The sequence below is a fragment of the Maledivibacter halophilus genome, from assembly GCF_900167445.1.
GTDB classification, from domain to species: domain Bacteria; phylum Bacillota; class Clostridia; order Peptostreptococcales; family Caminicellaceae; genus Maledivibacter; species Maledivibacter halophilus.
Genome location: NZ_FUZT01000002.1, coordinates 115,343 through 173,013 on the forward strand (window position 1 = coordinate 115,343; position 57,671 = coordinate 173,013).

50 protein-coding genes and 1 riboswitch (2 of these 51 running past the window's edge) are annotated in these 57,671 nt (G+C 30.4%); of the genes, 42 read left to right on the forward strand and 8 right to left on the reverse strand.

Features of this window, described 5'->3' with window-relative positions; all coding sequences use genetic code 11:
• Nucleotides 1-783 carry the 5' portion of a helix-turn-helix transcriptional regulator gene (locus tag B5X81_RS04515; protein WP_079489726.1) on the reverse strand. 132 nt of this gene lie to the left of the window's left edge, so only the first 783 of its 915 coding nucleotides appear in the window; it begins with the start codon at nucleotides 781-783; the stop codon falls past the left edge of the window.
• A gap of 325 nt (nucleotides 784-1,108) precedes the next feature.
• On the opposite strand from B5X81_RS04515, the gene B5X81_RS04520 reads away from it, so the two are divergent.
• From B5X81_RS04520 to B5X81_RS04555, 8 genes are all read left to right on the forward strand, one after another.
• The gene (locus B5X81_RS04520) at nucleotides 1,109-1,702 is read left to right on the forward strand and encodes a DUF3841 domain-containing protein (RefSeq protein WP_079489728.1); all 594 of its coding nucleotides are present in this window, start codon (nucleotides 1,109-1,111) and stop codon (nucleotides 1,700-1,702) included.
• Nucleotides 1,703-1,721: 19 nt separating this feature from the next.
• On the forward strand, nucleotides 1,722-2,285 hold the full coding sequence (locus B5X81_RS04525) for a DUF3841 domain-containing protein (protein ID WP_170917279.1): 564 nt from the start codon (nucleotides 1,722-1,724) through the stop codon (nucleotides 2,283-2,285).
• Between the two features lie 21 nt (nucleotides 2,286-2,306).
• A complete protein-coding gene (locus B5X81_RS04530) occupies nucleotides 2,307-3,620 on the forward strand; it encodes an amidohydrolase (protein WP_079489731.1) in 1,314 nt (437 codons plus the stop codon).
• 204 nt (nucleotides 3,621-3,824) lie between these two features.
• Nucleotides 3,825-4,928, forward strand: coding sequence for an LCP family protein (locus B5X81_RS04535; protein ID WP_079489732.1), 1,104 nt, complete (start codon nucleotides 3,825-3,827; stop codon nucleotides 4,926-4,928).
• A gap of 270 nt (nucleotides 4,929-5,198) precedes the next feature.
• Nucleotides 5,199-6,581, forward strand: coding sequence for a pyridoxal-phosphate dependent enzyme (locus B5X81_RS04540; RefSeq protein ID WP_079489734.1), 1,383 nt, complete (start codon nucleotides 5,199-5,201; stop codon nucleotides 6,579-6,581).
• A 351-nt stretch (nucleotides 6,582-6,932) separates the two neighbouring features.
• A complete protein-coding gene (locus B5X81_RS04545; protein ID WP_208984989.1) occupies nucleotides 6,933-7,967 on the forward strand; it encodes an ABC transporter substrate-binding protein in 1,035 nt (344 codons plus the stop codon).
• 157 nt (nucleotides 7,968-8,124) lie between these two features.
• Nucleotides 8,125-8,976: an ABC transporter permease gene (locus tag B5X81_RS04550; protein WP_079489735.1), complete on the forward strand. Its 852-nt coding sequence runs from the start codon at nucleotides 8,125-8,127 to the stop codon at nucleotides 8,974-8,976.
• Nucleotides 8,977-8,998: 22 nt separating this feature from the next.
• Nucleotides 8,999-10,171, forward strand: coding sequence for a quaternary amine ABC transporter ATP-binding protein (locus B5X81_RS04555; RefSeq protein WP_079489737.1), 1,173 nt, complete (start codon nucleotides 8,999-9,001; stop codon nucleotides 10,169-10,171).
• Nucleotides 10,172-10,468: 297 nt separating this feature from the next.
• Here the strand turns inward: B5X81_RS04555 and B5X81_RS04560 are convergent, their stop codons facing one another.
• Nucleotides 10,469-11,086 (reverse strand): TrkA C-terminal domain-containing protein, encoded by a 618-nt coding sequence (locus B5X81_RS04560; RefSeq protein WP_079489738.1) that lies wholly within the window; start codon nucleotides 11,084-11,086, stop codon nucleotides 10,469-10,471.
• A 516-nt stretch (nucleotides 11,087-11,602) separates the two neighbouring features.
• Here B5X81_RS04560 and B5X81_RS04565 point away from each other — a divergent pair.
• The 5 genes from B5X81_RS04565 (at nucleotide 11,603) to B5X81_RS04585 (ending at nucleotide 17,374) form a co-directional block, all read left to right on the forward strand.
• Nucleotides 11,603-12,613: a D-alanine--D-alanine ligase family protein gene (locus B5X81_RS04565; RefSeq protein WP_079489740.1), complete on the forward strand. Its 1,011-nt coding sequence runs from the start codon at nucleotides 11,603-11,605 to the stop codon at nucleotides 12,611-12,613.
• A 26-nt stretch (nucleotides 12,614-12,639) separates the two neighbouring features.
• On the forward strand, nucleotides 12,640-13,758 hold the full coding sequence (locus B5X81_RS04570) for an ABC transporter ATP-binding protein (protein WP_079489741.1): 1,119 nt from the start codon (nucleotides 12,640-12,642) through the stop codon (nucleotides 13,756-13,758).
• 62 nt (nucleotides 13,759-13,820) lie between these two features.
• The gene (locus B5X81_RS04575) at nucleotides 13,821-14,468 is read left to right on the forward strand and encodes an ABC transporter permease (protein WP_079489743.1); all 648 of its coding nucleotides are present in this window, start codon (nucleotides 13,821-13,823) and stop codon (nucleotides 14,466-14,468) included.
• Between the two features lie 58 nt (nucleotides 14,469-14,526).
• On the forward strand, nucleotides 14,527-15,414 hold the full coding sequence (locus tag B5X81_RS04580; protein WP_079489744.1) for an ABC transporter substrate-binding protein: 888 nt from the start codon (nucleotides 14,527-14,529) through the stop codon (nucleotides 15,412-15,414).
• 183 nt (nucleotides 15,415-15,597) lie between these two features.
• Nucleotides 15,598-15,701, forward strand: a riboswitch (purine riboswitch).
• Nucleotides 15,702-15,958: 257 nt separating this feature from the next.
• Nucleotides 15,959-17,374: an NAD(P)/FAD-dependent oxidoreductase gene (locus tag B5X81_RS04585; RefSeq protein WP_334293301.1), complete on the forward strand. Its 1,416-nt coding sequence runs from the start codon at nucleotides 15,959-15,961 to the stop codon at nucleotides 17,372-17,374.
• 119 nt (nucleotides 17,375-17,493) lie between these two features.
• On the opposite strand, the gene B5X81_RS04590 is transcribed toward B5X81_RS04585, so the two are convergent.
• A complete protein-coding gene (locus tag B5X81_RS04590; protein ID WP_079489747.1) occupies nucleotides 17,494-18,378 on the reverse strand; it encodes a DMT family transporter in 885 nt (294 codons plus the stop codon).
• A gap of 135 nt (nucleotides 18,379-18,513) precedes the next feature.
• Here B5X81_RS04590 and B5X81_RS04595 point away from each other — a divergent pair, with 135 nt between their 5' ends.
• The 15 genes from B5X81_RS04595 (at nucleotide 18,514) to B5X81_RS04665 (ending at nucleotide 36,127) form a co-directional block, all read left to right on the forward strand.
• Nucleotides 18,514-18,984 carry a metallophosphoesterase family protein gene (locus B5X81_RS04595; RefSeq protein ID WP_079489749.1) on the forward strand — a complete coding sequence of 157 codons (471 nt, stop codon included), beginning with the start codon at nucleotides 18,514-18,516 and terminating at the stop codon, nucleotides 18,982-18,984.
• 133 nt (nucleotides 18,985-19,117) lie between these two features.
• Nucleotides 19,118-20,152, forward strand: coding sequence for a LacI family DNA-binding transcriptional regulator (locus tag B5X81_RS04600; RefSeq protein ID WP_079489750.1), 1,035 nt, complete (start codon nucleotides 19,118-19,120; stop codon nucleotides 20,150-20,152).
• A gap of 333 nt (nucleotides 20,153-20,485) precedes the next feature.
• Nucleotides 20,486-21,505, forward strand: a complete 1,020-nt coding sequence (locus B5X81_RS04605; RefSeq protein WP_170917281.1) for a BMP family ABC transporter substrate-binding protein — start codon at nucleotides 20,486-20,488, stop codon at nucleotides 21,503-21,505.
• 90 nt (nucleotides 21,506-21,595) lie between these two features.
• The gene (locus B5X81_RS04610) at nucleotides 21,596-23,134 is read left to right on the forward strand and encodes an ABC transporter ATP-binding protein (RefSeq protein ID WP_079489754.1); all 1,539 of its coding nucleotides are present in this window, start codon (nucleotides 21,596-21,598) and stop codon (nucleotides 23,132-23,134) included.
• Between the two features lie 105 nt (nucleotides 23,135-23,239).
• On the forward strand, nucleotides 23,240-24,298 hold the full coding sequence (locus B5X81_RS04615) for an ABC transporter permease (RefSeq protein WP_079489755.1): 1,059 nt from the start codon (nucleotides 23,240-23,242) through the stop codon (nucleotides 24,296-24,298).
• Between the two features lie 3 nt (nucleotides 24,299-24,301).
• Nucleotides 24,302-25,225, forward strand: a complete 924-nt coding sequence (locus tag B5X81_RS04620; protein WP_079489757.1) for an ABC transporter permease — start codon at nucleotides 24,302-24,304, stop codon at nucleotides 25,223-25,225.
• Between the two features lie 22 nt (nucleotides 25,226-25,247).
• The gene (locus B5X81_RS04625) at nucleotides 25,248-26,474 is read left to right on the forward strand and encodes an amidohydrolase family protein (RefSeq protein WP_079489758.1); all 1,227 of its coding nucleotides are present in this window, start codon (nucleotides 25,248-25,250) and stop codon (nucleotides 26,472-26,474) included.
• A gap of 40 nt (nucleotides 26,475-26,514) precedes the next feature.
• Nucleotides 26,515-28,311 (forward strand): L-fucose isomerase, encoded by a 1,797-nt coding sequence (locus B5X81_RS04630; RefSeq protein WP_079489760.1) that lies wholly within the window; start codon nucleotides 26,515-26,517, stop codon nucleotides 28,309-28,311.
• A 48-nt stretch (nucleotides 28,312-28,359) separates the two neighbouring features.
• Entirely contained in the window at nucleotides 28,360-30,021 is a 1,662-nt protein-coding gene (locus B5X81_RS04635) for a ribulokinase (protein ID WP_079489761.1), read from the forward strand.
• A 10-nt stretch (nucleotides 30,022-30,031) separates the two neighbouring features.
• Complete coding sequence (locus tag B5X81_RS04640; protein WP_079489763.1) at nucleotides 30,032-30,790, forward strand: glutamine amidotransferase; 759 nt, start codon at nucleotides 30,032-30,034, stop codon at nucleotides 30,788-30,790.
• 268 nt (nucleotides 30,791-31,058) lie between these two features.
• Complete coding sequence (locus tag B5X81_RS04645; RefSeq protein WP_079489764.1) at nucleotides 31,059-32,063, forward strand: hypothetical protein; 1,005 nt, start codon at nucleotides 31,059-31,061, stop codon at nucleotides 32,061-32,063.
• Between the two features lie 41 nt (nucleotides 32,064-32,104).
• The gene (locus tag B5X81_RS04650; protein ID WP_079489766.1) at nucleotides 32,105-32,779 is read left to right on the forward strand and encodes a hypothetical protein; all 675 of its coding nucleotides are present in this window, start codon (nucleotides 32,105-32,107) and stop codon (nucleotides 32,777-32,779) included.
• Entirely contained in the window at nucleotides 32,763-33,824 is a 1,062-nt protein-coding gene (locus tag B5X81_RS04655; protein ID WP_079489767.1) for a hypothetical protein, read from the forward strand. The genes B5X81_RS04650 and B5X81_RS04655 overlap by 17 nt, the downstream gene beginning before the upstream one ends.
• Complete coding sequence (locus tag B5X81_RS04660; RefSeq protein ID WP_079489769.1) at nucleotides 33,788-34,753, forward strand: AAA family ATPase; 966 nt, start codon at nucleotides 33,788-33,790, stop codon at nucleotides 34,751-34,753. Before B5X81_RS04655 ends, B5X81_RS04660 begins: the two co-directional genes overlap by 37 nt.
• A 60-nt stretch (nucleotides 34,754-34,813) precedes the next feature.
• Nucleotides 34,814-36,127 carry a DUF58 domain-containing protein gene (locus B5X81_RS04665; RefSeq protein WP_079489770.1) on the forward strand — a complete coding sequence of 438 codons (1,314 nt, stop codon included), beginning with the start codon at nucleotides 34,814-34,816 and terminating at the stop codon, nucleotides 36,125-36,127.
• A gap of 43 nt (nucleotides 36,128-36,170) precedes the next feature.
• On the opposite strand, the gene B5X81_RS04670 is transcribed toward B5X81_RS04665, so the two are convergent.
• Nucleotides 36,171-37,136 (reverse strand): stage II sporulation protein M, encoded by a 966-nt coding sequence (locus tag B5X81_RS04670; RefSeq protein ID WP_079489772.1) that lies wholly within the window; start codon nucleotides 37,134-37,136, stop codon nucleotides 36,171-36,173.
• Between the two features lie 88 nt (nucleotides 37,137-37,224).
• Between B5X81_RS04670 and B5X81_RS04675 the strand changes: the two genes are divergently transcribed.
• Both B5X81_RS04675 and ybaK read left to right on the forward strand, forming a co-directional pair.
• Nucleotides 37,225-37,944: an RDD family protein gene (locus tag B5X81_RS04675; RefSeq protein WP_079489773.1), complete on the forward strand. Its 720-nt coding sequence runs from the start codon at nucleotides 37,225-37,227 to the stop codon at nucleotides 37,942-37,944.
• Between the two features lie 185 nt (nucleotides 37,945-38,129).
• Entirely contained in the window at nucleotides 38,130-38,609 is a 480-nt protein-coding gene (gene ybaK / locus B5X81_RS04680) for a Cys-tRNA(Pro) deacylase (RefSeq protein WP_079489775.1), read from the forward strand.
• Nucleotides 38,610-38,959: 350 nt separating this feature from the next.
• Here the strand turns inward: ybaK and B5X81_RS04685 are convergent, their stop codons facing one another.
• The gene (locus tag B5X81_RS04685; RefSeq protein WP_079489776.1) at nucleotides 38,960-40,702 is read right to left on the reverse strand and encodes an aldehyde ferredoxin oxidoreductase N-terminal domain-containing protein; all 1,743 of its coding nucleotides are present in this window, start codon (nucleotides 40,700-40,702) and stop codon (nucleotides 38,960-38,962) included.
• Entirely contained in the window at nucleotides 40,692-41,084 is a 393-nt protein-coding gene (locus B5X81_RS04690) for a 4Fe-4S binding protein (protein ID WP_079489778.1), read from the reverse strand. The genes B5X81_RS04685 and B5X81_RS04690 overlap by 11 nt, the downstream gene beginning before the upstream one ends.
• A gap of 259 nt (nucleotides 41,085-41,343) precedes the next feature.
• On the opposite strand from B5X81_RS04690, the gene B5X81_RS04695 reads away from it, so the two are divergent.
• The 7 genes from B5X81_RS04695 (at nucleotide 41,344) to B5X81_RS04725 (ending at nucleotide 51,461) form a co-directional block, all read left to right on the forward strand.
• The gene (locus B5X81_RS04695; RefSeq protein ID WP_079489779.1) at nucleotides 41,344-42,585 is read left to right on the forward strand and encodes a MerR family transcriptional regulator; all 1,242 of its coding nucleotides are present in this window, start codon (nucleotides 41,344-41,346) and stop codon (nucleotides 42,583-42,585) included.
• A 348-nt stretch (nucleotides 42,586-42,933) separates the two neighbouring features.
• Nucleotides 42,934-44,922: a BglG family transcription antiterminator gene (locus tag B5X81_RS04700; protein ID WP_079489781.1), complete on the forward strand. Its 1,989-nt coding sequence runs from the start codon at nucleotides 42,934-42,936 to the stop codon at nucleotides 44,920-44,922.
• 2 nt (nucleotides 44,923-44,924) lie between these two features.
• The gene (locus B5X81_RS04705; protein ID WP_079489782.1) at nucleotides 44,925-45,386 is read left to right on the forward strand and encodes a PTS sugar transporter subunit IIA; all 462 of its coding nucleotides are present in this window, start codon (nucleotides 44,925-44,927) and stop codon (nucleotides 45,384-45,386) included.
• Nucleotides 45,387-45,541: 155 nt separating this feature from the next.
• On the forward strand, nucleotides 45,542-45,853 hold the full coding sequence (locus B5X81_RS04710; RefSeq protein WP_079489784.1) for a PTS fructose transporter subunit IIB: 312 nt from the start codon (nucleotides 45,542-45,544) through the stop codon (nucleotides 45,851-45,853).
• 17 nt (nucleotides 45,854-45,870) lie between these two features.
• Nucleotides 45,871-46,890 carry a PTS fructose transporter subunit IIC gene (locus B5X81_RS04715; RefSeq protein WP_079489785.1) on the forward strand — a complete coding sequence of 340 codons (1,020 nt, stop codon included), beginning with the start codon at nucleotides 45,871-45,873 and terminating at the stop codon, nucleotides 46,888-46,890.
• Nucleotides 46,891-46,964: 74 nt separating this feature from the next.
• On the forward strand, nucleotides 46,965-49,595 hold the full coding sequence (locus B5X81_RS04720; RefSeq protein ID WP_079489787.1) for a glycoside hydrolase family 38 N-terminal domain-containing protein: 2,631 nt from the start codon (nucleotides 46,965-46,967) through the stop codon (nucleotides 49,593-49,595).
• Between the two features lie 246 nt (nucleotides 49,596-49,841).
• Nucleotides 49,842-51,461: an MFS transporter gene (locus B5X81_RS04725; protein ID WP_079489788.1), complete on the forward strand. Its 1,620-nt coding sequence runs from the start codon at nucleotides 49,842-49,844 to the stop codon at nucleotides 51,459-51,461.
• A gap of 59 nt (nucleotides 51,462-51,520) precedes the next feature.
• On the opposite strand, the gene B5X81_RS04730 is transcribed toward B5X81_RS04725, so the two are convergent.
• Nucleotides 51,521-52,435 (reverse strand): metallophosphoesterase, encoded by a 915-nt coding sequence (locus B5X81_RS04730; protein WP_079489790.1) that lies wholly within the window; start codon nucleotides 52,433-52,435, stop codon nucleotides 51,521-51,523.
• A gap of 218 nt (nucleotides 52,436-52,653) precedes the next feature.
• Here B5X81_RS04730 and B5X81_RS04735 point away from each other — a divergent pair, with 218 nt between their 5' ends.
• The gene (locus B5X81_RS04735; RefSeq protein ID WP_079489791.1) at nucleotides 52,654-53,463 is read left to right on the forward strand and encodes a TIGR00266 family protein; all 810 of its coding nucleotides are present in this window, start codon (nucleotides 52,654-52,656) and stop codon (nucleotides 53,461-53,463) included.
• 215 nt (nucleotides 53,464-53,678) lie between these two features.
• Here the strand turns inward: B5X81_RS04735 and B5X81_RS04740 are convergent, their stop codons facing one another.
• A complete protein-coding gene (locus B5X81_RS04740; protein ID WP_079489793.1) occupies nucleotides 53,679-54,002 on the reverse strand; it encodes a hypothetical protein in 324 nt (107 codons plus the stop codon).
• A 239-nt stretch (nucleotides 54,003-54,241) separates the two neighbouring features.
• Between B5X81_RS04740 and B5X81_RS04745 the strand changes: the two genes are divergently transcribed.
• The 4 genes from B5X81_RS04745 to B5X81_RS04760 form a co-directional block, all read left to right on the forward strand.
• Nucleotides 54,242-54,862 (forward strand): hypothetical protein, encoded by a 621-nt coding sequence (locus tag B5X81_RS04745; RefSeq protein WP_079489794.1) that lies wholly within the window; start codon nucleotides 54,242-54,244, stop codon nucleotides 54,860-54,862.
• Nucleotides 54,863-55,042: 180 nt separating this feature from the next.
• Complete coding sequence (locus tag B5X81_RS04750) at nucleotides 55,043-56,290, forward strand: efflux RND transporter periplasmic adaptor subunit (protein ID WP_079489796.1); 1,248 nt, start codon at nucleotides 55,043-55,045, stop codon at nucleotides 56,288-56,290.
• An 11-nt stretch (nucleotides 56,291-56,301) separates the two neighbouring features.
• A complete protein-coding gene (locus tag B5X81_RS04755) occupies nucleotides 56,302-57,489 on the forward strand; it encodes an ABC transporter permease (RefSeq protein WP_079489797.1) in 1,188 nt (395 codons plus the stop codon).
• A gap of 52 nt (nucleotides 57,490-57,541) precedes the next feature.
• A protein-coding gene (locus tag B5X81_RS04760; protein WP_139380250.1) for a hypothetical protein crosses the window boundary here: on the forward strand, nucleotides 57,542-57,671 show its beginning. 422 nt of this gene lie beyond the right edge of the window; only the first 130 of its 552 coding nucleotides appear in the window; its start codon is at nucleotides 57,542-57,544; its stop codon lies beyond the right edge, outside the window.

The following is a 57,671-nucleotide window of genomic DNA, read 5'->3' on the forward strand; positions in this document are numbered from 1 at the left end:
ATATTCTATAGATATATATATATATCCATCTTCATTAAAGTCTAATTTTTCAAATTCAAAGTAGTCGTCTAGTCTGTTTAAAGCCTTGGGATGAAATTTTAGCTTAAGTTTTACGATATTTGTTGAAGAAAAGGAAAAACTAAAATCAAAATTATTTTCTCTGGTTTCAAAGGTTTCATCTATAGATGACAAATTCTTTATTCTTGTGAGTTTAAATAATCTAAAGTCTTGCCTTAATCGACAATATCCTTGTAAATACCAGTGATTTAATTTTAGTGCAAGCAAATAGGGTTCAACGGTTCTTTGAGTTGTTTGCCCATTTAAGTTTATGTAAGTGAACCTGATTATTTCTTTTTGTTCTATTGCTTTTTTGATTTCATCTATTTTTTCCTTTAGACCCTTAGAAAAACCCCAGGGACTAAAGTCCATAATTATATTATTTTTTATATGGTCATTTGTAGATTTGATGGATGTTAGCTTTTCTATTACATTTTTTAAATTCTTATCTTCATAGGCTCTATTAATACCTTCTAAAGCCACTAATAGAAGTTTATGTTCAGAATCCGATAGAAAATTTTTATCTATTTTATAATTATCCAATAATCCATAGCCGCCATATTGACCTCTATAGGATACTATGGGAATTCCAGCCATGTTTATAGCTTCAATGTCTCTTTGTATAGTTCTAATGGAAACCTCAAAATAATCGGCTAGATCCTTTGCGGTAATTCTTTTTCTATTTAACAGCATAATAACTATAGAAAGTAGTCTGTCTATTTTCATGAAATTTCACTCCAAATTTAAATTTTATTATGGGAAATCTATATAAATGTACGCCCCTAAAAGTTTAATTTGAGGTCGCAGCCACTGAGGATTCTTTTGGCTCATGTAAAAATAAGTTTTAGATTGAATAACTTTTTCGAAACACATCACGGAAATTATATTTATTTAAAGGATTGATAAGTTTATAATTTCCTATCTTAAGTTTTATTGGCGTATATCTATATATTTGATAATAGAATATATTAATAATATAATAAATTTAAATAAAAAAACAGGGAAATCAAGGAGAAATATTAATATATTAACATGGAAGGGGAAGATTTGCATGGGTGATAAATATAACACAGACAAAATTAAACTTTGGACTAGACAAAATAAGGAAATATTGAATGATTTAGAGAAATATGGTGTATATAGAGTTAAAGAAGAATATATAAAGCAAAAGCTTGATACAATTACTCCCTTTTACCTTAAGGCATATAAATGGTATGCCAAAAAAGCCTCAAATATTGTTGAAAAACCAGAAGGTGCTGAATACCCCATTTGGTTATCTACAACAAATAATATGATGCTTCAACCTACAAAGGATACGGTAGTTTTAGAACTAGAGGTAGATAAAAAACATGTTGTGATCACAGATCAGGAAAAGTGGGGCTATGTGATAAATTATTGGTATGTTCCATTAGATAGAGAAGATGAAAAAGTACATAATAAAGAGCTTGAAAAGTTTGGTATTTCAGATGAGTCAGAACTATTTATGACCCACAAAGGAAATTTTTATCCTTTACTACGAGATAAGATAAAGAAGAGCTGGGACAGATTGTTTGATAATAATATTAGATTATGTAATTTAACTCAAGGGACATTGTGGGAAATAAAAAAAGAATGGATAAGAAATATCATTTACTTCAAAGAATAAAGTTATGGGAGGTAAAGTTATGGGTAAAGATACTATTAAACTTTGGACTTGTCAGCAAAGAATAGTTTTGGATACTATAATGAATAATGGAGTATATCATGTGAAAAGGGAATATGTGACTAAGAAATATAAGGAAGTTTCAAAGATTTTTCTTACTGCATACAATTGGTTTGTTGCAAATGCACAGAATATAGTACAGCGTCCTCAAGGCGCAGAATTTCCCATTTGGACATGGGCTGATCCTAAATATGTTCAGCATTTTGATAAAGCAGTTATTTTAGCAATAGAAGTAGAAAGAAACAAAGCAATATTGTTTGATAGTGGAAAGTGGAATAAAATATTAAATCTTTCTTATATACCTAAGGATAAAAAGGATAGCGAAGGTTTTAAAAAAGAGCTGGAAAGATATAATATAACAGATGATTCTGAGGCATATATGAGCAATTTTTATCCTCAATTAAAATCGAAGATTAGAAAAAGCTGGAGTAGGTTATTTGATGAAAACATAGAGATTTCAGGGGCCATCAGGGCTGCTCTTTGGGAGATAAGAAAAGAATGGGTAATTGATATTATAGAAAAATAATTAATATAGGGGGAATTTCAAATGAAAGAAAAAGTAATAAAATTTGTAGATACTATAGGAGAAAAAATAATAGCGTATAGAAGGGATTTTCATAAATATCCTGAAGTGGGTTGGACAGAGTTTAGAACCTCATCAATTATAGCAAGGAAATTAAATGAATTAGGATTTAAGATAAAGCTTGGTAAGGATATCTTAAAGGATGAAGAGAGAATGGGGTTACCTTCAGAGGAAGAATTAGATCATCATTATTATAGGGCATTGGATCAAGGAGCCGATGAAGAATTTATAAGACCTTTAAAGGGTGGCTTTACGGGAGTTGTTGGAACTCTAGATTTAGGAGATGGACCTGTTATTGCTCTTAGATTTGATATTGATGCCCTTAAAATCCCTGAACATGAGGGTGAGGACCATTTACCCTATAAATTAAAATTTTCTTCAGTAAATGATAATATAATGCATGCTTGTGGACATGATTGTCATGCTGCAATTGGATTAGGAGTTGCAGAAACACTTTCAAGGTTTAAGGAAAAAATAGATGGTGTGGGTAAAATAAAATTGATTTTTCAACCGGCTGAAGAAGGTGTTAGAGGAGCCAAGGCCATGGTTAAATCAGGAATTTTAGATGATGTAGATTATATTATTGGCTCCCATATAGGACTGATATCTTTAAGTTCAGGAGCTCTAGTTTGTGGCACTAATGGTTTTATGGCGACTACAAAATTTGATGTTTATTTTAAAGGCTTGGCATCCCATGCAGGAGGAGCACCTAATGAAGGCAAGAACTCTATGATGGCAGCCTGTACAGCTGTATTAAATCTAAATTCTATGCCCCGGCATAAGGATGGAGGCAGTAGAATAAATGTAGGAACTTTGGTATCTGGTACAGATAGAAATATAATCCCTGAAAATAGCTTCATGAAAATCGAAACAAGGGGAGAAACTACTGATATTAATGATTATTATAAAGAATATGCCCTAAGAATTATTAAGGCTTCAGCTGAAATGCATAATGTAGACTTTAAAATAGAATATATGGGTGAAGCTTTAAGCGGAGTTTGTAGTCAGGAGCTAGTAAATAGAGTGAAAAATATAGGCATTAGCTTAGATTGTTTTAATAATGTAATAGACATATCCAATGAAACAGGAGGAAGCGAAGATTTTACATATATGATGAATAGAGTACAAAAAAATGGAGGACAAGGTGTTTATTTTACTGTTGGAACCAATATCAAAGCAGGACATCATAATTCCAAATTTGATGTTAATGAAAGAGATTTAATAAAAGCAGTTAAACTATTTGTTATATTGACTATTGATATTTTAAAAAATCATTAATTTTAAATGACAAACTTGTTTATTTTTGAAATTTTTAAATATATAGGATTTATATGGTAAAATTTATCAGTCTTTAAAGTTGTTTATCTTTATATTTAAAATAAGATGTGTTGAATTGAGTTTATAGGTAAAATTCAATTTGATATGTCTTTTTTTATTTTGATATGACAAAGATAAATATATTTCTACAAATTAAAATTTCATATGGGAAAAAATTCATCATATATCAAGAGAAAAACTACAAAAAATAAGAGAAAGAAAGAGGGTGAAAATATAAATAATTTTAAAACAGTTATATATATAACAGTATTAATTGTGATAATACTATCTATTTCCTCATTTAATTATCTAAACAATACAGAAGTTTTTAAAGCAAATCATATTGAACTCGTTGATTCAGTTGAATATCCTCCATATATAGATATTGATGTTGTAACATCGGAGGATATTAAAGAAAGAATCAGAATCGATAATAGGATGCAAGCTAAGAAGAAAAGAGATGAGAGAAATAGAGAAAAGGAAGAAGAGAAGAAAAAAGAAAAAGTTGAGCATATACTTTTAATAGGAATTGATAGTAGAACCAATGATTTTAAATATGCTAGAGCAGATACAATAATAATAGCTTCAATAAATGAGAATAAAAAACAGGTGAATTTGACATCAATAATGAGAGATACTTATGTAAAGATTCCTGGACATAAAAACAATAGAATTAATGCAGCCTATGCTTTTGGTGGCGGGAAGCTGCTGAAGGAAACAATTAATGAAAATTTTAATTTGAATATTGATAAGTATATAGTTATAAATTTTCAAGGATTCGAAAGGGTTATAGATATTTTAGATGGAATAGATGTGAACATTAAAAAATATGAGGTAAAAGAATTAAATAGATGTTTAACAGGACTAGGGAGGAGCAAAAGCTATTATATAAATCAAAGCGGTGTCAATCATTTAAATGGTATGCAGGCCCTTGCATATTGTAGGATAAGAAAGGTTGGGAAGGGAGACTACGAAAGAACGGAAAGGCAAAGGAAAGTAATAAAGGTAATTATTGAAAAAATTAGAAGTATGAACTTTTCCGACTATCCTAAAATAATAGCAAATATATATCCTAGTGTTAAAACAAATATGACTAGTAAAGAATGTTTAAAGCTAATATATAATTATTATAATATAAGTGATTGGATAGTAGAAAGCATGCAAATACCTACAAATGAATGCGGAAAACCTAGAATAATTAATTCAATGTGGGTAATTGATCCCGATTTAGAGGAATGTATTAAATGTATCAAAGAGTTTATATACTAAGGATGAGCAGCTCCAAAGTAAAATAAATTTAGCTGAAAGAATGAAGGCTTCTACATTCTTTCAGCTAAATTTATTTTAAGTGATATGGCAATACTATAGTTAAATGTACTGTGGAGGAAAGAGTGCTAACAATTTATGTATAAATTTCAATTCAAAACTGTAATAATAATAAAGAATAAAAAAATCATAGTATTACAATTTGACAAGAAATTTGACAACTTGTATAATTATTTTAAGTTGTCAAAAAATATTTTAAAAGGAGGCTAAAATTTGAATAATGAAATTATAAAAAACAGAGTTGGAAAAACTCCCTTAGTAAGGGCTAAAAAACTTGAGCAAGAATTTGATGTAGGAAAGATATATTTAAAATTAGAAGGAAATAATCCCGGTAAAAGTAGAGCTGACCGTTTAGCTTATATGATTATTAAAGATGCTATTGCTTTTAATAAGAAAACTATTTGTCTGGGGATGATAGTAGATTTAGCTAAATCTCTTGCTTTTCTTTGTGAATATTATAATATTAAATGTATTTTCGTCTTTCCTGAAAAAAGTAAATGGCTAAAGAACAAGAAATTTCAAAAAAAGAATATTGAGTTAATTGGATATGGAAAGAGGGAAGCAGATAGTATAAGATATAGCAATAATTTGTCAAAACAAAATAATTATTATAATGCTAACCTGGGATTAGAAAATAATATTTTAAATATGACGGCACTTTCACAAATAAGTGAAGAATTAGTACGTCAAGTAAAAGAGCCTATTGATTCTGTATTTATTCAAATGAGTTATGGTTTTTCAATATCTGGAATTAATTTAGGATTTAGAAAACTTTGGATGAAGGATGAAATCTCTAATATTCCAGCTCTTTATAGCTGCACTATAGAAGCGGGAAATGTAATATATGATAAATATAAAGAAACTAGAGGAATTTTAAACGATTTTAAGCCAGTAAAGAGGACAAAGTATAATAAGTATGTAAGAATTGGTCAGAGTAAAATGATGCAGAATGTATTAGATGCTGTTTTTGATACAAATGGTACTATTATAGGAATAGAAGAAGCTGAACTAGTATCAAATGTAAAATACTTTAAAGATTTTGAAAAAATTAAATTATCAATAGAAAACGCCTATTCATTGGCAGGATTTATTAAAAAAGCTAAAGAAGATGGGCTTAAATATGGAAATCATGTAATTCTATTAAACGATGGACATATAGACTTAGAAATCGAAAAAATGGAAGATATGGATGACATTACAATTGACCAGTTAGTTAATTGGATTGACAGTTGGATGATGGAATATACAGACCCTATAGATGAAATACGTGAAGCTGTAACTAATGCCATGGAAACAGGATTTGTTTTATTAGCTGTAATAGATAATAAAGTAGTAGGGATAACAGTTATTATAAATTCAGGGTTTGAAACCTTTATTCCTACATATCATTTAGCCTATATAGCCACAAATAAAAATGTAAAAGGGCGAGGTATTGCCACTCAATTGTTACAAAGAGCAATTGATTTGAGTAATGGGAATATTTCACTACATGTTGAAAAGGAAAATAAAAAAGCTATTAAACTATATGAAAAGATGGGACTTAGAAAAAGCTATGTTAGAATGATACATCAGACGTGGCAAGGCGAAACAAAGTAAAAGGCTAATTTGTACATTTCAAACTTTAATAAATTTTTAAATATTAGTTTGTCTACATATAAAAAATAAATTGAAATGAATTTAAAAGAAAAAGTTTACATCTAACAACTTATATGATATACTAAAGTAGTTAAGTTGACAACTTACTTATAATAATAAGTTGTCAAAAAAGCTTGATTTATATCATATATTGTTTTTTTATATTCTATTCATATCATATATGGCTATATTAATATTTATTATTTAAAGCCTTTCGAAGCTAAATACCCTATTAGAATAGAAGTACATAGCTTTAATTTATCCTTAATATTATTATTTGAATAATATAAAACTTTATAGGAGGGGATTTTATTGAAAAGATTTAAGAAAAATAGTCTTATTTTTTTGGCGTTAATATTTATAGTTACTATGTCATTGATGGCATGTGGACAACCAAGTGAAAATGATGGACAAGCAGATAAAAATAATAAAAAGGACACTATAGTTTTTGCCGATGCTGGATGGGATAGTATTAGATTCCATAATTCAGTTGCTGGTATAATTGTTAAAGAAGGACTTGGATATGATACAGATGTTATACCGGGAACCACTGCTGCAACATTTTTAGGCTTTAGACAAGGACAAATAGATGTATATATGGAAGCATGGCAGGATAATATTATAGAGCAATATACAGAAGCTATAGAAAAGGAAGAGATAGTTCCAGTTACAACTAATTTCGATGATAACTCTCAAGGCCTATATGTTCCAACATATGTAATAAAAGGTGATGAGGAAAGAGGAATTGAACCTATGGCTCCTGAACTTAAAACAGTAAAGGATTTAGCAAAATATCCAGAAATCTTTACAGATCCAGAAGATAATAAAAAGGGGAGAATATATGGAGCTCCTTCATCTTGGTCAGTAAGTGAAATTGTTAAAACTAAAGTTCAAAATTATGGATTAAGTGAAAAATATAATGTGTTTGATCCTGGTTCAGACACTTCATTGGCCACTTCTTTAGCTAGTGCTATAGATAAAGGTGAGCCTTGGGTAGGATATTATTGGGATCCTACTTGGGTGACAGGGAAATATGATTTAACCCTATTAGAAGATGAGCCCTTCGATGAGGAGAAATGGGAAGATGGATATAGATGTGAATTTAAACCTGTAGATGTTACGGTATGTGTTACTAGTGATTTAGAAAATACCGCTCCCGATGTTGTAGAATTCTTGAAAAACTATACAACAAGCTCTGCATTAACTGCTGAAGCTTTGGCTTATATACAAGAAAATAATGCCACTGCCGATGATGCCGCTGAATGGTTTTTAAAAGAACATGAAGAGGTATGGACTAAGTGGGTGTCAGAAGAAGTTGTTCAAAAAGTAAAAGAAGCAATAAAATAATATAGTGAAACAATGTCAAAGATAGATTTATAGATTGTTTCACTATAGAAAGTTAAAATGTGAAAATAACTAAAGTATAAAAATATAAGTACAAATAAAATATTTAATATTTTATTTGTACTTTATTTTAAAACTTAAATGAAATGAGGGAAATAGAATGTTTGAATTTCCAGATAATCTTAGATTTAAAATAGGAATTTATGTAGAAAATTTTGTTGAATGGTTAACAGAAAATTTTTCTTTTGTTTTTGACAGTATACAAGCCGGAGTTCTTTGGTTTTTATTAAAAGTTCAATCAGCATTGTTAATTGTTCCTTGGATTGTTGTTGTTATTCTTATTTTTCTATTAGGTTGGAAGGCTAAAAATTGGAAATATGGATTGACATTTGGACTTATGGTATTTTTAATAGGAACTTTTGGATTATGGGATGAAATGATGTTAACATTGGCAATTGTCCTTACTTCAGTAATAATTTCATTGGTTTTTGGGATACCAGTTGGCATACTAATAGCTTACAAGAAAAGAGCAGAATCTATCATAACCCCAATACTAGATGCTATGCAGACAATGCCTAGCTTCGTATATTTAATACCTGCTATAATGTTATTTGATCTTGGTACTGTTCCAGCAGTGTTTGCGACAACAATATATGCTCTTCCCCCTGTTATTAGACTTACAAATTTAGCAATACAAAGAGTATCTAAAGAAATGGTTGAAGCATCTAATTCATTTGGAGCTTCACCATGGCAGACCCTAATAAAAGTAGAATTACCCCAGGCTCTTCCTACTATTATGGCAGGAATAAATCAAACAACTATGATGGCAATGTCTATGGTTGTTGTAACATCCATGATTGGTGCCAAGGGACTTGGTATGAATGTTATGGTTGCCATTAATAGAATTGATATAGCAATGGGATTTGAAGCTGGTATTAGCATAGTATTTCTTGCAATTATTATTGACAGGTTAACCCAAGGGGTAGCCGATAGATTTAAATATCCAGAATAAAAGGGATAGAAGGTGAGAATATATGAGCGTAAAAATAAAGGTTGAAAATCTATCTAAGATATTTGGTAAGAGTCCTAAAAAAATATTAAAGAATTTAGAAGCAGGAATGAAAAAGGATGAAATTTTAAAGAAGACAGGACATGCTGTAGGTGTTAATAATGTAAGTTTTGAAGTTAATGATGGAGAGATTTTCGTCATAATGGGACTTTCTGGTAGTGGGAAGTCTACTTTAATTCGTTGTCTTAATTTACTTAATAGACCTACAAATGGAAAAATATTTGTGGATAATGAAAACATTGTAGAATACAGTAAGGCTGAACTTCAAAAATTCAGGCAAGAAAAGATTGCAATGGTGTTTCAGCATTTTGGATTGTTTAATCATAGAACTGTAATTGGAAATATAGAATATGGATTAGAAATAAAGGGAATTCCTAAAATGGAAAGATATAAAATTGCTAAAGAAGCCCTAGAAATTGTAGGGCTTAAGGGGTGGGAAGATAGTATGATATTTGAGCTTAGTGGAGGTATGCAGCAAAGGGTAGGTCTTGCTAGAGCCCTTGCTAATTCTCCAGAAATATTACTAATGGATGAACCCTTTAGCGCACTAGACCCTTTGATTCGCAGAGATATGCATCTTGAACTTTTAGATATTCAATCCAAAATAAAAAAGACAATCATTTTTATTACCCATGATGTTAATGAAGCCTTTAAACTAGGAGACAGAGTGGCCGTTATGAAGGATGGACAAATAGTTCAAATTGGTACACCGGAAGAAATCCTTAGTAATCCTTCAAATGAATATATAGAAGATTTTGTTAAGGATATAGATAGAACAAAGGTTTTAAGGGCAAAACATGTTATGAAGAAAGTAGGAGTAGTGGCATCAATCAAAGATTCTCCGAAAGTTGCTATAAGACATATGGAAGATGTAGGAATATCCAGTATTTTTGTGGTTGGAAAATCAAGGGAAGTTCTTGGAATAGTGACTATTGATGATTGTTTAGAAGCAATTAAGGAAAAGCAGTCTTTAAAAGACATACTAAGGGATGATTTTATTACTACTGATGAGGAAACCTATGTACAAGATCTTATACCAATGGCAGTAATTAGCAAGTTTCCTATAGTTGTAGTTGATGAAAATAAAAAACTGTCAGGTATAATACTAAGAGTATCTGTTTTATCATCACTAGTATAAGGGAATAAGTGCAATTAAATATTATAAATTTATACAAAAGTCCAATTTCTAAATTAATTTAGAAATTGGCTTTTGCAGTATAATTAGATTTAATATTTTTCTAAAAAGAATGATTTGAGCAAATTGCATAATTACCTTCTGTAAAAACTATCTACTACATATAGTTTTAAAATCTCCAAAGACATATCATATATATTATGCAATTCTGCCAAGTTAGAATTATGTAATTTCCTCACCGAAATATTTAAAGTTAGAACTTGGAATTTAAAACGGTAAAAGTATTTATAAAGTTTTTTGCTAAGGTGTTATAAATTTTTCAACATTATGCCATACTCCATCGTTTCCTACGAAAACAATAGTATCATTGTCTTTAAAGTCAAAATTAGGACCTGGAGATACTACGAGATAGCCATCGCGCTTTATACCTAAGATAGTTGCTTTTGTGTTTTGCCAAAATTTAGTATTGGCAATGGTTTTCCCTATGATGGGACTATTGTTGGGGATTTTCAATTCCAAAGGATATATTAATCCGATATTTCTTAATTCAGTAGAATATTCAATTATTTCTTCAATTTTTTCTTCGATCTGTTTTTCAATTTGCTTTTTTTGATTTAATAAATCACTAGTTTCATCCTTTAATTTTAAAATACTATTTTTAGTATCAAAATTTTGAATAAAAGAATAAGCTTGTTCTTTACTAATTATTGAAATTCCGCTTTTCTCAGTTACTTCTACAACATTCATCTCCTTGAGTAAAGCAATGGAACGTCTAATAGTTTCTGGTGATACACTATATTTACTTGCTAGAGTAGAGCGTCCACTGACTTTACTTCCTTCTTTTAAATCGTTGTTATATATGCTATAAGCAATATCCAATGCTATTTTTAAGTATTTCGGTATAGTATATTTTTTCATATATTAATTCTCCTTTATGTTAATATAAAAATTTTAACAGAACATGTATAGATATATCAAGGGGAAAAGCAAAAAGTTTACAACTGACAACTTGTATGTTATAATGTTGTAGTCAAAAGTTGGCAACTCTAAAAATAATTAAAGTTGTCAATATCTAATTAAGTTTATTATACTCTTTATGACCATGAAAATGCAATCCCATAAATCATATATTATATAATTGTTCCCAAATAAAAATTATGCAATTATCTAAGATGATAAGATATAAAAAAATCTACATAATTTATGGTGGAAAAAATATTTGTTTTGGCAAATATTAAAGTGAGGAAATTTAAACATTTGGTTTTCTATAGTGAAATGATGCCAAATTTGAATTTGTTTCACTATAAAATTATCAACATTTTATCTAACGAGCTGGACAATTTCTTGAGTTTAATATTTATAATATTCTATTTAATAAATAGTTTACTAATTATTATGATATGTATATTATAAAAAACCGTGGGGGGAGATTGTATGAAATTTAGAATAGGTGTTATTTACGATAAGTTACAAGTACAGATTAGTGATACGGAAGAGGAAAAATGTGCATATGAACAAGAAATACAAACTAAAGAAATAATATCTAAAATACTTAAAGACAGATATGATGTTATTGAGATTGAAGCAAATAGACAAATCATTCAAACTTTAATTAAAAGTAAAATTGATTTAGCATTTCCTTTATGTACAGGAATCAGAGGCGAAAGTAGACAATCGCAAATTCCAGCAATTCTAGAAATGTTGCAAATACCATATATAGGTTCTGGAATTTTAGGTCATGCTCTAGCTTTGAATAAGTCTGCTGCAAAACAAATTTTTGACTATAATCATATTTTAACACCTTCTTTTCAAATATTTTATACTTCAAAGGAGAGATTGAATTCTGATTTAAGGTTTCCACTAATTGTAAAACCCTCTTGTGAAGGTTCAGGTTTTGGTATTCATAAAGACAATGTTGTACATAATGAAGATGAACTTATCTTGAAAATAGATAACTTGTTAAGTGAATATCGTCCACCTGTGTTGGTTGAGGAGTTTATAGAAGGTAGAGAACTTACGGTAGGTGTTATTGGGAATGGAAATAAAAAGAGGATTCTACCGATTATGGAGATTAATTTTGATAATATACCGAAAGAATTTGGAAATTTTTATACCTTTGAAGTTAAATCAAAACTAAGCGATAAAACAAAATATATATGTCCTGCTCCAATTTCTTTAAAAACAAGAAAAATTATAGAAAAAAATGTGAATAAAGCTTTTGATGTACTTGGGTGTAAAGATATTGCAAGAGTAGATATAAGATTGAAGGGAGATAAGCCATTTGTACTGGAAATTAATAGCTTGCCAGGACTAAAACCAATTTATAGTGATCTGCCTAAAATGGCTTCGAAAGCAGGAATGTCCTATGAAGATTTGATATTTGAAATTGTAGAAACAGCAATAGAAAGAATAACAATAGGAAAGATAAGAAAAAAAATTAGCTAATAGTATATGGAATAAGGAGGTTGTACATGATAAAGTTTGAAAATGTATCAAAGGTCTTTGAAGATGGTTTTCAGGCATTAAAAAGCATAAATCTAGAAGTAAAGGAAGGAGAACTTCTGGTTTTAATAGGGCCTAGTGGAAGCGGAAAAACTACCACCATGAAAATGATAAATAGACTTATTGATCCTACAGAAGGAGAAATTCATATTAATGATACTTTAGTTCAAGACCAAGATCCAGTGGAATTAAGAAGGGATATTGGTTATGTAATTCAGCAGATTGGATTGTTTCCACATATGACTATTGCTGAAAATGTGGCCCTGGTACCTAAATTGAAGAAGGAAGATTCAAAAAAATATATGAAAAAGGTCGATGAGTTATTGGAGATGGTAGGTCTTTCACCAGAAGTTTATAGAGAAAGATATCCAAATGAACTTAGTGGTGGACAACAACAAAGGGTAGGAGTTATTAGAGCTCTGGCAGCAGACCCATCTATAATATTAATGGATGAACCCTATAGTGCCTTGGACCCTATTAGTAGAGAACAATTACAGGATGACTTGGTAGAATTACAAGAAAAAATTAAAAAAACCATTGTATTTGTTACTCACGACATGGATGAAGCCCTTAAAATCGCCGACAGAATATGTATTATGAAGGATGGAGAAATTGTTCAGCTAGATACTCCTGAAAAAATACTTAGACATCCTAAGAATGAATTTGTTAAAAACTTTATAGGAGAAGATAGATTGAGTACATTTTATAATCTTCCACCATTGGAAGAAGCCCTTAATAAAGCCATTACAGCTAGACCTAATAAAGGATTGGCAGAATCTATTAAAAGGATGAGGAAGCATAGAGTAGATAGCTTAGTGATTGTAGATAAAGAACAAAAATATTTAGGAATTGTTACTGCTTGGGATGTGCATAAACATTATAAAGAAGAAAATTATACTTTAGGAGATATTATAGATAATAAAATATCAGTACTTGGAATAAATGATAAATTTGAAGATGCTGTAGAGCTCATAAATAATGCCGAGCTTGGGTATCTCCCAGTAATAGATTATGATAATAAACTTAAGGGAGTTTTAACAAAGGGTAGTATAATGGAAGTTCTAGCAGATGAGTTCTTAGACATATAAAGATAACCAACTCTAAAGTATTATAAATTTTAATGCTGGTTATCTATAGAAGGAGGCAATATATGAATAATTCTTTTCAAGCATTTACAGAAACTATTGTTAACAGATGGCCAAGGATTTTAGATTCTTTAGGTCAGCATATGAATTTAACATTGATATCCTTGGGCTTAGCTATAATTATAGCAGTACCCTTGGGAATTTTTCTAACAAGGCATAGAAAACTAGCTGATGTGATTATTGGAATTGCAGCAGTTTTTCAGACAATTCCTAGTTTGGCTCTTTTAGGATTTATGATACCAGTACTAGGTATTGGTTTTACACCTGCTGTTGTTGCATTAACCGTATATGGACTATTACCGATACTTAGAAATACATATACTGGTATTGTGGGGGTAGACCAGGGAGCCATAGAAGCAGGTAAAGGAATGGGAATGACCACATTTCAAATACTTTTTATGGTAGAAATTCCGTTATCTTTAAGTATTATTATGGCTGGTGTTAGAACTGCAACAGTTATGATTATAGGTGTGGCCACCCTTGCTTCATTGGTAGGAGCAGGAGGTTTAGGTGATCTAATTTTTAGAGGAATTTCTTCAGTAAATGCTAATTTAATATTAGCAGGAGCTATTCCAGCAGCCGTATTGGCTATTTTATTTGACAATTTATTAAAGTTTTTTGAGTTTAAGCTTACCCCAAGGGGGATGAGATAATAGTGAAAATCTTTAAATAGCTCACTTAGAAAACAGACAAAATTTGAGGAGTGATTTGGTGAAGAAAGCAGTAGTATTATTCATATCCCTGATAATGGTATTTTCACTTGCAGGGTGTAGTGGAGAAACTGATAAAACAGTTGTCGTTGGTGGAAAGGATTTTACAGAACAAGATATTCTAGTACAATTGGTTTCAGAGTTGATTGAAGCTAATACTGATATTAAAGTAGATAGAAAAGCTTATCTAGGCGGTTCAAGTGTAGTTGCAGAGTCAATTGAAACAGGAGATATAGATATCTATGTAGAATATACTGGTACTGCTCTTATGAGTGTATTAGGTGAGGAGAAAATGAATGATCCTGATGAGGTATATGACCTTGTTAAAGAGAGATATGAAAAAGAAAAAAATATAAAATGGCTAAATCCTTTAGGATTTAATAATACATTTGCAATTACAATGAAGAAATCAAAAGCAAATGAAATGGGAATAAAAACCTTAACTGATTTAGGAAAGAAATCAAATGAACTTCTATTTGCTTCAACCCAAGAGTTTCTTGAAAGAGCTGATGGTTATGAAGTGTTTAAAGAGGTTTATAATGTAAACTTTAAAGATGTAAAAGGAATGGATCCAGGTCTTTGTTATACTGCAGTTAAAGAAGATGAAGTAGATGTAAATGTTTCATTTGCTACTGATGGAAGAATCCCGGCCTTTGATTTAGTTGTTCTTGAAGATGATAAAAATTTCTTTCCTCCATACTATGCTTCTACATTAGTTAGAATAGACACATTAGAAAAATATCCTGAATTGGAAGAGGTTTTAAATTCATTAGTAGGAAAAATAACTGACGATGAAATGGCCAAGCTAAATGCACAAGTAGCTATTGATCAAAAAGATCCAGTAGTTGTTGCTAAAGATTGGTTGAAGGAAAATGGTTTAATTGAGTAGTATATAGATTTTAAAGTTATTTATTTTTAAATAAGTTAATGCCTAAAGATTTGGTCATTAGCTTATTTTTTATATGTTTTAAGCAATTTCTTCAGTCGAATATTTATTATATTATAGGAAAGTATATTGAAATTTTAAGTAAGATGAGTTATAATTTTATTGTAAAACGAACTATTACATAAAAAATATATATAAATGTTCACTTGTATAAATCTGGCAATATGGGCTAGATGTTTCTATCTAACTACCGTAAATAGTTGCGGACTATAAGTGTTCTATACTTATTAACAGTACATTTTTCATGCCTCTCAGTCCTGTTTTTTTATAATAAATTATGGTGTAAGGAAAATATATAATATTCGTATTTGAACCATATTTTATTTAGGGTTTTTCTTTATTGAGCAAATTGTATAATTACCTTCTTAAAAAATCATTTGCTAAATATAGTTTTGAAATCTTCAAAGCTATACCATATGTATTATGGAACTAGCCAAGTTGAAGTTATGCAATTTCCTCTATTAATATTTTAATTGATTTAAGGGAGATGGTGATTTTGAAGTACGATGTAATAATAGTAGGAGCAGGTCCAGCAGGTATTTTTACAGCTTTAGAATTAGTTAGACAAGAGACTGACAAGAAGATTTTAATTGTTGAAAAAGGAAAAAGTATAGATAAGAGATATTGTCCTAAGGAAAAAACTAAGGAATGTGTTTTATGCAAACCATATTGTCATATAACAACAGGATTTTCCGGGGCAGGAGCTTTTTCTGATGGTAAATTGTCTTTGAGCCATGAAGTTGGAGGTGATTTACCCAAAATAATTGGTAAAGAAAAGACTCAAGATTTAATTAATTATACAGATGAAATTTATCTTAAGTTTGGAGCAGATCCAAAGGTAGAAGGATTGGAGAATAACGAAGCAATTAAAGAAATAAGAAGAAAAGCAATTGAAGCAGGGCTTAAGTTAGTTGATTGTCCTATTAGACATTTAGGTACCGAGAAGGCACAAGATATATATTTCAAAATACAAAATTATCTTTTGGATTCTAAAGTAGAAATTAAGTTTGATACAGTTGTTACAGATATAGTTATAGAAGAGGGATCAGTAAAGGCAGTAAAAGTAGTTGATTCAAAAACTAAAAATAATGAGAAGATTCTAAAGGGAGATAAAATAATTATTGCCACTGGACGAATGGGAGCAGATTGGCTAAAGAACATGTGTGTAAAGCATGAGATTGATCATGTTGCTGGAACTGTAGATATTGGGGTTAGGGTTGAAGTTAGAAATGAAATAATGGAAAAAGTTAATAATGTTCTTTATGAATCAAAGCTCATAGGGTATCCAGAACCCTTTAGAAATAAAGTTAGAACTTTTTGTCAAAATCCTGGAGGCTTTGTTAGTCAAGAGAATTATGATGATGATTTAGCTATAGTAAATGGTCATTCATACAAAGATAAAAAATCCAATAATACAAACTTAGCTATACTTAGCTCTCATAACTTTTCAGAGCCTTTTAACCAACCTATAGAATACGGAAAAAAAGTGGCTAAGCTTGTTAATATGCTAGGCAATGGTAGAATATTGGTTCAAAGATTTGGAGATATATTAGATGGAAAAAGAACCTGGCAGAATGAATTAGATAGGTCAAATGTAAAACCTACATTGCCCGATGCAGTGGCTGGAGATATAACATCTGCAATTCCATATAGACCTATGATGAATATTATAAATTTTATTAAAGCAATGAATACTGTTGTACCAGGCTTTGCAAGTAGAGAAACATTATTATACGGTCCTGAAATAAAGTTTTATAGTAATAAAATAAATCTAGATAAAGTCTTTGAAACTAATATAAAGGGGCTTCACTGCTTGGGTGATTCCAGCGGTTGGACAAGGGGGCTAATGATGGCCTCTGTTATGGGTGTATTGATGGGAAGGATTATTTCTAAAGAAAATTAAATATAGTTAAAGGATCCTTGGTTCTATTAGAACAAGGATCCTTTTGTTACATAGAAGTTCAATGTATAGTTGAAAAATTTTATTTTCATATATCTCCCATAATTTATGGTTTAAGTATATCATATACTTTCAGATGTGTTTTCAGTAGTTTGAATAAATTTATATATACCTAAAAGAATTACAGTTCCACCAAGAATTTGCCATATACTAGGGAATTCTTTAAAGAAAAGTATTGCCCAAAGGGTGGCAAAAACAGGTTCTCCCAACATAACCGTTGATACAAAAGCAGGGTTTAGATATTCTAAAGACCAATTAAAAATACTATGTCCTAAAATTGTACAGAATACCGCCAATGATAGAAAAAGAAGCCAATCTAGTTTTGGGTAGGGATACAAAGGTGTATTTGTTATTAAGCTAAGTATAAACAAGGTTATTGTAGAACTGGAATAAACTATAAAAGTATAGCTATTAACGGATAATTCCTGACGTGCAACTCTTCCAATCATTATGTATCCAGCAACACAAAAGCCTCCTAATACAGCAAGAAAATCTCCATATATCATAGTATCTCCTATAGATGAATTTCCAAGGGAAATTATTATCATGCCTATTAATGTAATAACTATAGTTATTATAGACCTTTTAGAGATTTTTTCTTTAAGTATCAAAACACTGCCTATAACAATAAAAATTGGGTGGGTATTTACCAATAAAGTAGAACTTGCTATAGAAGTATGATTTATTGATTCAATCCATGTTGCAAAATGGAAGGCTAAAAATATACCACTTAATAAACAGATTAAAAGATTCTTTATAGAAATACCTTTAATTTCATTGAGGTTCTTCATTAATACATAGGGAAGAAGAATTAAACTGGTAAATCCAAGTCTATAGGTGGCAATTGCCAAGGATGGTGCTGAAGATATTTTAGTAAATATAGAACCGAAGGATACAAAAACTACACCAATCAAAATAATAAACCTAGCATTTATTTCTTTATTCATAATAACCCCCAGAGTAAATTTATAAATACATTATATAAGATATGGTTGAAAAATACTATAGATTAATATTGAAATCTTAATTATTGATTTTACATTCTATGGACAAATTATAATTAAAAGATAGGAGAGATATTTATGAAGAAAAAAATAGGACTTATATCTGATACCCACGGTTTAGTTAGGGAAGAAGCCCTAGAGGCTTTAAAAGATTGTGATTTAATAATTCATGCCGGGGATATTGGGAAAATTGAAGTGATTGATGCACTAAAAAAAATTGCTCCTACTTATGCAATAAAGGGTAATATTGACAGAGATAAATGGACAGAAAAATTTCCGAAAACCAGAGTTGTTAAAATAGGCAATATGAGTATATATGTAATCCACAATATAAAAAAATTAGATATCAACCCTAAAGAAGAAGGATTTGATATAGTAGTTTATGGTCATTCCCATAAATATAAAAAATATATTGAAAATGATATATTATATATTAATCCCGGTGGAGCAGGACAAAGAAGGTTTAATCTGCCAGTGACTGTGGCTGTATTATATGTTTTTCAAGGAATGAAGGAAGTAGAATTTATTAATCTTAGCCCATTGTGTTAGTAAATAATTAGATTTAATTTTTAAAAAATTTTATTTTGAAGAAATATTTTGACAAAATATTCAGAATGAAATATAATAAGGATAAAAGAAAAGGTTTTCTATATAAAATATATGTATAAAGGAGAGGCTATATTTGGGAAAGGTAACAATAAAAGATGTAGCTAAAAGAGCTGGAGTTTGTGTGGCTACTGTATCGAGAGTATTGAATAATAATTATCCTGTTAAAGAGAAAACAAAAAATAAGGTTTTGGAAGCAATCCAAGAGTTACAATATCAACCTAATGATATTGCTAGAAGTTTAAAAAATAATAAGACAAATACAATAGGTGTTATAGTGGCAGACATATCTAATGCGTATTTTATGCAGATTGCAAAGGGAATAGAAAACGTTATCCAAGAAAAGGGATATAATTTAATTATTTCTAGTACTGATGAGAATCCATTAAAAGAAATAGAAATCTTAGATATGCTTAGTCAGAAAAGGGTAGATGCAATCATCATATCTTCATGTAATAATGATGGTACTTTTATAGAAAGATTAATTAAGCGAGGGTTACCTGTTGTACTTATCGATAGAAGGATCAAAGGTTTAACAGCAGATATTATAGTTGAAGACAATTATGTTGCAGCATATGATTTGGTAAGTCAATTAATAGCTAAAGGGCACAAACGTATTTCAATTGTCAATGGTTCCAATTTTGTTAGCTCTGGTCAAGAGAGATTTGAAGGGTATAAAAAGGCTTTAGAGGATAACTGCTTAAAGATAAGGAATGAGTATATCTTTCAAGGAGAGTTTAGGAAAGAAGTTGCTTATACTAAGATTAAGAAGATGTTAGAAACTATGGATAAAGATGAACTGCCAACAGCTATATTTGCAGCAAACAATCTAATGGCAGAAGGGGTTATGGCTGCTTTATTTGAAAAAAATATTAATATTCCAGAAGATATATCTTTAGTTTCATTTGGAGAATTAAGTACACCTGAATTGATTAAACCAAGATTAACGGTGGTTTCTCAAAAAGCTTTTTCTATTGGTCAAAAAGCTGGAGAACTAGCTATACAGCGAATAGATGAAGACGGTAATTTGAATAGAAAAAATTATAAAGAAATTGTAATGGTTTCTGATATATATAATGGAGAATCGGTAAAAACATTAAATGATGTTTAGATATTTTCATATTTTTTTATCAGAAAAAGATAACGTTTTCTAAAAATTTGTATAGGCTTAGTTTATAAAGGTGCTAATATATTTATAAAAAATCTATTGAAAAGGAGTTGAATTATAAAATTAACTGAGGGAATTGCATAATTACCTTTTGCAGAGACTAAATACTATAGATATTTCAGCAAAATAGTTAATTTATACACATCAAAAATCTCTAGAAACATCAGATATTTTGATATGCATAGATTATTTCGATGAGAAGTATAAAATTTCAGTAAATATAAAAGAAAAATATATTAGTCCTTTGTCTAAAAATAAAATAAAGGAGAGATGAATATGAAAAAAAGAATTACAAAAGTAGTGAGCTTGTTCTTAATTTTTTCCATATTACTAGTTGGATGTTCAACTTCTAACACACAAAATGATACATCACAAAATGAAACCTCAGACGAAAAAAGTGAATTTAAAGCTGCAGTATTAACCATAAGAAAGCTTACAACCCCTGCTGATTTAAATACCCTAGATGGGATTAACAAATTAAAAGATGAACTCGGTATAGATATTAAGATAGTTGAATGTATAGAGATTTCCGAATATAAAGAGCAGGTTCAGGCATTGAGTGAGGAAGGTTATGATGTAATTTATTTTATTTATGATAACTTTTTAGAAGCAGTAGAGGAAATTGCACCAAATTATCCTGACACAAAATATATTGGATTATGGATTGATAAGCCAGATCACAATTTAGCAAATTTCAAGCCATTATTCTTTAGACCAGAACAAGGAGCATTTTTATCGGGGGTAGTTGCTGCATTAACTACTGAAACAAATCAAGTAGGATTTATAGGTGGAGGAATAAACCCAGGTATTTTGACATTTTTAGCTGGATATGAAGCCGGTATAAAATATATTGATCCTGACGTAGAATTAGCGGTTTCTTGGGCGGGAACTTTCGAAGACCCTTTAAAGGGAAAAGAATTGGGAACCAGCTTATATGGTAGAGGAGTAGATGTTATTTTCCAAGTAGCTAATCAGACGGGGTTAGGTGTTATTCATTCAGCAAAAGAACAGAATAAGTATGCAATAGGTGTTGATGTAGATCAATCTGATTTAGCACCTGGAAATGTTGTTGCATCTTGCTTGCTTGATCATGGATATGCAACATATGACTCTATTAAACAAGCTTATGAAGGTAATTTTAATACTGAACAAGTATACTATGGACTTAAGGAAGGTATGAATGTTGTGGCTATACCAGACTTTGTCTCACAGGATGTAAAAGATAAAGTAAAAGAAATAGAAGAAAAAATAATAAATGGAGAAATAACAATACCTAAAACTACAGAAACACGTTAAAAAATATTTGTACACTTCATGCAATTGGAAAGCATTGCATGAAGTGTAGTTATAACAATTATTTATTAATAGGTAAGAGGGGTTGGTATAATGGAAAAACCAATATTACATTTAAGAAATATTACAAAAATATTTCCACATCCTGAAAAACCAATTATAGCTAATGACCATGTTAACTTTAGCGTGAGTAAAGGGGAGATACACGCTATTGTAGGAGAAAATGGGACCGGGAAAAGTACTTTAATGAATATACTATATGGTATTCATCAGCCTAATGAAGGAGAAATTATATTAAATGGACAAGCTATACATTTAAAAAATCCAAGACAAGCCATTGAACATGGAATTGGGATGGTTCATCAACACTTTATGCTAATACCGTCATTTACAGTTGCTGAAAACTTAGTATTCGGTTTTGAACCAAAGAAAGGGTTGTTAGTAGATGTTAATAAAGCCAATAGAATAGCCAGTAAAATATCTGAAAAATACGGTTTGGAAATAGATCCAAAACAAAGGATTCAAGAATGTTCATTAAGCATGCAGCAAAGAGTTGAAATATTAAAGGTTTTATATCATGGAGCAAATATTCTTATTTTTGATGAACCTACGGCAGTATTAACACCTCAGGAAGCAAATGAGCTATTTAAAGCTTTCAAGGAATTGAAGGATGATGGGAAAACTATAATTTTCATTACACATAAACTAAAAGAAGTAATGGCCATTGCTGATCGTGCTACCGTAATGAGAAAGGGAAAAGTTGTAGATGTAGTAAATATATCAGATACTTCTACAGATGAATTGGCAGCAATGATGGTTGGAAGGAAAATATCCATCGGTACAAGGAAAAATATAATTAAGAATGATGTAAACAATGAAGCTATTTTAGAAGTGAAAAATTTAAAATGCCTAGATAATAAAAACAGCTTAAAGCTAAAAGGAATTTCCCTGACATTAAAACCAGGAGAAATTTTAGGAATTGCTGGAGTTGGTGGAAATGGACAAAGTGAATTGGTAGAGTGCATAAATGGTTTAGGTGAGGGGATTGTTGAAGGGCAAATTTCATATAAAGGTATGGACATTACAAATTATGATACACATAAAATTAGAGATCTTGGTATAGGTCATATAACCGGTGAGAGATATATTAGAGGAGTATGTAAAAGTGCAGATATATATGAAAATATAATAATGGGTGCCCATAAACGTGCTCCATGGTCATCTAAGCATTTTGTAAATACTAAAAACTTAGAAAAATTAGTTGATGACTTAATTGAAACCTATAGTATTAAAACTTCCTCAAAAAATTCTTTAATAATGAATTTATCGGGAGGAAATGTACAAAAATGCATACTGGCAAGAGAACTTAATCTAGCAAAAGAAATAATTGTGGCAGAAGAACCAACTAGAGGTGTTGATATAGGAGCAATTGAATTTATTCATGCTCAGCTTATTAAAAAAAGTCAAGAGGGTTATGGAATTGTATTAGTTTCAACTGATTTAGATGAAATAATATCATTAAGCAGTAGAATATTAGTTATGTTTGATGGGAAATTTGTTGGAGAAGTTACACCGGATGAAGACTCTTTAGAAAAAAAAGTTGGATTACTAATGGCTGGAATTTCATTATAAAGATGAGTAGCTATAAACTAAAGTTTTTACTTAAATTCCTATAGTGAAGAAATATGAAATTTTAATTTGGCTATCTATATATAGAATTAAACGGAGGAGGTAAATATGCGCAAAGAATTACGAGAATCTCTATTGAGATTATTAATAGCCTTTGGAGTAGCATTAATTGTAAGCAGTGTATTTATTCTATCTACTGGAGAGAACCCATTATTGGCTTATATTCAGCTTTTAAAAGGTGCTTTTGTTGGCAAGCTTAATATTGTTACAACTTTAAGATGGAGTGTACCGTATATAATAACAGGGGTTGCAGCAGCAATAGCTTTTAGAGCGGGTATGTTTAACTTGGGAATAGATGGATGTGTTTATTTAGGAGGATTGACAGCTGCTTTAATTGGAACATATGTAAAAGGATTGCCTCTATTACTTCATATTTTATTAGCTGTATTTGCAGCTATGTTTGTTGGTGCTTTATGGTTATACATTCCTGCTAAGTTACGTGCCTACCATGGCGTTAATGAGGTAATAACAACATGGATGCTAAGTTATACTGCTATATTATTATGTCAATTTTTAGTAGGTGAAATTTTTCAGGATCCTAATGATTTATCCCAAGCAGCTCAACAAGTTAGAACATCCTATATCCAGGAAACAGCAAAATTATCTCAATTGTTTCCTCCGTATCAATTAAATGCTTCAATTTTTATTGCAATTGGTTTAATTATTTTATTTTATATTTTTGTTAAAAGAACAACCCATGGATATGAACATACAATTGTTGGAGAAGCTCCAGATTTTGCCCAATATGGCGGTGTTGATGTTGCAAAAACACGATTTTATTCAATAGTTGTAAGTGGTGCAGTTGGAGCTTTAGCAGGTGCCACTGAAATTTTAGGAGTACATTATAGATATATACATGGTTTTTCAAATGAACTTGGATCAAGTGGTATTTTAGTAGCCTTAATGGGAAGGTTAAACCCATTAGGAATTCCATTGTCTGGAATTTTTATGGGTGCCATGCAAAATGGGGCAAGGGGTATGTCAAGGACAAGCAATGTTTCATTGGATACAGTAAGAATTATGATTGCGGTAGTTGTAATTTGCATAACGGCAGATGGGCTTTATGAGTTATTAAAAGTTAAAAGCAAAGTAAGAGAGGAGGAGTAAACTGTGCTTAATATAATCTTAAATTCTAATACATTTATAACAGGTATTAATCTTGCTACACCAATCCTCCTAGCTGCTTTAGGCGGTGTTGTTTGTAATAAAACAGGAAATTTCAATATTGCATTAGAAGGATTTATGTTAATAGGAGCTTTTTCGGGTTTGATGGGAAGCTATTTTTTTAATAGTGCTGCTGCAGGAGTATTTTTAGCAATTTTGATAACGGTATTCTTTGCGTTATTATATGGATTATTTTGTATTACATTTAGGGCTAATGAAATTATTGTAGGATTTGGATTTAATATGTTTGCCATAGCAATTACTGGATGGCTTATAGAACCTATATTTGGAGGAAAAGGTTCCTTTTATGATCCTTCTATATCAATATTAAATCCAATAAAATTACCTATAATTAGTCAAATACCTATCTTAAATAAATTATTGAGCAATTATAACATAATAGTGTATATATCCTGGATTCTTATTTTTGCTCTATATATAATGATGTATCGTACATCTTTAGGCTATAAATTAAGAGCTTTAGGAGAAAATCCTGGATCCTTAAGAGCTAACGGATTAAACATACCTAAATATTCTTATTTGGCACAAGTGATTGTGGGAATAACTTGTGGCTTAGCAGGTGCTTTTTTGTCAATAGGAAACCTTGGGATGTTTACTGAAAATATGTCTGCTGGGAGAGGAGTAATTGCTGTAACAGCTGTAATCTTTAGTAATGCATATTTACCAATTACTGCTTTAGCTAGTTTGCTCTTTGGTTTTGCAAATAGTATTGCCATACAACTGCAAGGCTTGGGTTTTCCAACTCAGTTTATTGAGATGATTCCCTATGTCTTAACAATTTTAATGCTTCTACCATCGGCATTTAAGAAAAAAAGGTTATTAAAGAAAAAAATTAATAGTTACAAGTAAATTAATTTTAGGAGGTATAGTGATGACTATTTTTATTAAAAGCAAGTTACTAATTGATGGCACAGGTAGAGAACCTATTGAAAATGGTATTGTTGTTGTAGAAGATAATAGAATTGTAGAACTTGGAGATTCAAATAGTATAGAAATACCTTTAGATTCGGAAATTATTGATTGTAGTGAAGAGATAGTATTGCCGGGATTGATTGATTCCCATTTACATGCAGGGGAGGATTCAAATAGAGAAGAATCGGTTTTAGGACAGCATGAAAAACCTGATGCATTAAGGGCTTTAAGAGGTTATTTATCATTGCAAAAGGATATTAAAGCTGGAGTAACAACAGTAAGATTATTAGGTGATGGAAAGGGATGCATAGATAAGATTATTAGAGACGCAATAAATTCTGGAGAAATTACAGGACCAAGGGTATTAGCAGCTGTTCAAGCAATTCGTCCAACCCATGGTACTGGTGGGCAGATTGGAGTAGCTGCTGATGGAGTTGATCAGGTAAGATATTATACCCGTAAAGCTATTTCTCTTGGAGCTGATGTAATAAAATTATTTGTCTCAAATATTTCTAGAGGAGAGACATATTTGGATTACTTACGTGGAGATCTTACTGGAGTTCCTGCATTTACAAAGGATGAAATTGCAGTAGCAGTAGAAGAAGCCCATAGAGCGGGGTTAAAAGTTGCAGTGCATTGCATAGGAGGACAGGCTTTAAGGTGGTCTTTAGAAGCAGGGGTTGATTCTATTGAACATGGCAATCTTATAGAAGAAGATGATATTCCTCTATTTTTAAGTACAGGAGCCTTTTTAAGCGATCCAAATCTTCACTTGTTTTTTGATAAAAAAATAGGGTTTGAAAGCGAGGGAAATAAGACTCATAAGTGGGATGATTTACCTAAATGGTGGCATGAAAAAGTAAGAAAATCCAGAGAACAAACAAGAAGAGTGATGTCAAAGGCATTAAAGGCAGGAGTGAAATTTGCTTTGGCCACTGACTTAAACCATGGAGGTCTTTGGAAAGAAGCAAAATATTTTGTAGAGGAAATAGGAGCTAGTCCAATGGAAGCTATTCTTGCTATTACCAAAAACGGCGCTGAAAATTGTGGTTTAGAGAAAGAAATTGGAACGTTAGAAAAAGGGAAATTAGCAGATATTATTTCTGTTAAGGGAAACCCATTGGAAAATATAGAAAATCTAAAGAATGTTAGTCTAGTTATGAAAGATGGAGTAATAATAAAATAGTATATCTTTAGCTTAATGTGAATTTTTTAGGAGGATTGTAATGAATGAATTTAATGAGAGACTAAAAGGATATTTACCCAAAGTAGGAATTCGTCCAATAATAGATGGAAGAAGGAAAGGAATAAGGGAAGCTTTAGAGAAGCAGACAATGGATATGGCTAAGGCTGTAGCTGAGTTAGTTTCACAAAATTTAAAATATACAAATGGTAAACCTGTCGAATGTATTATTGCTGATACTACAATAGGCGGTGTATCAGAGGCCGCAAAATGTGCTGAGAAATTTTCTAAAGAGGGTGTAGGATTAACTATAAGTGTTACTCCATGCTGGTGCTATGGAGCAGAAACAATTGATATGGATCCTATGATTCCAAAGGCGATTTGGGGATTCAATGGTACAGAGAGACCAGGTGCTGTTTACCTTGCTTCAGCACTGGCAGCCCATAATCAAAAGGGATTACCTTCCTTCAGTATTTATGGTAAAGATGTTCAGGATAGGGGAGATAGTACAATTCCCGATGATGTAAAAGAAAAATTGTTAAATTTCACAAAAGCAGGACTTGCGGTGGCTTATATGAGGGGGAAATCATATTTGTCTATGGGCGGTGTATCTATGGGAATTGCAGGCTCTATGGTCAACCCTGATTTTTTTGAAAGCTATCTTGGTATGAGATGTGAATATATAGATATGTCAGAATTTATTAGAAGAATTGAAGAAGAAATATATGACAAAGAAGAATATCAGAGGGCATTAGAATGGGTTAGGAAAAATTGTATTGAAGGAAGTGATAATAATAAGAAGGAGATACAGCATTCTAGAGAAGAAAAAAATATGGACTGGGAAACAAGTGTGAAAATGGCTATTATTGCAAAAGATCTTATGGCAGGGAATCCAGTTCTTAAACACATAGGATATGAAGAAGAGGCAGAGGGACATAATGCAATTGTTGCAGGATTTCAAGGACAAAGACAATGGACAGACCATTTTCCTAATGGAGACTTTATGGAAGCTATACTTAATTCTTCCTTTGACTGGAATGGTATTAGACAGCCCTATATTTTAGCAACTGAAAATGACAGCTTAAATGGAGTATCAATGTTATTTGGACATTTACTTACAGGAACTGCTCAAATTTTTGCAGATGTTAGAACCTATTGGAGTCCTGAGGCTATTAAGCGTGTTTCAGGATATGAATTAAATGGAGTAGCATCAAAGGGTATTATACACTTGATTAATTCGGGAGCAGCTGCCCTTGATGGTACAGGTCAGCAGTCCCAAAATGGCAATCCAGTAATAAAACCACACTGGGAAGTAACAGCTGATGAAGTTAAGAAATGCCTCGATGCAACAAGATGGAGGCCAGCTAGTCTTGAATATTTTAGAGGTGGAGGATATTCATCTAATTATGTAACTAAAGGTGAAATGCCTGTTACAATGTCTAGAATAAATATTGTTAAAGGTTTAGGTCCAGTTTTACAGATAGCAGAAGGGTATGCAGTGAATTTACCCGATGAAGTTCATAATATTTTGAATGAACGTACAGATCCAACTTGGCCTACAACATGGTTTGCACCAAGATTAACAGGTATAGGTGCTTTTAAGGATGTTTATTCTGTTATGCATAATTGGGGAGCAAATCATGGTTCAATAAGCTATGGACATATTGGAGAAGATTTGATTACTCTATCCTCAATGTTGAGAATTCCAGTCAATATGCATAATGTGCCTGAAAATAGAATATTTAGACCAAGTGCTTGGACAGCCTTTGGAACCAATAATTTGGAAGGATCAGACTTTAGAGCTTGCAGTAATTATGGACCCTTATATGGGAAGAAATAATTTAGTAAATAATTAGATTTTATTAACTGCCTTTGAAGGAGGAGTTTTATGGCCAAATATACGATTGGACTTGATTTTGGTACTTTATCTGCTAGAGCAGTTCTTGTAGATGTAAGTAATGGCTTGGAGATATCAATGTCTTCAAAGGAATATGCCAGTGGAGTAATAAATACAGTTCTTCCAAATACAGATATAAAGTTAAAAGAAGATTGGGCTCTTCAAGATCCTAAAGATTATCTTGATGTTTTATATCATATAATACCTGATGTTATTGAAAAATCTGGTGTAAATAGTGAAGATATAATTGGAGTAGGAGTAGATTTTACATCATGTACCATACTTCCTATAGACAGTAAAGGCAACCCTCTATGCTTTTATGAAAAGCATAGAAAGAATCCTTATAGCTGGGCAAAACTTTGGAAAGATCATTCTGCACAATATTATGCAGATATATTAAATGAATTAGCCATACAAAAAAATGAGGAATTTTTAAGACTATATGGAGGGAAAATATCCTCTGAATGGATGATTCCTAAATTAATGCAAATGGTAAGTGAAAGTCCCGAAACATATGATCAAGCCCATTCCTTTATAGAAGCTGGAGACTGGATTGTTTTTAAACTAACGGGTCAATTTAAAAGAAACTGTTGTGCAGCTGGATTCAAAGCCACATGGAATAGCAAATTAGGATATCCATCGGGAGATTTTCTTAAAATGCTGCATCCTAAATTAGAAAATCTTGTAGAGGATAAGCTTTCAAATGATATATTTTCAATAGGAACTAAAGCAGGTTATGTAAATGAAGAAATAGCTAAAAAAACAGGCTTAAAGGATGGAACTGCTGTTTCAGTGGCTTCTATAGATGCTCATGTGGCTTTTCCGGCAATGGGAATAAGTAGTCCAGGTAATATGGTAATTATTGTAGGGACTTCAACATGCAATATATTGATTGATGAAAGAGAAATAAAGATACCAGGAATATCTGGTGTTGTAAAGGATGCAGTAATACCAGGATATTATGGATACGAAGCTGGACAGGCTGCTGTGGGAGATATATTTAATTGGTTTATAAACAACTGTGTACCAGTTAATTATGTTGAAGAAGCAAGAAATAAAAAGATAACAATTTTTGAATTGTTAAATGAGAAGTCAGCAAAGCTTAAACCAGGGGAAACAGGTCTTTTGTGTCTTGACTGGCTTAATGGCAATCGGTCTACTCTTATAGACGCAGATCTTTCAGGAATGATACTTGGTCTTACTCTTTCAACAAAGCCTGAGGAAATATATAGAGCACTTATTGAAGCAACAGCCTTTGGACAGAACATGATAGTTGAAACATTTAGAAATCACGGTATAAAAATAGACTCTATTTATGCATGCGGAGGAATAAGTAAGAAGAATCCCCTTCTTATGCAAATTTATGCTGATGTAATGAATATGAATATAAAAATATCTGAATCAGATCAAGCTGTGGCCTTAGGAGCTGCTATGTTTGGCGCAGTATCTGCAGGAAATAAAAGTGGTGGATATGACAGCATAGAAGAAGCTGCATCTAGGATGGGAAGATTATTGGATATCGTATATAAGCCTATTGAAACAAACGTAGAAGCTTATCAAGCGATATATAAAGAATATAAGAAATTATACAATTATTTTGGCAGAGAGAATGATGTCATGAAAAAATTAAAAAAAATGAAAAGTGAATATTAGGAGGATTATTATGAAACAATCATTATCTATATTATTTGTTGGAGAATCTTGTGTTGTTCATACGATTGAATACAAAGGTTATGACAATTTTGCAGCTACTAGATATAATGAACCTGCATTAATCATGAAAGATGTTTTTGAAAGGGAAGGACATGATTTTACTCATATTCCTTGTCATAGGGTACATTTAGATTTTCCTACAGACTTAAGTGATTTGAAAAAATATGATGTTATATTATTAAGTGATGTAGGAGCAAATACAATGTTATTACATCCCGATACTGCAAGGTTTTCAAAGAGAACTGTCAACAAATTAAAGCTTATAAAAGATTATGTTAATGAAGGTGGAGGCTTTGGTATGATTGGAGGCTATATGACCTTTCAAGGAATAGAAGCTAAGGGAAAATATAAAGATACACATATTGAGGATATTTTACCTGTTAATCTCTTGACCTATGATGATAGAGTAGAGATACCAGAAGGTGTTGATTTGAAAATAAATCCTGGATCCCATATAATATTAAATGGATTACCTAGTGATTTGCCATATATTTTAGGATACAATCGCTTAATACCCAAGGAAAATGCAACTGTATTAGTAAAAAATGATAAAGACCCTATTATTTCAATTGGTGAATATGGAAATGGTAGAACATTGGCCTATGCTACGGATTGTACACCCCATTGGTCACCTTCTGCAATGTATGAATGGGAATATTATAGTACTTTATGGGATAGATTAGTTAAGTGGCTTGCAAAACAGCTATAATAAAATAATATTTTATTTTTATGTTTATGAAAAAATTAAATATGGTAGTTTAATAGGGTAGATATGGGCTGAGAAAATTTTTCATCTCATATCTATTTTTTATATGTTTTTCAAGGAATGAAGGAAGTAGAATTTATTAAAATCTAAAGCAGTATTTTAAAGATTAAACCTTCAAACCAGGAATTACTAATTATTGTAAAAACAATATAAATGATATATAATTCATACTGTAATGGATTTTATAATATTTCTTATTAAGGAGGCAAAAATGGGTTTGAAAAAATATTCTATAATGACCTTTACAGATGCAATGGATAAGACCTTTGATATACATAAAAAGCATATGGCCTCTTCTGCCCTGTATCTGTTTTTATACTATATAATAAGCTTTATTGCATATATTATAATATTTTTTATTGGAATATTTGGATTTGTCTATACAACGGCTAATTTATTTATAGGATATGGAAGGAGTAGTATATTTCCCGGTACAAGCCTTGGGCCAGTATTTTACTTTTTCACTATTTTTGGTATTGTTCTTGCGTTAATGCTATTATTTAAATTTATGAAACAAGCAGGAATTATTGATATTGCTTCTAAGGCTTTCTTGAATAAAAATGTTCAATTTGAAAAGTCTTTGGGAATGGCTTTTAAAAAAATTCCTGCTATTATCACTATAATAATAGGATATGGATTAGCATTTCTTCCGGTAATAATTATTTCTGCTGCTGCAGTATATAATTTTGATTTAATATATAGAGATTTAAACTATGCATTAGATAGCATTAATATATGGATTATTCTACTGGGAATAATAGTAGCTATTATAACTATTTGTTTAATAACTTTATATATGTTTTCAATTCAAGCCGTTGTTATTGACAAACTTTATTTTTTAAAAGCATTAAAAAGGAGTAGAATCCTTGTTAAGAACAGTTTTTGGAGATTATTAGGCATAAATATACTATTTTATATTGTAGTTTTAGCAATTACATATTCCATGTATTCTTTTTTTGGTGTTATTGGAGGTCTTATTATTCTTCTTTTAAAGGCTATAGGTTTACATGAGCCAAATATGGCTGCTTTATTGATGGTTGGAAATTATATAAGAATACCTTTACAAATAATATTGTCTATATTTATATCTCCACTTAAAGGAATATTTACTACTGTTTTGTATTATAATCAACGTTTTAAAAAGGAAGGTTATGATATAAAATTGGAGCTTGAAAATTTAAAAGAGGAAATAAATATAGATCAATTGAAGGCTTAATAAGTTTAGAAATTGGTTATTTATAGAAAAGGAGAAGAAGAGTGATATATATAGCTGAGCTATTAACTCCAACGAAAGAAAAATTTGATAAAACGATTGAAGGAATATTGAATAGTTCAAAGTATAAACAGTTCAATCAGAATTATATAGATGTAATGGGAAAATTAAGGGAAAGGATTATCTCTTGGCTAGAAAAATGGCTGGAATCTTTGAATTTTAGTGGAGATGAAATATCAAGAGTTGTACCTTCTGCCTCTAATGGAATCATTATTATCGGAACAATTATTATAATTTTAATTATAATTTTAATATTTTTATCTATTAAAAAGATGATTAAAAAAGATAATAGGGTCAAAAGAATACTTGGAGAGGTAATTGATGAAAAAACTACTACAGTAGGATTATATGAAAAAGCTAGAACTTTTAAAGATAGAGGCCAATATAGAGAAGCCATTAGATATAGCTTTATTGCACTTCTCTTTCAGATGAATGAATATAATCTTTTATCCTTAGATGAAACTCAGACAAATAGTGAGATAGTCTTTGCATTAAGAAAAAATAATTTTAAAAACATAGATTTGCTTGAAGAGGCTGCTCATTTATTCAATAAAGTATGGTATGGTCACAAAGTAATAAATGAGGAAGTTTATAAATCATGGGAGAAAACCATAGAAATATTGAATAATGGGGTGAATGATTTTGCAAAACAAAAATAGAAAGGACATATGGCTTTTTATACTATTGATTCCTGTATTTTTATGGTTGAGTTTAAACTATGCTGATCATAGAAATGATAACGGCACTTCCTATTCAGTTTTAAATAGAGGCTCTAAAGGAATGAGTATTATATACGAAACCATGAAGAAATTAAACTACCCAGTTAAACTAGTTTTAGATAATGTAGAAGATAAATCCCATGATAAGGTACAAATTATTGTTTCTGCCAAAAATAATCGAAAATTTAATATAAACAATGATGAAATTAAAAAATGGATAAAAAATGGCGGTAAATTAGTTTATCTATATGAAGATTTAGAAAATAGAAAATTGAAATATGGCAAAAAAATAAATACATATGAAAAGAATGATGGGTCGGTTTACTCTTATGGAAAGGGAAAAATACTGACAGGAAATATTAAACTAATAGCTAATAAAACATTAACTATAAATACCGATGGTGCATATTGGATATTAAGTCAAATAGATAAATGGAATTATAACAGTTTAGAATTTAATGAATTTTACCTGTATGAAAGTAGTCAAAAGCCATCTTTGTGGAGAGATATTCCTGGGGGCGTTAAGTTCATACTATTTCAATTGGCTATATTAATAGGAGCAATAATTTTTTATAAAGGGAAAAGATTCGGTAGGCCTATACCCCTTTATGAAGAAGTGGAAAGAAGTGAAAATGAATATATTTACTCGGTGGCTGCTTTATATCATAAAGCTGGATGTTGGGAAGTAGTTTTAAAAAGCTATTACGATGATTTTCTACTACAAGTGGAAGGATTATTTGGAAAGAACGAATATATTAAGGAAGAATGGTTAAAGCTTTGGGAAAATAAAAATTTACCAAAGCTTAACAAAGCAAAGAAATTATATAGAATGATAAATAGTTTAGTAAGTATTGATAAAAGTGAAAAAAAAAGAAGGAAAAAATATTTGGAAACAATATCTATAATTGAAGAGCTTAAAAAAATACTCATAAAAAGGAGAGAAAGCCATTGGAAAAGGTTGAAAAAGGATATACAAAGAATATAATAGATAAAATAACTCGGGAAATTAAGAAAGTTGTTGTAGAGCAAGATGAATTACTTAAATTCAATTTAATTTCTCTTTTATGCGGTGGTCATGTTTTGATTGAAGGGGTTCCGGGACTTGCAAAAACCCTTATGGTTAGAGGACTATCAAGAACTATTAATATAGATTTTAAAAAGATACAATTTACACCGGACCTAATGCCTGCTGATGTGACAGGAACAAAGATTTTTAATATGCAGACCAGAGAGTTTGAATTAAAGAAAGGACCTGTATTTACAAATTTCCTATTGGCAGACGAGATAAATAGAACTCCTCCTAAGACCCAGGCAGGGTTATTGGAAGCTATGGAGGAGCAAACGGTAACAATAGATGGTGAAATCATAAGACTTCCTAATCCATATATGATCTTTGCTACACAAAACCCAATTGAGTATGAAGGAACATATCCATTGTCTGAGGCTTTATTAGATAGGTTTTTGATTAAGCTCATAGTTGATTATCCTTCAATTTCAGCCGAGAAGGAAGTTTTGAATAAATATAATAAAGGATTCACAAGTATTGATTTAGACAGGGGAGGAGTTAGTGTAGTATGTAGTGCAGAGGATATATTAAAATGTAGAAGGGAAATAAATAATACGAAAATAGATGATGATCTAATTGGATATATTATCAGTATTGTATCAGAAACAAGAAATCACCCATTTATAGAAATAGGAAGCAGCCCTAGGGGATCTATTGCACTTCTGTATACTTCAAAAGCCCATGCTGTAATGAGTGGCCGGGATTTCGTAATTCCTGAGGACATTAAGAGTGTATCTATACCTTGTCTTAGACATAGAATCATACTAAAGCCAGAGGTACAAATACAAGGAACAACAGAAGATGAGGTTTTAGAAAGTATTTTATCTGGTATAAAAGTGCCTAGATAGGATGAAATATTTTGTCAGTTACTTTTTAAATTGTTTTAGATAGAGAGTTGGGTGATTGAATTGATTCTTACAAGGCGGTTTTTATATATTCTGACAGCAGGGGTTGTAATTGTTGCAGCTTCCTATTTTGTCGGTTTGCATTTAATGGTCTTTATTTTGTACAATTTGACATGCTTTACGGTATTGATATTAGATTATTTTCTTTCTCCTTCAGACAAAGAATTTAAAATAGAAAGGATTGGCGATACTAAACTTTCTATTTATGAAAGTGAAAAAATGAGGTTTGAAATCTATAATATTACTGGCAAAAAAATTTATTTGGAAATAAAGGATGAATTTCCAGATTTCTATTTTGAATCCCATGAAAAAATAATGAAGGGGTGTATTATGCCCCATAGTAATAAAGTCTTCGAATATGAAGTGATACCGAAAAAAAGAGGAGCTTATAAATTTGGAAATATACATGTACGCTATAAGAGTAATTTGAAACTTTGTATGAAGCAGTTTAAATTACCACTGGAAAGGGAGTATAAGGTATATCCCAATCTAAAGGATCTAAGGAAATATAGATTGGCTGTTTATAATAGTAAGTATTATAAAACCGGTCAAAAGCCTTTTAAGTTATTGGGTAAGGGCTCTGAGTTTGAAAGCTTAAGAGAGTACGTCTTTGGGGATGAATATAGAAGGATAAATTGGAAGGCCACGGCAAAGGAAAACAAACCTATTGTTAATCAATATGAACCAGAAAAAAATCAGCATGTATATATGATGATTGATACAGGCAGGCCTATGAGTTTTTCTGTAAGAGGGTATAAAAAATTGGATCTTGCAATTAATACGGCCTTGTTATTGTCGGATATAGTAAATCAAAATGGAGATAAATCAGGACTTATGATTTTTAATACAGAGGTTGAAAATCTAATAATGCCTGGGAAAGGATATAGTCATAGAAGCGGTCTTATGGAAGCATTGTACCATATTGAGCATACAAAGGACACATCAAATTATGAAGAGGCATTTTATTATTTTAAAAGAAAAGAAAGACGTAGAAGTTTAATATTTTTATTTACAGATTTTGAAACCAGTGAAGAAGCCGAAGATATGTTTAAAACTTTATCTATATTGTCAAAAAATAATATTGTAGTAATTATGTTAATGAAAGATGAAAGACTTAAAAAAATTACATCTATGACTTCAGAAAATGAACATGATATTTTTAATAAGGGAGTGGCCCTGGAAATACTTAGAGAACGAAAAACGATAATACAAAAACTAAATTCCAGGGGAATTATGTGCATAGAATGTTGTCCGGAAGAATTGGCAGTGAATGCTATAAACAAATATTTGTATATAAAGAATAGAATGTTTTTCTAGGTAACAGTTATGTATAGATAACTGTTTTTAGTGTTTTAGAGAATTACTTAAAAATTTGCAGCTTGGAATTTATAAAATATGGGATAGCAAAATAACTAATAAGTCCCATTGCTGTTACTAAAGCAAATATTAATTTTGCACCGGGTGATATTGAAAGTGGAGTAAAAAAGCCTTCAATAATACCGGCAATTACTAGCATTAATCCAATGCCAAATATCAAATAAACTGCTTCTTTAGCACCTTTTATGATAGAATGTTTTCTTGAATACTCCTTTGGGATTAGTATTGACCGTGCTATAATTAATCCAGCTCCACCGGAAATAAAAATAGCCGTCAATTCTATTATTCCATGGGGTAAAATTAAAGACCAATAAGTAAAGGGATTACCAAAGTGATATACAAGCCCGGTTAAAGCCCCAAGAATTGCACCATTATAAAATAGAATATAAATAGTACCTATACCAAGGGTTATACCAAGGACAAAGGCTTTGAAGGATACAGAAATATTATTAACCATGATCACACTGGACATTAATGGATAATCCCAATTATCATGATTATTCATTTCCCAATTTATATTTTCAATCATATTATTTGGTAGAAAATATGATGCATTTTCTGAATTTATTTCAACCATAATTAAGCTTATAATAAAGCCTGTAAAAAAGATTAAAAAAGCTGTTAGTATATAAGCACGAAATTTTTTTATTTGACTAGGAAAGTCCATGCTAAAATATTTAAAGATATCTGATATACTGCCTTTTTTCACGGCGTAAATATGATTATGGGCTCTTCCAGCTAATGAGTTAAGATAGGGAACTATATCACTATTTGGAAAATGAGTTTTTGAATATGATAAATGATGGCTTGTTTTACGGAAAAGATATAGGAATTTTCGAATTTGTTTCGAATTAAGCTTTGAAATACCCTTTTTATCTAATAAATCCGTAAGGTTCTTTAATTCTGTCCATGAAGATGTATGTTTTTCAATAAATTGATTTTCCTTCAATTTTTATCACCTCTACCAAACTATTGTATCAAATAAGCAATTAGAAATAAATGGTCAAATTTTATTTAAGAATGATTGGAGTGAAAGCATGAATAAAATAAAAATTACAACTCCTGAGAATATAGAAATTGAATACAAGTTAGCTGGTTTAGGTTCTAGAGCTGCAGCAGCAGTAATAGATTTTTTTATTCAAGGAGCTGCCATACTAATAATTTTGATAACATTGATTGCTTTTGAAATAAATCCATTGGATTTATATGAAGAAAATGGAGGATGGGTAATAGGGGTCGCTATAATTATTATCTGGATAATTGCCTACGGATATTTTATAATATTTGAAATGTCTATGAATGGGATGACTCCTGGTAAAAAATTATTTAAACTAAGAACTATCAGAAACAATGGTCAGCCAATAACAATTAAACATTCCATTATTAGAAATTTATTTAGAATTATTATTGATTATTATGGGGTTGGTGTAGTATTAATGTTTTTTACAAAAGAGTATAAAAGAGTAGGAGACTTATTGGCATCTACAATAGTGGTAGTAGAAGAGAAAAAGGATATGCCTGATATAATAGATTTGAAAAACAAAAAAGCTAATAATTATAGATATATAATTACAAAAGAAGAATACAGATTATTGAAAAAATATTTTTATAGGAAAGAAGCCTTGGGAGAAAATACAGAGACTTTAAAAAGGGAATTAGGGGAATATTTTACTGAAAAACTTAAAGTAACAAAATATGAAAGAGAATATGACATTTTTTTAAATGAGCTTTTGGAGCAGGGGGCAAATTTGTTTTAACTGAGCAAATTGCATAATTACCTTCCAAAAAGATTATCTACTACATATAATTTTAAAATCTTCAAAGCCATACCATATATATTATGTAACCCAGCCAAATTAGAGTTATGCAATTTCCTCAACTAATATTATATAGTTATTTCAATTATCTTTTGCAGAAGTTTATGTTGAATAGGGGTGAGAGAATGGCTAAAGTAAAAAAGACTAATGCAATGCGTATTTTGGATCAGAAAAAAATCAAGTATATTGCCTATCAGTATAATAAAAATGATGGTAAAATTGATGGGATATCTGTTGCGGATAAAATCGGTAAAGATATCAATATTGTATATAAAACCTTAGTAACACAAGGAAGCAGTAAGAATATTTATGTATTTGTAATACCTGTGGCCCATGAATTAGATTTAAAAAAGGCTGCAAAGGTAGCTAGGGAAAAGAAGGTTGAAATGATTCCAGTTAAGGATATTTTAAAATATACAGGATATATTAGGGGAGGATGCTCTCCAATAGGAATGAAGAAAAAGTATAAAACCTTTGTAGATGCTAGTGCATCTCAAATACAAAAAATTATTGTAAGTGCAGGTAAAATTGGAGAACAGATTGAACTAAATGTAACTGATCTGACTGAATCAATCGATGCACAACTAGAAGATATAATTAAGTAATATATTTTAAACATAGAAATATCTTTTTAGATTTGTTAATTAGTTTCCTTTTTTCTGTTTTTATAATATTAGGATCCGATGTAGTTACTATGCTAGTAAGTTCTAGTTGAAAAAGGGAGTTTAAAGCTCCCTGGGCAAATATTGAAGAAGATTGTTTTACATTTATTATAAGATAGACTTTTTTGAAACACATGACGGAAATTATATTCATTTATAATTTGTTAAGATTATAATTTCCTATGTGTTATAAAAATCACTCAAATGAAATATTAATACTCCCTAAGCTATATTTAAAAACAAAAAATTTCATTTACTAACATAACAGGTTAATTTAGATTGTTAATCGCTTATTAATTCATATAATTTTCAATTTTTTTATTATACATATCAATGAGCTCATAAGCTATATTCTCATCAATATGCCCTTTAGCAGAAGGTGTTTCAAAAATTCTCTTGGGCAATATTACATTTTTCAGATCAAAACCCAACATTTTTTTTATTCGAAGCTTAGTCTTATAAATTTTATCTGATATAGAAGTCAGATCAGCATCAGTAAAATTATAGCCTATAGAGTTTAACGCAAGGAGAATAGTTTTTCTATCATATACCTTTCTTGCAAACAAACAAATTATAAGAGAATTTAAAAGGCATCTTTCTCTTTCTTCATTAAATATTCCTTCAATAAGCTTTTCCTTATTAAACTCTTTCATTGATTGATCCAAAGAATAGCCTCCGTTACATAAATGAGAATGTCTAGCTCCAACAGTATGACCAAGGACTGAGCCATAACCTGTATGATATCCAGGTGTTTCATTTCCTGCAAATTGAACAGCAAAATCTAAGCCTCCATATTTTTCAGCAGCTTTGGCAGAGCCCTTTGATAAAACCTTATAGAATTCATTTTTATTGATGGCCATATATTTAATAGCCTTAATATAATTTTTTATATTACCATATTCAATAGGTATAATAGTGTTTTTGTCACTAATTAGTGCTTTTTCATAGGCTTCAGTAGCCCATCCAAGTACTACTCCTGTAGAGATAGCGTCAAGTCCCATTTCTTCTACTACTTCAATTAAGCTCAAGACATCTTCAGTTGTAGCTATTTCTAAATAGCTTCCTAAAGCAAATATTAATTCATAATCATAAGCTACGCTTACAGCTTCATATTCATAGCCTTTATCAAATGCCCTTCTAAATTGACCTATATGTATACATCCAACGGGGCATCCTGGACATGCCATTTTTCTAACTAAATTTTTAATTGCAAACTTTTCGCCAGAAATATTTTTAGCATTTTCAAATTTATTCTTATTCAGATTTTTAGTAGGTAGAGCTTTAATTTCATTCATCGATAAGACATTTGCAGATGTTCCTAGGTCGTGATATTTTTGCATAATATCTGTACTAGTTAATTTTCTAAATATTTTCTGATAAGCTCCTAAGTATTTTGAGGGATTTTTAATTTCAAAGCTCTTATTACTTATAGTGACTATTGCTTTCAAATTTTTGCTCCCAAATACTGCTCCAAGTCCAAGACGTCCAAAATGTCTATAGGTATCTACACAGACGTTTGCAAAGCTGGAAAGATTTTCACCTGCCGGTCCAATTCTACATATACTTCTCTTGCCTTCTCCCGATTCTCTTTCTCTTATTATTCTTCCAGTCTCAGCTGTAGTAAGTCCCCATAGGGCTCTGGCATCATTAAATTTAATATTATCACTTTCTATAGTTAAATATATTGGCCTTTTACTTTTTCCGGTAATCACAACTGCATCATATCCTGCGAAAACTAAGGACATAGCCATTCTTCCACCTGCATAGCTTTCCCCAAGCTCCATTGTTAAGGGGGAATAAAACATAGCTACAGTTTTTGTTATAGCAGGAAAAATTGAAGAGGCACAGCCCACAGCAAATACTATGGGTTGATTTTCATTTAATGGATGTAAATTAGGTTTAATATTTTCTTCTAGAAGCTTTGAAGCAACACCAACACCACCAAGATAATCATGTAAATCATCTCTTTTTTTTACTGTGACTTTCTTATTTAATAAGTCAATATATAATATTTTTATATAGTTTTTATAAAACATCGTCTACTTCCTCCATCCTTAAGCACTCGTGAGGACAAAAGCTTGTGCATATGCCACAATGTTTACAGATAATAGGTTTTTTTCTTTCTTCGTCAAATGAAATAGCTCCTACTATACAAGCTGATACACATTTTTTGCATCCAGTACATTTATCTTCATTTAGAATAACACCTCCACCGAGCCTTTTTTCCAGGGCATTTGAAGTACAGGACTCTAAACAAGCTATTTCATCATTGCAAGCTAAACAAAGGGTGCTAGTAAATCTTCCTCTAATGCCGCCGCTTGTTTTTATTTTTATAGCACTTTTTTCTAGGGAATGACTCTTGTGATTTACAGCAGAGCAGCTAAGCATACAGGAATAGCATCCTATACATTTATTCATTCCATCAGCTCTTATTCTTTTCGCCAGTTTAAACACCTCTTTATAAATTAAGTTTTACTAGGAACTCTATATAATTAGTATTTGAAAATTAGAGATTATTAATCCGGATAGTATTGTATCTATAAAACAAAAATTATATTCAGTAGAGAGCTTATATTATTGTGAACAATATTTGAAATAAATTGATATAATAGAATTAATATAATTGCATAATGTAATTATGTAATTTGCTTATATCATTAAGAAGTTAGGTGATAAAATGAAAATAGGACAGTTTTCTACTGAAAATAACGTAAGTATAGATACTGTAAGGCATTATATGAATTTAGGGTTGATTAACCCAGAAAAAATAGGCGGTCATTATAATTTTGATGAAAGATGTCAAAAGGATTTAGAAGAAGTATTAAGCTTAAAGGAAATGGGTTTTACATTAAATGAGATAAAATCTATTTTTCTATTTAAAGGACTTGGTAAACTTACACCTTATCAGGAAGTTGAATGCTTTAAGGAGTTTTTTGTAAATAAACATAAAGAGGTAATGAGACAATTGGAAGTATTACCCAAAATCAAATCGAAGCTTGAAGGAAAAATAAAAGAACTTTCAGATAAGGAATATAGCAATGAGTTTAAAATTGGTGTAGATATAGGAGTTTTAAACATATTGTCATGTTTAAAATGTAGTGGTGATTTAATATTACATGAGGCCAATATATCAAATAATCAAATAATAAAAGGAAAGCTTAAATGCAAATGTGGTGAAGAATATTTAATTGAAGATGGAATTTTGATTGTAAATAGTAAATCACAGGAAAAAAGTAATAATTTAGATAGAGAGTATATAATTAATCACATGGACAGCTATATAACAGAATATATAAATGATACTGATCCAAATTATTTAAACAACGTATATAAGGGATTGGAATGGTCATACAAAAAGCTTGATTTTCAAAAGCTTAAGAATAAGGTTATATTGGATTTGGGCTCAGGGGTTGGTTTTCTTCTTAGATATATATATAATGATTTACCTGATGATTCAATTTATTTGGCAGTAGACCATGATATTTTAGGCCATAAATTTTTAAAAAAAATACTAGAAAAAGCTGATTGTAAAAGGAAAGTAATTTTTATATGCTCTGACTTTTTAGAAATGCCACTTAAGGATAAATCCATTGACGTTTTATTTGATTATTCTGGTTCCAGTAATTATGCCTTTGAACATGATGGATTTCTTTTAAAGCTTATAGATGATTATATAAAAGATGATGGACTTTTATTAGGTTCATATATATTATTTAAAAAATTCAGTATAAATAGCTTTATTGATGGAAAATATAGAAAAAATTATATCTTAAGTAATGTAAAGGAAGAAATTAAGAAGCTGAATTATAAGTGCATCAGTGAAGCAATATCTGAGGCTGTAGATAAAGGGGGGAAATATGAAAGCTATTTTAGAAAAGATGAAAAGGTATATAGTTATATATTTTATGGTAAAAGATAGGGTTAACCCTATCTTTTAGATTTATATAGGGTTACCATAGCTTGTGATTTTATTAACTAAAGATAAGTATAGATGCACGCAATAAAACTTAAGAAAAAAAGTAGACTCTGAGGTTTACTTACCCACAATTTTGACGAACCTGTTTATCCTTTTAATTATTGATTTTAAGACAGGTTCATTACATTAGCTAAAAGGATTTTAGTGGGTACGACCGTAAATTAGCTTTTACAAGTGTACAGCTATATAATTTATGCCCGTATTATTAATTTCCTACCTACTTTAGGAAAATTATAAACTGTCTTTGTTCATTGATAACATTTATAATTGAATTAAAGGAGAGGTTCTACTGTGAAATATATATTTAACAAACGTTTATTAAGTATACTAAAGGAATTTATGAATAGTTCATCAAGTTATTTAACAAGTAGCTATTTATCTAAAATAATTGGTGTTACTACTAGAACTGTGAGAAGTGATTTAAAGGAATTAGATGAAATACTAAATCCATATGGAGGCAAAATCAATTCAAAAAAAGGTATAGGCTACAAGCTAGAGATTTTTAATGATATAAATTTTTCAAATTTCATTAACACAGTTTTCAATGAAAAGGCAAAAGAAAAGCATGACGTTCCAACCTCACCTGAAGAAAGAGTAGAATATATTATAAAAAAATTATTACAAATTAAGGGTTGTATAACTCTTGAAGAATTATGTGATGAGTTATATGTAAGCATATCAACTATAAAAAAAGATTTAAAAACAGTAAAATCAATTTTACAGGACTATAGATTAGTAGTTGCAAGCAGGTTAAATAAAGGGATAAGAATTGAAGGAGATGAAATAGATAAGCGCTTTTGTATTGCAGAATATTTTTTAAATAGAAGTCAGCTAGACAAAATTGATTTGGCAGAATTCTATATTGAAAATATTATTGTATTTAAGGATGTAGATCTCCAAAGAATAGAAGAAACTTTAATAGAAGAATTATCAAAAGCAAATTTTTCCTTGGCAGATATTGCATTAAAGAATTTAATAATACATATTGCAATAGCAATCAAAAGAATAAAGAAAAGTAATTATGTTAATCGAAAAAATGAAAAGATGAGAAAACTAGAAGGTGAGCATGAATATATCATTGCTAAAAATATAGTTAAAGCTTTAGAAAAAGACTTTAAAGTTACAATTCCTTCTTCAGAAATTTATTATGTTACTATTCATTTATTAGGTAGTAAGGTATTGGATGAAAGAAAAGAAGTAGGATTAACACATTTTATTGAAAAGGATATAAAGAAGCTCATTTTTAAAATTTTGATAGAAATCAATAGAAAGTTGAATTTAGATTTTATACATGATAAAAGGTTGACATGTGGACTAGTATTACATTTAAAACCAACATTTTATAGGATGAATTTTAATATGAATCTCAGAAATCCTTGGTTAGACGAAGTTAAAACTAAATATCCACTTGCTTTTCAAGCTGGTGTCATTGCAGCTCAAATAATTGAAAAAGAAACATCCTATAGAGTTGATGAAAGTGAAATGGGTTATTTGGCAATGCATTTTGGAGGAGCATTAGAAAGAAGAAAGAGAGGCGCTGATGCCAAAAAAAGAGTGGCCATTATTTGTTCTTCAGGAATGGGGAGCTCGAGCTTACTATTTGCAAAGCTAAAAAACTCATTAAGTAATAATATCGACCTAATAGGCACTTTCCCTTTGCACCAGTTAAACATAGTAGTTAGTTTAAGCCCAGACATTATTTTGACAACAGTACCAATAAAAGATAATATACCAATACCTAAAATATTAGTTAATGCAGTATTAGAAGATTCTGAGCTGAATGAAATAAAAAGTAAGGTTGAAAATATTGAATACTGTAAAAATGATGAGGTTGATTTTGAAGATTTATTTACTCCCGAGCTTTTTTTTACAGATATTCAATTTGAAAGTAAGGAAAAGGTTTTAGATTTTTTAACTAGTCAGATGGTTGACAAAGGATATATTGGTAAAGATATAAAAAAATCAATACTTGATAGAGAAAAGCTTTCTTCAACTGCTATTGGAAACTTAGTGGCAATACCCCATGCTTTACAAGTAGTAGAGGTTCCTTCATGTGTTTGTATTGGAATATTGGATAAACCAATTGTTTGGGACCAAAATAAAAAGGTTCAGCTTGTAATGGTTTTGTCTATTTCAAAAAATATTTCTTACAGGTTTACTGATATGTTTGGCACATTGTATCAAGTAACAAAGTCTCCATTGTCTGTGGAGGAATTAATAAATCAAAATGATTTCGATAAGTTTCATATTAAATTTCTAAGTGAGAAGGAGAAAAATTGACCATGAATATAAGGGATTTAATTAATAATAATTTGATTAATTTAAGCTTAAAGGCTGATACAAAAATAGAGGTATTGAAAGAAGTTGCTAAAATGATAGATAGAGACAATAGATTAAACTCAAAGCAGCAATATTATGATAAACTGATTGAACGAGAAGAACAATTCTCAACAGGTTTAGGGTATGGAATTGCTATGCCTCATGCAAAGACTGAAGCTGTAAAAATACCTACTATGACAATTATAAAGTTAAGCAAAACAATTGAATGGCAGTCTATAGATGATGAACCTGTAAAGCTTATAATAGGGTTAGCTGTTCCTGAAGAGCAAGGAGCTAACACTCATCTTAAAATTATATCAAAGCTATCAATGAATCTAATGGAAAAAGACTTCAGGGATAATCTTATGGGAGCTGAAAACAAGAAAGAAATATTAAAGCTAATGGATTTAGTACTTTGTAAATAGAGGAAATTGCATAACTCTAATTTGGCTGGGTTGCATAATATATATGGTATGGCTTTGAAGATTTTAAGACCACATGTAGTAGATAATTTTTAGGTAAGGTAATTATGCAATTTGCTCAAATAAATAAATTAAAAATAAAAGAGGAGTGAATTGATATGAAAATTGTAGCTGTAACAGCATGTCCAGCTGGGCTTGCTCATACCTTTATGGCTAAAAAAGCTTTAGAGAATGCTGCTAAAGAATTAGGATATACAATAAAGGTGGAAACTCAAGGTGCTATGGGGATTGAAAATGAAATAACTAAAGAAGACATAGCAAATGCTGATTTCGCTATATTGGCAATAGACTCATATATAGACAAAATGAATAGATTTGAATATATTCCAACAATAGAAGTTTCTACTAAAGCTGCATTAAAGGATTCAAAAGAATTAATTCAAAAAGCTTTAAAAAAAATAAATAAATAGTTAAGGGAGTGGGCTTCATGGAGATGAATAAAGTTAAAAGACACTTAATGACTGGGGTATCCTATATGATTCCTGCTGTAGTTGCTGGTGGTATATTATTATCCCTTGGAATAATTTTAGGTGAAGAAGGACTTGTAGCTAGTAAATTAGTAGAAGTAGGTGTATTTGCTCTTCAACTTATGGTTCCTCTAATTGCTGGATTTATATCATATTCTATGGCTGATAAGCCAGGTATTGCTGTTGGCCTTGTTGGTGGAGTTATGGCAAGAGAGCTAGGAACTGGATATATAGGTGGAATATTTGTTGGATTCTTTGCGGGATGGATTACTAACCAAATAAAGAAAGTTCCTGTACATAAAAATTTAATGGTGATAAAGCCTATTATGATAATTCCTGTACTTGGGGTTGCAGCAACAGCAATATTTATGTATTTAATATCTATACCTTTAGCTCCTGCAATGACTGGGCTGGAAAATTGGCTAGTTTCTTTAAAGGGTGCAAATCTTGCAATATTGGGATTGATAATTGGCTTTATGATGGCATTTGATATGGGTGGGCCAGTGAATAAAATTGCTCTTACATTTTGTTATGCAACCTTGGCAGAAGGAATATACCACCCTATGGCTGCTGCTTGGATAGGCATCATGACACCACCTATTGGATTGGCATTGGCAACATTGATAAAACCCAAATTATTCACTAAATCTGAAAAAGCAAATGCTATTCCAGCAGCTATTATGGGATCTCTTGGAATATCAGAGGGTGCAATACCATATGCTGTTACAACTCCATTAAAGGTAATTCCAGCTATAATGTTAGGTTCAGGTATTGGAGCAGCTCTTGCATTATTACTTGGTGCTGAAGCTACTATACCCTGTGCAATTGGAATATGGGGATTACCATTCTTAACACATCCTTTTAGATGGCTAATAGGATTTGTAGCGGGAGTAGTTATAACTGCACTAATAGTAGTAGTATTAAGAAAAGAATCAGATATTAAAAATAATGACGATAGCACTGAATTTTCAATTATATAAATAAATTAAAATATAAAGAAACAAAAAAATCCATCCCCAAGAGAGGGGATGGATTAATAAATGGAGGGTTTTTAATGAAATTTCATATAGTATCACATACCCATTGGGACAGGGAATGGCATAAAACCTTTGAAGAATATCGGGTAAAGCTAATTAGGGTAATGGATGATTTATTAGATTTGCTTGAAAACAATTTTGACTATAAATCCTTTATGTTTGATGGACAAACAATAGTTCTAGAAGACTATTTAGAAATTAGACCAGAAAATAAAGAAAGATTAGCAAAACTAATAAAAGAAAAAAGAATAATTGTTGGACCTTGGTATATTCAGCCTGATGAATTTATACCTAGTGGTGAGGCATTAATTAGAAATCTATTGATAGGTATAGAAATAGGTGAAAAATTTGGTCCAGTTATGGAGATTGGTTATTTACCAGATTCCTTTGGACAGTCTGCTTACATACCTCAAATCTTAAATGGTTTCCAAATAAAAGACTCTATTATATGGAGGGGTATAGCTGATGAAGATATAAAAAATAAAGAATTTTGGTGGAAGGGACTAGATGGAAGCAAAATTTTAAATCATTATCTGCCTCTAGGATATGAAAATGCAAAGTGGCTTTCGTTGAATGAGAAAAAAAATGAAGAAGTGATACAAACGAATATTGAAGCACAAAAGCCTTTAGCAAGTACAGATCATATACTAATGCTGTGTGGATACGATCAAAGAGAAGCAAACCCTGATCTTCCCAAAATTATTCAAAAGTTAAACGAAAAATATAAGGGTATTGGTCATGAATTTGTATTTACAACCTTGGAGGAATATGTAAAAGAAGTAAAAAAATCAGATAAAGAATTAGATGAAATAAGTGGAGAATTTAGAAAGGGTAAGCATATGCGTGTCCATGCTAGCATAGGGTCTACACGCTTAGATATTAAAAAACAAAACTTTGAAGCACAAGCCCTTTATGAGAAGTATGTAGAACCAATGGCGGCATTGTCATTATTAAAGGGTATTAAATATGATAATTCAATGATAAATCAAGGGTGGAAATATATAATTCAAAATCAGGCCCATGATTCAATAGGTAATGTTTGTACTGATAAAACCCATGATGAAATGGAAATGCGGTATAGTAAAGCTAAGCAAATAGGGAAAACCTTGTTATCCAATAAATTACAAGAATTTTCATCAAAGATTAAGTATGATGAAAGTAAGGGAAGACCTATAATAGTGTTCAATAGTCTATTAAATCCAAGAAAAAGTATAATGCAGATAGAAGTATTTTTAGATAATAAGGAATTTATTTTGCTAGATAGATTTGGAAAAGAGATAGAATATCAGATTATAGATATTAAAGAAGTGGATCTAAATGATTTTTCTATTGAGAGTCACTTTATAGGCAAAAACGCCAGTAAAAAAGGTTATATGATAAAGTTTGTTTTTATAGCTAATGTCCATGGATATGGATATACAACCTATTATATTAAAAACAAGAAATGTATAGATAATAATAATTTAATTTTAAAAGATAATATTTTTGAAAATGAACATCTCTTAGTTGAAATTAATTATGATGGAAGTCTTAGTATCAAGGACAAACATTCAAATAAAGTCTACCTTAACCAAAATATTATTGAAGAAAGTGGAAATGCAGGAGATGAATATGATTATTCGCCACCTAGGGATGACAGATTAATCTGGTCAAAGGATAAAAAAGCCAATGTAGAAGTTATTTATAATGGTCCAATTATGGCTAGGGTAAAGATAACCCATACATTAGATTTTCCATGGGATACTTACACAAAATATCGTTCAAATGAAACTTTAAGATCTACAGTTTCCAGTTATGTTACTATGTACAAAGGCATAAAAAGAATTGAAATAAAAACAGTTATCGATAATAAAGTTAGTAACCACAGAGTTCGTGCTCTATTTGATTCAAATATGAAGTTAAGCTCCCACAATTCAGACCAACAATTTGGAATATTAAATCGTCTAAACTATTTAAAAGAGGTGGAATACTGGGAAAAGGAAAAGTGGCAAGAGAAGTATTATCCGATTTATAATCAGCAAAAGTATGTAAATGTATTTGATGGGAAAAATGGAATACAGATTATGAATAGAGGGCTGCCACAGTATGAAATCCTTGGAAGCAACACTCCTAAAATTGCTTTGACATTAATTTGTACCACAGACTATATGGGTAAACAAGACTTAGTAAACAGACCAGGTAGAAGATCAGGATTACATGTTAAGACGCCAAAGAGTAATATGCTGGGAAGCTTTGAAACAGAATATGCAATATCAACAATTAATAATGAAAAGGAAATGAATTCTTTAGCTGAAGATTATGTATATCCACTTTATAGCTATATGCCGACTAGTATTAGTGAAGAAAATAAACTATCTTCAGATGAATATTATCCTATTGTAGTTGAAAATGAGGATATAGGCACGAGTGCAATTAAAAATTCTGAAAAGGATGAGGCTCTCATTGTGAGGCTTTTTAATACTAAGAATAAAATGATTGAAAGTATTGACATAAAGTATGATTCAAAAATATTTAAAGATGTAAAGTTTGTGAACCTTAAGGAAGAAGAGATAAAAATAAATAAAGACTATGAGATTAAAAATTCTATAATAAATATAAGGAGTATGAACAGAAACGAGATTATTAATCTCAAATTTTCGTTTAGTTAAAGCTAAGGGTTATAAAATGCACAAGGCAGAAATTAAATAAAGAATATAATGGAAATAGCATAATGAGAATATTGAGTATGAGGGTAATTAAAGTAAATAAATATATTAAAAGGTTCAGCAGATAAATCAAAAGATAGGGTTAACCCTATCTTTTACCTATTTATTTATATAAAAAAATAAAATTAATAATTGATATAGTCTATAGGCCACTATTTATAATGAAATTAAATGATAGGAGGTTTTAATATGACTATATCAGATAAATTTTTAAAAGGATTTACCAATAAAAGAGAACTTTCAAATATTATATTGTTTTCACTGGGAAAGTTTGTTTCTTTATTTGGCACATTTATATATTCCTTTGCAATAGGCTTGTATGTACTTAAACTTACTGGATCAGGTTTATCATTTGCAACTACCCTTGCTTTCAGTACTTTGCCAATGGTAATAATAAACCCTATTGGTGGAGTATTAGCAGATAGATTAAATAGAAAAGTATTGGTAGTACTTATGGATTTGTTTAATGGAATTTTACTAATAGGACTTTATTTTTTGAGTTTGTCATATGGTCTTAGTCTTATGATGATTTATATTAGTACATTTATTATGACCAGTTTTATGACTATACTTGACATAAGCTTTGAAGCAGCAAAGCCCAATATAGTTTCGGATAATAATCTAATGAATGTAAATTCAATAAGTAAAATTATTGACTCCTTATCAACTATTTTAGGTCCTATGATAGGAGGAGTCTTATTTGCAATTGTTGATATAAAACTGTTTATAATTGTCAATGGTATTTCTTTTTTATTTTCAGGAATATCAGAGATGTTTATAGATTTCAAATTTAATTATAAAAAGGAACTATGTGGAGAAAAAAAGGATATCAATTTTATAGGAGATATGAAACAAGGGCTTGAATACATGATGGATAAACGTGAAATAGTTGATTTGTTCACCATCTTAATAATTCTTAACTTTTCTATTGGCTTATCTATAACTGTTCCTCTTCCAGTAATTATAAATAATATATTAAAGTTAGGACCAAAGTATCTTGGTATAATTCAAGGTTTACTTCCTATAGGATTAATAATAGGTGCAATTTTTGTTAAAAAAGTTAATAAAGGATTATCCTATAACAAAATTTTGATTTTAATGAGTTTCGTACTTGCAATATGCATTATATTTATAGGCTTACCTATTTTACCATTTAACTTTATTAGTAATAAGACTGTTTTATTGATATACTATAGCTTAATAATGTGGATAATAGGAATAGCCATATCACTTGTTGATATACCCCTTTTATCTATTATACAAAAAAATATAGATGATGAATACAGGGGAAGGGTTTTAGGGCTAATATTAAGTATAGCTAAGATAATATCTCCAGTAGTATTTATAATCTCTGGATTTTTAATAGGACTTGTACCTATATATTTATTACAACTAATTGCAAGCTTAGTTTTATTTATATCAAATATAGTACATTTAAAAAGTAATAATATACATTTTGAATTTAAAAGAAGCCTTGTAAGTACAGTTAAGATAAGTTTAATTTTCTTCTCCCTAGAATTGATTATGTTTATAATCACTAGACCTAAGAATATTGAGATGTTTTTTTTCATATTTATATTTGCTTTTCTTTTATTGCTATTAGAGAATATACTCAATCAAAAACCTAACAATTCATCATATCATAATGTTCAAATATATGAAATTATAACTGTAGATATATTTAGACAAGAAGATGCTCATTCAAAATGGAGGAGGATTTATGGAGGATTATTTGATGAAATAAATCCGGGATATTCAATTTGTATATTAATAAATTTTTTGGGATATGTATTGGCTATTTTAAAATAAATTTTTAGCTCCTTAGGATAAGGGCATCGTAAGGAGCTATTCTATACTTATTTCAGCAATTAATTTACAAAACATGTATTATTTTCAAAATAATCTTCTAATTTTAGTGGGCCTGCTATTACATCTCTTCCAACATATAATAGGCCATTGTTTTTGGCTTTTATGCTCCATTTAATAAGTGATATTTGACCATTTTTAATTTCTATTCCCGTTATACATCTAGGATGAACACAACTGCCTACATTAAAATATAAGGCTTCATTGGGAGCAGGTATTGTAGGACGGTGGGTATGGCCTGTAATAATCATTTGGTTATTAGCTTTTACCCATTCTAGTATTCTTTTTTCAGTGGCCCTTTTTTTCTTGAAATTTTTAGCAGCACTGGTAGGGTCCTTAAAGCCTGAATATAGTTCCAAAGGCTTCCATACATATCTAACTAAAAATTTACTCAAAAACCATAGATAATCATTGAGTATGTCTCCTTGATGGCCGTGAACAACGAAGATTTTATATTTTTTTTCTTTATGAACCAAGATTATGCCTTCATGGGTTTCAATATTTTTAAATAAGGGCTGATTTTTTTGTTGTCGATCATCATAATAATAATATAAATTATTTTTAAGATATTTTTCATCTTTTTTCATCATATCATGATTTCCCCAGATCATATATAATCTATTCTTTAAAAAAAATTTTCGCATTATCCAAAAAATATGACTATGTGATTCTCTTATTCTTGAAAATTTTCTATTTTCCCAAAGTTCGTCTCCATCTCCAACTTCAATATAAGTAAAACCTTGATTGTAGTAATAATTTAAAGAAGTAAACAGTAAATTTTCATTGTGAGCAAAGCTATCAGCCCAGCTATTATCACCTCTATGACAATCACTCATTAAGATTATTTTAGATGAGTCATCAATGAGTATTTTTTTTGACGAATTAAAAACTTTAGTTAAACGTTTAAAGGTAGACATATTTTTTACCTCACTACACAATAATATTAAATAAAGAGGATAAGTGTTATTTCAATACAATTTATGATAATAATATAAACTTTGTTACTATTAAATACTTAATGGCCTTTAGAATTCAAAATAATTTTAAAATTTCTTTAATAAAATTTCTGGATTTGTAATTTTTAGATTAAAATTTGATATAATTTAATAAATATAGATGTCAGGAGGAAATATATATGAGAAATGCTCATGAAATTGATTTTAAACTATATGGAGATGATATGCAGTTTGTTGAAATTGAATTGGATCCACAGGAAAGTGTAATAGCCGAAGCAGGAGCAATGATGTACATAGAACAGAATATACAGATGGAAACTATTTTTGGAGACGGATCAGGTAAAAATACCCAAGGGGGCTTTATGGGGAAATTACTAGGTGCAGGTAAAAGACTTATTACGGGTGAGAGCCTATTTATGACAGTGTTTACAAATATGGGTAGTGGAAAAAAGCATGCTTCTTTTGCTGCACCATATCCTGGTAAGATTATTCCAATGGATTTAAGTGTGTTTGGTGGTAAAATAATTTGTCAAAAGGATGCTTTTCTTTGTGCTGCAAAGGGTGTTTCTATAGGTATAGAATTTCAAAGGAAAATAGGGACGGGTTTCTTTGGGGGAGAAGGATTTATTATGCAAAAGCTAGAGGGAGACGGATTGGCTTTTATGCATGCTGGTGGAACTATCTTAGAAAAAGAATTACAATCAGGTGAAACTCTTAGAGTTGACACAGGATGTCTAGTGGCCTTTACTAAAAATATTGACTATGATATTGAATTCGTTGGTGGAATAAAAAGCGCATTCTTTGGAGGAGAAGGACTATTCTTTGCTACTGTAAAAGGCCCTGGTAAGGTTTGGCTGCAATCCCTTCCTTTTAGTAGATTAGCAGATAGAATATACTCTGCCGCACCTCAAACTGGAGGAGGAAGAAAGGGAGAAGGAGGCGTGCTGGATGTTTTAGGAGGACTTGGGAATCTTATAGATGGAGACTAGAGTTAATTTTTCAAGCTAGACTCTGAGGTTTCCTTTTAGCTCCCTTTATAAACCTATTTTGTCCTTTTTATAATAATAAAGTCTATTTGCTCTTATTAAATACAATAAAAATAGGTTTATAGGAGGAGCGGAAAAGGATCCTCAGTGACTACCCGGTCAAGTTGTGTTTTATAAATGGACATCTATATTTTAAGCTTCATGTCCTTAATTTAAGTTTACTGATTTTTTTCATCAGATAATTCATCAAATTGCTTAATAAGATCCTTTTTTATTTTATTTAATTCGTCTAACCTTTCTCTCATCATTGTTCTAACTTCTTCTTTCATTTTTTCTTTTTCTTCAGCATATTCCTGAATAATATTATTAATCTCTTCATCATTGGCTCCTCTAGCCTTTAATCTAGTTTGTATTCTTTCAACTTTTTGGTTGTTCCTTTCTTCAATATAATCCAAATTATTTTCCATTTGCTTAGTAACTACTTCTTTTTTTCTGTTCATTTCTTCTATTCTGTATTTTAATATGTCCTTAATATTCTTCATACTTTAGCCTCCTTTTATCAAAAATTTTATGGATAAAAGATAATGTTGTATTTATAAATATATTCAAACGATACTTCTATTCATTATACAATATGCAATATGAATATATATTGTGAAATGAAATTTAATACCTTGCTAATATATTCATAAATTATTTTGATTTTTATCACTCTTTCATCAAAAACGTTTCTTATAATTATTATTGTGACAGCAAAATATTAAATTAAGGAGTGGTGAAATTGAATAGTAAGACAAAAAAAATAATTAATGGTATGTTAGTGGGGACAATGGTATTTTCTATGGTAGGGCTAGCTTTTGCAGATAATCAATTGGATGCTGTGGATAGCACAAAATTCACCAAGAACAAACTAGGCATACAACAAAGACAAGATAGATTTAAATCTATACTAGATCAAATAATAGAGAAAGGGATACTTACTGAGGAACAGGCAGATCATATATCTCAAAAATTAGCAGAAAATAAAAGTCAAATACAAAAATTAACATTTGAAGAAATGAAGGTAAAATTAGAAGAAAAGGTATCAAACGGAGAGATTACTCAAGAAAAGGCCAATGAGATTTTAAAAAGGATGGAGAGCAAAGGTGATAAAGCTGGGAGAAAGAAAGCAGACGATACAGAAACTAGAGAGAGTCTGACGCTAGAAAAAATAAAGACAAAATTAGAGGATAAGGTTGCTAATGGAGAGATTACCCAAGAAAAAGCTGACCAGATACTAAAGAGAGTAGAAGATAGAAAAGTGAATATAGATTTGCGATTAAACGCAATATTTTCCCCATTCGTAGAAGATGAAACTATTACACAAGAACAGCTAAATAAAATAATAGAGTTATTTAAATAAAAATAATGAGGTTAGGCAATTGTTTGTCTAACCTCATTATAATAAAGAATATTATTTATTAAATCTTAAAGTTATTTATCTTTAATAAAAATTTTCAAAATATCACAGAAATATCACAATTGGACAATATAATAAAATTAGTTTCAAAAAAGAATGATGAAATAAAGGAGGAAATAAAGCTTGGTAAAAAAATTTGCATCTAATAAGTTGATTAAAACAGTATTAGTACTTGTGTTAATTGCATGTGCAGGCTTTGTTGGATTTAAGTATGTAAATAAGCCGGCTGAATCATTAAGCAAAGACACATTGCAAAAGGAAGAAAAAGTAAAAAAAGATGATATTACTATAGGATTTGAAGGTGATGGTGAAGCCGAAATACCTGTGGTTAATTTGGATTTTGATATAAGCGGGAAGCTCAAAGAACTTTATGTTAGTGAGGGAGAGGCAATAACTGAAGGTCAGCTTTTAGCTAAATTAAATGATATAGAATATTCAAAAAAGTTAAAAACAGCAGAAATCAATTATACAAAAGCCCTTGCTAATTTAGAGCAAAAAAAAGAAAATAGAAAGCTAAGTCTTATAAGTGAAAAGCAAAAACTAGAAGAGTTAAAATCAAATCTCGATCAAGTGGAGTCAGAATATTTGCTAATGCTAGAAATACAGGATGTATATTCTAAACAAGAATTAGATGTAAAAAAATCATCCTATGAAAATGCTAAGTTAGCTTATCAAACTCAACTTGAAAGATATAATATTTTATCCAGCTCAACCACTGATATAGAATTGGAGAAGGCTAATGTTGAGTCTTCCAAGTTATCACTTGATATGGCTAAAGATGACTATAATAGTACTATTTTAAAATCACCAATGGAAGGAAGGATATTAAATATAGCCTATAAGCCGGGAGAAACGGTATCCAGTGGAGATAATTCTGATAAGGTCACAGCTGATACTTCTCATTTTATGGTGGTTTCAGATGCAGATAAGGTAGAGGTTGTTGTGCCGGTTTCAGAAATAGACTTATCTAAGGTAGAAATAGGTCAGAGAGTAGAATTAGAATTTGAAGCCTTTGAGGGACAAAAATTCACGGGAAATGTCATTAAAATTGATTCATTACCTATGATAGATAATAATGGAATAGTTACATTTAATGTAAGGGCCCAGTTAGATGGCGGAGTAGATAAAATAAAATCAGGGATGACCTGCTCCGTAGAATTTATTATTAAACAAAGAAAAGATGTGCTTGTTATCCCTAATAAAGCCGTAAGCATGGTAGAAGGTAAGCAAATAGTAAAGGTGAAGGATGAAAGTGGAAATATAGAAACTAAGAATATTAAAACGGGCCTTACCGATGGGAAATTTGTAGAGGTTATAGAGGGTATTAATGTAGGAGAAACAATAATAATTGAAGAGAAAAAAGCAGAGTAGGTGGTGCTTTTATGAGTTTTGGAGAAATTTTAAGATCTATATTTATAAACATTAGAGAGAATAAAACTAAGGTGTTTCTTACTACATTAGGTATAATTGTTGGATCTCTTACTATTGTACTGGTAATGGCAATAGGAAGTGGAAGTCAAGAGAGTGTTAAAGAGCAATTTAAACGATTAAATGTAGGCACCCTATACATAATGCCTTCCTTTGGACGACAAAGAATAAATTTAAGACTGGAGTCAGAGGATATGGAGGAAATTTTGAAGGAGGCTTCCTCTATTTCTAAGGCTAGTATGATGATTAATGGTAATGCTAGTATAAGCTATCATAATACATCTACATCATCTTCAATAGCAGGAGTCATGGAGGATATTAAGGAGATAAATAATCTTGAATTAGAATATGGAGAATTTATAAATGAAGACTATAGGGAAGAAAGGGTTGTTGTTATTGGATCGGAACTGGCAAAATTACTCTTTGAAGAAGAAGGAATTACAAATGTCGTTGGAGAAAAAATTGTTGTTAATGGAAAAAGATTTGAAATAATTGGAGTTTTAAAGTATCAAGGGAGTGCGGAAAGAGGATTTAATCCTGATGAAGGACTTTTCATGCCCTATGAAATGGCAAAGAGATATATAACAGGGAGAAACCCAAGACCTATGATTGTTACCTTGGCTAAGGATATAGATCATGTAGATTCAGCTATTGAAGAGATTACCATGGTGCTTCAAAAAAGATATGGAGAAAAAAGTGAACAGTTTATGATTAGAGATGCTGGCAGCAGCCTCGAATCAGCAAAAAATTCTGCAAGGACTATGACCCTTATGCTTTTATCAGTGGCTACAGTTGTACTAATTGTTGGTGGAATTGGAATAATGAACGTTCTATTTGTATCAGTTAAGGAAAGGACAAGGGAAATTGGTATCTTAAAAGCTATAGGAGCTAGAAGAAAGGATATACTTAGAATATTTCTCTTTGAAGCCATTATCATAAGTGCTATAGGAGGATTGTTAGGAATAGTATTTAGTATGGCTGCAATGCCTATTTTACACTATTTCAATGTAAGGGCTATTAATACTTTGTTTGGATATTTATTGGCCTTTGGATTTTCTGTACTGATAGGGACATTTTTTGGATATTATCCTGCAGCAAAGGCAGCTTCACTAAGGCCTATTGACGCATTAAATTATGAATAAATCAATATGAATGGAGATGATGTAAATGTATAAATCCACCTTAAAAATCTTTGTGTGGTTAATAATATGTGGAGCTTTGTTTTTTACTGGATGTGTAAATGCCAATGAAAAAGCTGATTCATCACAAGAAACAAATAAAAGTGGAAATTCTGTAGAAAAAAATAGTACAGTAGAAAGCAAAG

Coding starts and splice junctions, on each gene's coding strand:
- ybaK (WP_079489775.1), top strand. CDS start 38,130: ATGGCTAAAGTAAAAAAGACTAATGCAATGCGTATTTTGGATCAGAAA.
- B5X81_RS04695 (WP_079489779.1), top strand. CDS start 41,344: ATGAAAATAGGACAGTTTTCTACTGAAAATAACGTAAGTATAGATACT.
- B5X81_RS04630 (WP_079489760.1), top strand. CDS start 26,515: ATGAATGAATTTAATGAGAGACTAAAAGGATATTTACCCAAAGTAGGA.
- B5X81_RS04635 (WP_079489761.1), top strand. CDS start 28,360: ATGGCCAAATATACGATTGGACTTGATTTTGGTACTTTATCTGCTAGA.
- B5X81_RS04645 (WP_079489764.1), top strand. CDS start 31,059: ATGGGTTTGAAAAAATATTCTATAATGACCTTTACAGATGCAATGGAT.
- B5X81_RS04685 (WP_079489776.1), bottom strand. CDS start 40,702: ATGTTTTATAAAAACTATATAAAAATATTATATATTGACTTATTAAAT.
- B5X81_RS04570 (WP_079489741.1), top strand. CDS start 12,640: ATGATAAAGTTTGAAAATGTATCAAAGGTCTTTGAAGATGGTTTTCAG.
- B5X81_RS04525 (WP_170917279.1), top strand. CDS start 1,722: ATGGGTAAAGATACTATTAAACTTTGGACTTGTCAGCAAAGAATAGTT.
- B5X81_RS04560 (WP_079489738.1), bottom strand. CDS start 11,086: ATGAAAAAATATACTATACCGAAATACTTAAAAATAGCATTGGATATT.
- B5X81_RS04705 (WP_079489782.1), top strand. CDS start 44,925: ATGAATATAAGGGATTTAATTAATAATAATTTGATTAATTTAAGCTTA.
- B5X81_RS04755 (WP_079489797.1), top strand. CDS start 56,302: ATGAGTTTTGGAGAAATTTTAAGATCTATATTTATAAACATTAGAGAG.
- B5X81_RS04615 (WP_079489755.1), top strand. CDS start 23,240: ATGCGCAAAGAATTACGAGAATCTCTATTGAGATTATTAATAGCCTTT.
- B5X81_RS04715 (WP_079489785.1), top strand. CDS start 45,871: ATGGAGATGAATAAAGTTAAAAGACACTTAATGACTGGGGTATCCTAT.
- B5X81_RS04590 (WP_079489747.1), bottom strand. CDS start 18,378: ATGAATAAAGAAATAAATGCTAGGTTTATTATTTTGATTGGTGTAGTT.
- B5X81_RS04730 (WP_079489790.1), bottom strand. CDS start 52,435: ATGTCTACCTTTAAACGTTTAACTAAAGTTTTTAATTCGTCAAAAAAA.
- B5X81_RS04675 (WP_079489773.1), top strand. CDS start 37,225: ATGAATAAAATAAAAATTACAACTCCTGAGAATATAGAAATTGAATAC.
- B5X81_RS04640 (WP_079489763.1), top strand. CDS start 30,032: ATGAAACAATCATTATCTATATTATTTGTTGGAGAATCTTGTGTTGTT.
- B5X81_RS04605 (WP_170917281.1), top strand. CDS start 20,486: ATGAAAAAAAGAATTACAAAAGTAGTGAGCTTGTTCTTAATTTTTTCC.
- B5X81_RS04740 (WP_079489793.1), bottom strand. CDS start 54,002: ATGAAGAATATTAAGGACATATTAAAATACAGAATAGAAGAAATGAAC.
- B5X81_RS04530 (WP_079489731.1), top strand. CDS start 2,307: ATGAAAGAAAAAGTAATAAAATTTGTAGATACTATAGGAGAAAAAATA.
- B5X81_RS04555 (WP_079489737.1), top strand. CDS start 8,999: ATGAGCGTAAAAATAAAGGTTGAAAATCTATCTAAGATATTTGGTAAG.
- B5X81_RS04725 (WP_079489788.1), top strand. CDS start 49,842: ATGACTATATCAGATAAATTTTTAAAAGGATTTACCAATAAAAGAGAA.
- B5X81_RS04565 (WP_079489740.1), top strand. CDS start 11,603: ATGAAATTTAGAATAGGTGTTATTTACGATAAGTTACAAGTACAGATT.
- B5X81_RS04610 (WP_079489754.1), top strand. CDS start 21,596: ATGGAAAAACCAATATTACATTTAAGAAATATTACAAAAATATTTCCA.
- B5X81_RS04520 (WP_079489728.1), top strand. CDS start 1,109: ATGGGTGATAAATATAACACAGACAAAATTAAACTTTGGACTAGACAA.
- B5X81_RS04720 (WP_079489787.1), top strand. CDS start 46,965: ATGAAATTTCATATAGTATCACATACCCATTGGGACAGGGAATGGCAT.
- B5X81_RS04595 (WP_079489749.1), top strand. CDS start 18,514: ATGAAGAAAAAAATAGGACTTATATCTGATACCCACGGTTTAGTTAGG.
- B5X81_RS04625 (WP_079489758.1), top strand. CDS start 25,248: ATGACTATTTTTATTAAAAGCAAGTTACTAATTGATGGCACAGGTAGA.
- B5X81_RS04535 (WP_079489732.1), top strand. CDS start 3,825: ATGGGAAAAAATTCATCATATATCAAGAGAAAAACTACAAAAAATAAG.
- B5X81_RS04550 (WP_079489735.1), top strand. CDS start 8,125: ATGTTTGAATTTCCAGATAATCTTAGATTTAAAATAGGAATTTATGTA.
- B5X81_RS04735 (WP_079489791.1), top strand. CDS start 52,654: ATGAGAAATGCTCATGAAATTGATTTTAAACTATATGGAGATGATATG.
- B5X81_RS04575 (WP_079489743.1), top strand. CDS start 13,821: ATGAATAATTCTTTTCAAGCATTTACAGAAACTATTGTTAACAGATGG.
- B5X81_RS04690 (WP_079489778.1), bottom strand. CDS start 41,084: ATGAATAAATGTATAGGATGCTATTCCTGTATGCTTAGCTGCTCTGCT.
- B5X81_RS04585 (WP_334293301.1), top strand. CDS start 15,959: ATGGTGATTTTGAAGTACGATGTAATAATAGTAGGAGCAGGTCCAGCA.
- B5X81_RS04710 (WP_079489784.1), top strand. CDS start 45,542: ATGAAAATTGTAGCTGTAACAGCATGTCCAGCTGGGCTTGCTCATACC.